This is a genomic window from Pseudomonas fluorescens (assembly GCF_000967965.1).
GTDB classification, from domain to species: domain Bacteria; phylum Pseudomonadota; class Gammaproteobacteria; order Pseudomonadales; family Pseudomonadaceae; genus Aquipseudomonas; species Aquipseudomonas grandcourensis.
In genome coordinates, this window is sequence record NZ_LACC01000012.1 from 268,751 (window position 1) to 325,812 (window position 57,062).

Below are 57,062 nucleotides of genomic sequence, written 5' to 3' on the forward strand. Positions count from 1 at the left end.
GCCTTGTGGAGTACGATCCGAACCATCAGCGGCGAGGGTTTGGCCTTGTGGAGTACGGTCGGTGCCATCAGCGGCGAGGGTTTGGCCTTGTGGAGTACGGTCGGTGCCATCAGCAGCCAGGGTTTGGCCTTGTGGAGTACGATCCGAGCCATCTGCGGCGAGGGTCTGGCCTTGTGGGGTGCGGTCCGAGCCATCCTGAGTGATCAGGCCTTTTTCTTTCAGGCGATCATTACCACCTTCGGCGACGGTCTGGCTGAACACCGAGTGGTTTTGTTTCACTTGTGGAGTGGCCTGGTCAGCCGCTGGCAGGGCAAAAGCAGTGCTGGCCAGCATCGAGAGTGTAAGGCTGAGCAGTAGTTGGCGTTTCATGATTATTTTGCTCCTTGGGGGTGCGAATAAGTGGGTACGAGAGCAATGCTACTCTCGATAAATCGATATGAAAGTTCATAAACGCAATGGTAATAATCAATGGAATTGATTGTTTGCTGCGGAGGCCCTAGGCCGGGCGTTTCCGGAGAATTGTCTTTCGCTTTTATGGGTATTTTCGACCCACCTATGACGTGCAAAAGTGCAGGTCCGGTAACGCAGGCAGACTGGCTGGTCAGTATTGGACTGGATGAATCCGGCGAAATCGGTCTATCGATTAAACCTGCCGGGTTTTTATCAGTCGTAGTTTTCATGGTGGGCCGTTTGCGGCTCACCGTTTCACATGTGCGTCGCAGTCAGGGCGCTCAGTCGTATCAGGAGCCCCGTGCAATGACGCGCACTCAAAAGACGTTGGTCTGGACCCTTTCCACTTTCCTTACCTTATTGATGGTGCTGGTGCTGATCATCGTGTTCTTCGACTGGAATCGGATCAAACCGCCACTCAACGCCAAGGTTTCCGAAGAGCTGCACCGCGCTTTCGCCATCAACGGCAATCTGTCGGTGGTCTGGCAGCCCGAGCCCGATGAAAGCGGCTGGCGCGCCTGGGTGCCGTGGCCTCATGTGGTGGCCGAAGACTTGAGCCTGGGCAATCCCGACTGGTCGAAACAGCCGCAGATGGTCACTCTCAAGCGGGTGGAACTGCGTATTTCACCCCTGGCATTGCTGGCGCAGCGAGTGGAGATCCCACGTATCGATCTCACCGAGCCCAATGCCCAACTGCAACGCCTGGCTGACGGGCGCGCCAACTGGACCTTCAAATTCGACCCAAAGGACCCGAACGCCGAGCCTTCGAGTTGGGTGCTGGATATCGGTGCGATCGGCTTCGACAAGGGCCACGTCACCCTCGACGACCATAGCCTGAAGACACAACTCGACGTGCTGATCGATCCGTTGGGCAAACCGATTCCGTTCAGCGATATCGTTGGCGACAAAGCGGCGAAAGCTGCGCAGGAAAAGGGCTCGTCACCCCAGGATTATGCGTTCGCCCTCAAGGTCAACGGCCAGTACCACGGCCAGAAACTCGTGGGCCAGGGCAAGATTGGCGGGCTGTTGGCGTTGCAGGACGCGGCACGGCCGTTTCCGCTTCAGGCACAGGTGAAGATCGCCGATTCCAGCGTTGAACTGGCCGGCACCCTGACCGATCCGCTGAACCTTGGCGCCCTGGACCTGCGCCTGAAACTGGCCGGCACCAGCCTGGGCAACCTCTACCCGCTGACCGGTGTGATCCTGCCGGACACGCCACCTTATGCCACCGACGGCCATCTGATCGCCAAGTTGCACGAGGTGGGTGGCGCAGTGTTCCGCTATGAGGAATTCAACGGCAAGATCGGCGAAAGCGACATCCATGGCAATCTGACCTACGTGGCCAGCCAGCCACGGCCAAAACTCAGCGGCTCGCTGTTGTCCAATCAATTGCTGTTCGCTGACCTGGCACCGCTGATCGGTGCCGACTCCAACGCCGAACAGAAGGCCCGGGGCGGTGACAGCAAACAACCGGCGGACAAAGTGCTGCCGGTCGAAGAATTCAAGACCGATCGCTGGCGCGATATGGACGCCGATGTCGAGTTCACCGGTAAGCGCATCGTGCACAGCGAAAAACTGCCGTTCAACGACCTCTATACCCATCTGGTGCTCACCGACGGCGTACTCAGCCTCGAACCGCTGCGTTTCGGTGTGGCCGGCGGCAATCTGGATGCGCAGATTCGCCTGAACGGGCACACCGATCCACTGGAAGGCCAGGCCAGACTCACGGCGCGAGGCTTCAAGCTCAAGCAGTTGTTCCCCGGTTTTGAACCGATGAAAACCAGTTTCGGTGAGCTCAATGGCGACGCTGATCTCAGCGGGCGCGGAAATTCGGTGGCCAAACTGCTGGGCAGCGCTAATGGCAATCTGAAAATGCTGATCAACGATGGTGCCATCAGTCGCGAATTGATGGAGCTGGCGGGCCTGAACGTCGGCAACTACGTGGTCGGCAAGATCTTTGGCGACAAGGAAGTGAAGATCAACTGCGCCGCCGCCGACTTCGGCATCCAATCCGGCCTGGCGAGTACCCGCTTGTTTGTGTTCGACACCGAGAACGCCATCATCTACATCGACGGCACGGCGAACATGGCGACTGAACAACTGGACCTGACCATCACCCCGGAATCCAAGGGCTGGCGCCTGATTTCATTGCGCTCGCCGTTGTATGTGCGCGGCAAGTTCATCAAGCCCGATGCCGGGGTCAAGGCCGTACCGTTGATGTTGCGCGGAGCCGGGATGGTGGCGCTGGGCGTGATCGCCGCACCGGCCGCAGGTTTGCTGGCGCTGGTGGCGCCAAGCGGCGGCGAGACGAACCAGTGTGCGCCTTTGCTGGAGCAAATGAAGGCGGGCAAGGCGCCGAAGACCGTCAAAAACTGAATTTGTTGGTGAGCAGAGTTCAAGCGCCCAGACTCCGGGTCGCTTGAACGGCCTGCGAGGCTTGATTTTTCAACTCAATCCGGTGGGTGCATGGATTTGCAATAACTCCGTTTCCATCCTCTTACCCAGTTTCTTCAGGACGTCATCTCTTACGCGATTGTATTGGCGCCCATCCAGCAAGGTACTCATTAGCCAAACATTGGTCTTGTGTTCGTTGGTGGTGTTCAAAACCGGCTGGTCGAGAATATCTATTGCAATCTCTTGGGCTGTTTCGAGCGCCACTTGCAGGGTTACCACGGTTTTATCGTTGCGAATAATCGTCAGCAGAACAGCCGTTGAAACCAATATATCCGTGGTGGTGTTGCTCACAGTAGCGTTTCTTTGAAGTTTCTCGACGATTGTCCTGATCGCTGGCGAATCACTCTGGAGATTGACCAATTGAGCCAAAGCATTAGCGAGCGCTTGCCGTTCATCTTGTGGCAGGGCACTCCCGGCGCTTTGCTCAACAATATTCAAGAGATTACTGTTTTCAAACTCGAGTTGCTGATTCGCCCGGCTATTGACAGTCCAGCCAATTTTTTGAACGGTGTCTGTATAAGTGGGCCAGGAAACTTCACGGTTTTTGCTTTTTTTTTCTGCCACCAACTCGCCTAGCAGACTGGAGGCTAGAATGTCTTTTTTAAAACTGTCGGTGTGCGAACCACAGAAAATTGTTATGTTGCCATTGACCAGCCAGGTATCAATTGTTGTTTCTTTCATATTTTGACCTGCGCGCAGTGGGTGCGAAAAGTTGTTTAAATCGGCGCGCTATGGCCGATTTAAACATGTCAGTGGCTGTTAGAAGTCAGGCAGGTCTTCAATGAATTTCTTACCGCTGTCGCTGAACTTCTTGTACAGGTCGCCACGCAGGCCGGAAAAAGTCTTAGTGTCCAGGTAAGTGCGCACTGCGCCCGTTTTTATCGTGGTTGACTGGCGGGTCGATTTCCAGAACAGAATGCCGCGGGTGCTCTCCCTTGCATCCAGGGCGATGCAGTTGAGGACCATGTTTGGTTGCCCGCCGTTATCAAGCCAGATCGGTGCGATATCGAATTTTGCCTGAGTGCCCAGCTTGGAGTTGCGGTCAAAAATCTGAATGGCACCGGGATTTTTCTGTACTGCCTCAACGGCCTTTTTCGCAACGTCAGCCAGAGTTTTAGCAGCATTGCTGCCGATCAATCCTGCTGTCACTTCCAGGGCCACCTGATCCATCGTCAGGCCAACGCGCTTGATTGTGACTTCCTGGATGTTCCTGTTTTGAGTCACCCAGCCTAGTTTGCTCAGGCCGTCAACATAGTAGCGATACCATTCAAAGAGTTGCGCGTCTCCGGGGAAGAGTTTGGTAGCGGCGTTCTGCATGACCAGTTTGCACAAGTTGACGTCGTCGATGGTGTCTTGCGAAACACCGGGCAGAAACGCATCGATGGTGCCAGGCATTACACTGGCGGTGGGTTTGTTGACGTCATGTTCGGGTTGGTCAGAGAACGTACTAATGACAGGTGTCGAGCGTTGCGTGATGATAGGGAATGTTGGCAGGGAATCAATAAATTCGAGTCGTTGTTCAAGTAGCATGAAAGTAATCCTTTACTTGTTGGTGTGAACAGCCGGCTGGCTGTGGCTGTTAGAATAAGTATGTGGATTTTAAAGTCTAGTTGTGGATTGTAACTTCAGGTTTTAGTTGTGTTTGGTGTTTGGTGTTTGGTGTTGTTTTAATGCATGTGGTGAACTTAAGTTGTTGTTCAACTTGAAAGCACTTGAGCGGTTGTCGAACCTTGATCAGCGCACCGCATGCCCGGACAACAACGCTTCTTCACGCAACCACGCAAAAAAAGCCCGAACCGGTGGATGTCGCTCACGCCCCGGTACGCACAGTGCGCTGTAGCCGGCGCCATCGACCTGGGCTTCCCCCCGATACGGCAACAACAGACCACTGGCCACGCTCTCCGACACCAGAATATTGCTTGCCAATACCAGGCCTTGCCCGGCAATCGCCGCTTGCAGGGCGTAATGCTCTTCGTCGTATTCGCGCACGGCGGGCCGGCCGCTCAACCAGGTTTCGCCGGAGCGAGCGCACCAGGCCTCCCAGCCGTGGGCATAGAGTTTGGAGTTGTGCCAACGCACGCTGATCAGCGTCGGCGCGCGACTGGCGGCCAGGGCCACTTGTTCAGGCGAACCGTAGACGCCGAAGGATTCGTCGAACAGGCACTGGCCGTACAGGTTGGGGTAATCATCGAGGCTGTAGCGCAGCACCAGGTCGACACTGGCGTCCTGATGCAGGTCGATGACTTCGCAGTGGGTATCGAGGCGCACGTTGATGTTCGGGTGACGGGCGTAGAAGCGTCCCAATCGTGGTACCAGCCACAGGGCGGCGAAGGCGGCGGTGGTGGAGACCGTCAGGCTGGCGCTGCTGCGTTGTGGGCGCAGGGTATCGACACTTTGCGCCACTTCCAGAAAAGCCCCGTGCAGGCTCTGAAACAGCCGTTCGCCGCATTCGGTCAGGCGCACCTGGCGTGGCAGGCGCTCGAACAACGGCACGCCGAGCCAGCTCTCCAGGGAGCGGATCTGGTGGGACACCGCCGTCGGGGTGACGGACAGTTCTTCGGCGGCAGCCTTGAAGCTCAACAGGCGTGAGGCGGATTCAAAGGCCCGCAGGGCGGTCAACGGCAACGAGGCAAACATTGAACACTCCATGGATGAAATGGATTCATCCGGACTGATTTCTGCTCATTTGAACGAGGACGCTGGTGAGCTGCAAGCTGCAAGCTGCAAGCTTCAAGTTGCAAGCCACAAGCCGTTTGAGTTTAGCCCTGAGGAGAGACAGATGAGTAGAATTCTTGCTGTTCACGCCAGCCCACGTGGTGACCGTTCGCACTCCCGGCGTTTGGCCGAAGTGTTTCTGTCGGCCTGGCAGGCCCGCCATCCACACTCGCAGTTGACCCGACGCGAAATCGGTCGTGCCCTGATTCCGCCGGTAAACGAGGCATTCGTGGCCGCCGCGTTTTACCCCGAGCCCGACGCCCGGCCACTGTCGATGCAGGCCGACCTGGCACTCAGCGATGAACTGGTTGGCGAGCTGCTTGGCCACGATGTGTTGCTGATATCCACGCCGATGCACAACTTCAGCGTACCGAGCGGCCTCAAGGCCTGGATCGATCAGATCGTGCGGGTGGGGGTGACCTTCGATCACAGCCTGGACAATGGCGTGGCCCAGTACGAGCCGTTGGTACAGGGTAAAAAGGCCCTGATCATCACCAGCCGTGGCGGCTTCGGTTTTGGCCCGGGCGGCGAACTGGAAGCGATGAACCATGCCGACACGCTACTGCGCACGGTGCTCGGATTCATCGGCATCACGGATGTCACCGTGGTGGCTGCCGAGGGCGAAGAGTCCGCCGAGCGCAGCTTTGAGATCTCTGCCGCCGAGGCAGAGCAGCGCTTGTTGGCGCTGGCCGGGGAGTTCTAGATGGCCTGGCTGTTTCTGCTGGTCGCCGCCGGGTTCGAAGTCACCTTCGCCATGGGCATGAAGTACGCCGAGGGCTTCACCCGGCTCTGGCCTTCACTGGTCACCGTGGTGGCCGCTGTGGGCGGGATCTACTTCCTGACCCTGGCCATGCGCGAGTTGCCGGTGAGCATCGCGTACCCGATCTGGACCGCCATCGGTTCGCTGGGCACGGTGTTTCTCGGTTTCGCGCTGCTGGGTGAAAGCCTGACCGTGATCAAGCTGGTCTCGGTCGGGCTGATCGTGGCAGGCGTAGTGGGGTTGAAGTAGGGCGGATGACATAGACTTGTCGCTGAGTTGTCATCTTCGCTGGCGATGCTTGGCGGATGTCTTGCATCCCGCCTTGCGTCACCGTCCGACCACAAGGATGTCCGCCCATGTCGCAAGGTTCTGCCCCGCGCTACCCGCTGGTGCTGGTCCCGGGAATGCTCGGGTTCATCCGGTTGGTGCTTTATCCGTATTGGTACGGGATCGTCGAGGCGTTGCGCCATGGCGGTGCGGTGGTGTTCGCCGTGCAGGTCTCACCGCTCAATTCGAACGAAGTGCGCGGCGAGCAATTGCTGGCGCGCATCGACGAAATCCTGCGGGAAACCGGGGCCGCCAAGGTCAACCTGATCGGCCATAGCCAGGGCTCGCTGACCGCCCGTTATGCAGCGGCCAAGCGTCCTGACCTGATTGCTTCGGTGACCTCGGTGGCGGGGCCGAACCAAGGCTCGGAGCTCGCCGACTACCTGCACGAGCATTACCCCCATGACAGTGTCCGTGGTCGTCTGCTGTGCTTTTTGCTGCGAATGGTCAGCACCCTGATGGGGTGGCTGGACACCGGTTACCGCGGGCCGAAGTTGCCGGTGGATATCCATGCGTCCCATCACTCCCTCACCAGCGCAGGCGTTGCGCTGTTTAACCAGCGTTATCCACAGGGGCTGCCCGAGACCTGGGGTGGTCACGGGCCGGAAGAGGTCAATGGCGTGCGCTATTACTCCTGGTCCGGCACGTTGCAACCGGGCATAACGGATCGGGGGCGCAACCTGCTGGACGGCACCAACCGCAGCTGTCGGTTGTTCGCCAAAACCTTCGTCCGCGAAGTCGGGCATTGCGACGGCATGGTCGGGCGCTACAGCTCGCATCTGGGCACGGTGATTGGCGATGAATATCCGCTGGATCACTTCGATATCGTCAACCAGTCGTTGGGGCTGGTGGGCAAGGGGGGCGACCCGATCCGGTTGTTTGTCGAGCATGCGGCGCGGTTGAGCGCGGCAGGGCTTTAGACCGCCACAAAAAGCTAGGAGCGGCCCAACACCGTCGTCCAGCGCTCGGAAACAATCACTCCACCCAAGGTCAACACCCCGCCCACCAGGTGATACAGCGCCAGCTGTTCATGCAGCACCACCGCCGCAATCAATGCGGTAATCAGCGGCAGCAAATTGAAAAACTGCGTGGTCCGGCTCGGCCCCAGACGCACCACGGCCTGCATCCACGCCAGCGGCGCGACCATCGAAGCCAGCAGGCAGGCGTACAGCACCAGCGGAATGTTTTGCAGGGTCGGGCCGACTTTCGGCGAGGCGATGAACAATGGGAACAGCACCACCACGGCCACCAGCACCTGTAGATACAGGAGCACCAGCGGCGGCAGTTTCAGTTGCCATTTTTTCAACAGGGTGCTGTAGACCGCGTAGGCCAGGGTGGCGATCAGCATCATCGCGTCGCCCAGGTTGACCCCGTGTTCGAGCAATGCGCCAAGGCTGCCGGACGACACCACCACCAGAACGCCGGCGAATGACAGCACCGCACCGGCCAAGGCGCCCATGGTCAGGCGCTGGCCGAGGCTGATGATCGCCATGGCAAGCGACATCAGCGGCATCAGTGACAGGATGATGCCCATGTTGGTAGCCGAGGTCAGGCTCGCAGCGAAGTACGCCAGGCTTTGATAGACCGCCATGCCGAGAACGCCGAGGACAAAGATCTTGCCCAGTTTCGGGCGGATCAGCGGCCAATGGGCGAGCATCGGTTTGAGCATGAAGGGCGTGAACAGCAACCCGGCCAGTAGCCAGCGGTAGAAACCGATCTCGGCGGGGAAGATCGCCCCGGCCGACATTTTGGTGATCACGGTGTTGCCGGCCCAGATAAAAATGGCCAGCAGGGGATAAGCGTATTGCATCGGGAAAAACCAGAACGTTAATGAAGGGCAATTATCCGCTTGTCTGGATGCAAGCCTATACTTCAATCCAGACAACCGGCCCCTGATGACGGACAGCATGAGCAGTAAACACATCGACCTGCTGGATTTCAGCGAACTGCCGTCGGCGGTGTACTTCCGCTACGCCGATTTCGACGCCCACGAATACGCCGCGCCCCATCGACATCCGTGGGGGACGCTGGAATACGCCGCCCATGGCGTGCTGCACATGGACGTCGAGGGCAGCCGTTTCATGTCACCGCCGCAATACGCAGTGTGGGTGCCGCCGCAGATCGAGCACAGTTTCTACAGCCACCAACCGGTCAACTACCGTGCGGTGTGCCTGGCACCCAAAGTCTGCACCGATCTGCCGCCGCGGGCCTGCACCCTGGCCATCAGCGACATCCTCAAGGCGATCCTCAAGGACTTCGCCGCCCGCGACGTGAAAATCCCCGATCAGGCCGCCGACCAGCGTCTGGCCCAGGTATTGGTGGACCAGTTGCAACAGGCTCCGGTGCACGAGTGCTACCTGCCTTATGCCAGCAGCCCAAGGTTGCTCGGGATCCTGGAAGCGTTGCAGGCCGAGCCAGGGGATAACCGGCCGCTGTTGGAATGGGCCGCACGCATCCATGTCAGCGAGCGCACCCTCGCGCGGCAGTTCGTGCGGGAACTGGGCATGAGTTTCGGTGAGTGGCGTCAGCGCCTTCGTTTTCTGGCAGCGATCGAGGCGCTGGATAGTCAGCGCAGCATTCAGGAAATTGCCTTCGACATGGGCTACAGCACCGGCTCGGCGTTTATCGCGATGTTCCAGCGCCAGGCCGGATGTACGCCTGAGCAGTATCGCCGCAGCCATTTGGAGAACAGGAAGGTGTAACAGGGGTTGTCTACACTCCAGTACAAGGCCGCGCCCCTCGGCGTGGCGACCAGGAGAAAACTCCATGAAGATGATGCGTGCCCCTTTGTTGATGATCGGTTTGCTGCTGTGCTCCCAGGGATTTGCCGCCAATACGGCCCAGCAAGAGAAGATGACCACCTGCAATGCCGATGCTACGGCTAAAAGCCTCAAGGGCGACGAGCGCAAAGCCTTCATGAGCACCTGCCTGAAGGCGACTCCGGCGGCAAACGATGCCGGTAAGGCCTTGACCCCACAGCAAGAGAAGATGAAGACCTGCAACGCCGACGCCGCCACCAAAGCCCTCAAGGGTGACGAGCGCAAGGCATTCATGAGTGATTGCCTGAAGAAAAAATAAACCCGGTTCAGGAACTGTGGGGGCTGTGTTGGCCCCATCGCGAGGCACTGCAATCATCCAGAACCCCCACTAAGGTCGCCCCACACAATCCCTAGTGCTCGCACCGGATCGCTGGCAGACTGCCAATCCTTTTTACGCCGTTCGTTTTTGAGGCTGTATGCCAACGTTTTCTCAGCGTCAAGTCTTGCTGGTCATCAGCTGGGTCATCATTTTTGGCGGGCTACTGCTGGTCCTGCCGCTACGGTTGCTGCCCAGCCTGCTCGCCGGGCTGCTGGTGTTCGAACTGGTCAACATGCTCACCCCGCAACTGCAACGGCTGATCGAAGGCCGGCGCGCGCGCTGGCTGGCGGTGGCGTTGCTGGGGACTCTGATTGTCAGCGTGCTGTCGCTGATCTTTGCCGGTGCCTTCAGCTTCCTGCTGCACGAGGCGGAAAACCCCGGCGCGTCCCTCGACAAGTTCATGGGGGTGGTCGACCGCGCACGCGGGCAACTGCCACCGTTCATCGACGCCTACCTGCCGGCCAGTGCCGCGGAGTTCCGCGTGGCGATTGGCGAGTGGGTCAGCAAACACCTCAGTGATTTGCAATTGGTGGGCAAGGACGCGGCGCACATGTTCGTGACCTTGCTGATCGGCATGGTGCTGGGTGCGATCATTGCCTTGCAGCGTGTGCCGGACCTGACCAAGCGCAAACCGCTGGCTGCGGCTCTGTTCGAACGTCTGCACCTGCTGGTCCAGGCGTTTCGCAACATTGTGTTCGCCCAGATCAAGATTTCCTTGCTCAACACCTTCTTCACCGGGATTTTCCTGGCAGTGATCCTGCCGATGTTCGGTATCAAGCTGCCGCTGACCAAAACCCTGATCGTGCTGACGTTCCTGCTCGGCTTGCTGCCGGTGATCGGCAACCTGATGTCGAACACCCTGATTACCATCGTCGGTTTGTCGTTGTCGATCTGGGTCGCTGTGGCGGCGCTGGGTTACCTGATCTTTATCCACAAGCTCGAATACTTCCTCAACGCGCGCATCGTCGGCGGGCAGATCAGTGCCAAGTCGTGGGAGTTGCTGCTGGCGATGCTGGTGTTCGAGGCCGCGTTCGGCCTGCCGGGGGTGGTGGCGGGGCCGATTTACTACGCGTATCTGAAGAGTGAGTTGAAGCAGGTGGGGATGGTTTGATCTGCTTCAGATCTAGCTGTTGATCAAATTGTGGCGAGGGAGCTTGCTCCCGCTGGGGCGCGTAGCGGCCCCAAAAATGGGACTGCTGCGCAGTCCTACGGGAGCAAGCTCCCTCGCCACAGAGATTGTGTTCAGTCCATGGAGCCGTATCGCTTGGCCGCTTCAATCGCCAGACCGCTACCGATACTGCCAAAGATGTTCCCTTCCACATGCCGCGCCTTCGGCAACATCGCCGAAACACTGTTGCGCAGTGCCGGAATCCCGCTCGAACCACCTGTGAAGAACACCGTATCAACCTGATCGACCCGCACATTGGCGTCTGTCAGCAGTTGGGTGACGCTGTTGCGCACCCGCTCCAGCAGGCTGTCGATGGCCGACTCGAACAGTGCACGGCTCAGGTCCACGCTCAGGCCCGCTTCAATGCGGTCCAGTGGCACGTGGCGATTGTCGGCGTGGGTCAGCTGGATCTTGGTTTCTTCCACTTCCATAGCCAGCCAGTGCCCGGCGCGCTGTTCGATCAGCTTGAACAGACGGTCGATACCGCCGGTGTCCTCGATGTCGTAGCGCATGCTGCCCAGGGCCAGTTGCGACTTCTGTGAGTACACCGAGTTGATGGTGTGCCAGGTCGCCAGGTTCATGTGGTGACTGGTCGGCATGTAGGCGCCGCTCTTCATGCGGCTGCCGTAGCCGAACAGCGGCATCAGGCCTTGCAGGCTGAGCTGTTTGTCGAAGTCGGTTCCGCCGATGTGCACGCCGCCGGTGGCGAGGATGTCCTCGTGACGGTTATCCACGCCCCGACGCTCCGGCGACAGGCGCACCAGCGAGAAGTCGGAGGTACCACCGCCGATGTCGACGATCAGTACCAGCTCTTCTTTCTCGATGGTCGACTCGTAGTCGAACGCCGCGGCAATCGGTTCGTACTGGAACGAGACTTCCTTGAAGCCGATCTTGCGTGCCACGTCTACCAGGGTGTCCTCGGCTTCTTTGTCGGCCATCGGGTCATCGTCGACAAAAAACACCGGGCGGCCCAGCACCACTTCTTCGAATTCCCGACCGGCGGCGGCTTCGGCGCGGCTCTTGAGCTGGCCGATGAACAGCCCGAGCAGGTCCTTGAACGGCATTGCCGTGCCGAGGACGCTGGTGTCGTGCTTGATCAGCTTAGAACCCAGCAGGCTCTTGAGCGAGCGCATCAGGCGGCCTTCGTAGCCTTCCAGATACTCGTGCAGCGCCAGCCGGCCGTACACTGGGCGGCGCTCTTCGATATTGAAGAAGACCACCGACGGCAGGGTGATCTTGTCGTCCTCCAGCGCGATCAGCGTTTCCACGCCGGGGCGCAGCCAGCCGACAGTGGAGTTGGACGTGCCAAAGTCGATACCCAAGGCACGGGCTGGAGATGCGTTGTTCATGTCTTTCAGGTTCCGGTTAAAAAACGGCCGCGCAGTGTATGTCAGAGCGCGCCAGATTCGAAGGCCGGTTATCTGCTAATTCTTCGCAGACAATGCCTTGAAAGATGGGTCATCCCCCCCAAACTACCCTGCATCAACCGGACAGCCGCGGGAGTGCTCGCAAGAAGCCCCGCATGCTGCCGATAAACTTCTGCTGCGCCGCCCGGTCACAAACTTGAGATCGGTCAAACCAATGGCTGCAAACAAGCGCATGCTGTGGCCTGTGGCGCGATTCTGATAACGGATGGTGATTCCCTCGATGGACTTCAAAGACTATTACAAGATTCTCGGTGTGGAGCCGACCGCAGACGATAAGGCGATCAAGGCCGCCTATCGCAAGCTGGCGCGCAAATACCACCCCGACGTCAGCAAGGAAAAGGATGCCGAGGCGAAGTTCAAGGACGCTTCGGAAGCCTATGAAGCGCTGAAAAGCGCCGATAAACGCGCCGAATACGATGACTTGCGCCGCTATGGCCAGCACGGCCAGCCGTTCCAGGGACCACCGGGCTGGCAAAGCCGTGGCGGTTTCGGTGGCGGTGGCCAGGACACGGGCGATTTCTCGGACTTCTTCAGTTCGATCTTCGGCAACCGTGGGCCTGGTTTCAGTGGTGGTGGACAGTCGCGTCGCAGTACCGGACGTCGAGGGCAGGACGTGGAAATGGAGCTTGGGGTTTTTCTCGAAGAAACACTGTCGACCGAATCGAAGAAGGTCACCTTCCAGGTACCGCAGTACAACGCGGCCGGCCAGCATGTGAGCAACACCAGCAAGAGCCTGAACGTGAAGATTCCGGCCGGTGTAAGCGACGGCGAGCGTATTCGCCTCAAGGGGCAGGGCGCACCGGGTGCCGGTGGCGGGGCCAATGGCGACCTGTACCTGACGATCCGTTTTGCACCGCACCCGAAATTCGACGTCGAAGGCGAGAACCTGATCATCACCTTGCCACTGGCGCCGTGGGAACTGGCGCTGGGCGCTGAAGTCGCCGTGCCGACCCTGACCGGCAAGATCAACCTCAAGGTCCCGGCCGGCAGCCAGAACGGCCAGCGCATGCGCGCCAAGGGCCATGGCCTGATGAACAAGGCCGGTGAGCGTGGTTACCTGTTCGTGCAACTGAAAGCCGTGATGCCGAAGAAATCCGACGATGACATCAAGGCCCTGTGGCAGGAGCTGGCGAAAAAAGCCGCGTTCGACCCGCGAGAGCATTTCTGATCCCTTAGAACCAAGGAGTCACTGACTATGAGCAGTCCCCTGATCGTTCAACTGGACATGGCAGAATTCTGTGAGGCGGCCGAGCTGTCGGACGTCTACGTGATCGAAATCGTCGAGCACGGCATCCTCGAACCTCAGGGTTCTCAGCCCAAGGACTGGGTTTTCAACGACTACGAGCTGACTCTGGCCAAGCGCGCCGCCAAGCTGCGGCGCGACCTTGACCTGGAATGGGAAGGCGTCGCCCTGGCGCTGGACCTGCTCGAAGAGGTCCAGCAGTTGCGGGCCGAGAACCGGATGTTGAAGCAGCGGTTGGGGCGGTTGGTGGTGGAGTAACTCAAAGAGTGGCACCCAACCTGTGGCGAGGGAGCTTGCTCCCGCTGGGCTGCGCAGCGGCCCCAAACATATCCGGTCAGCGCATTTCAACAGGTTCAGCGCAATTGCAGAGCTTGCGACCGCTTCGCACTCGAGCGGGAGCAAGCGCCCTCGCCACAAAAGCCTCCCCTCGGCAAACGTCTAGACCTTCCTGGTCAACACCACGGTAAACGTCGTGCCATCAATCTCACGGGAACTGACCTCGATCGTCCCCTGATAGTAGTCCCTTTGCCTGAAAAAAAACGACCGCTCATGCCGAGGCACAGGCGGACATGTCGATGGCGGTAGATATATGTTTTTGGCTCCCTGATTTTCGATCACCCGGAGCCTTTTCAGGGGGCTGGCCAAGCAGCTATTTGGACTTTTTTTTCAGATGCGGGTGAATAAGCTGATGGTTCTTTTCTTGTCATCAAGGTGATTCAAAAGTGTCTGATTTGCATGGAAGCAACTCACAGAAAATACCGGATGGAGTGTCCATCGATAGTCACGGGATACATTACCGTCGTGCAAACGACGTGATCCCCGGGGCCATCAAGAATGCGCCGGTGGAGAGGTTGAAGTCCCTGCTGGCGCTCGAGCCGCAAATGCCCGAGTGGTATGGCGGCGCGCGGGAAATCGACCGTCAATACCTCAAGCAGTCGATGGATGAGCGCTGGCGTTTGCAAGACGTGCTGGACCAGACTCAGGGTGACTTGAAGCACGACATCAATGCCTTCGCCGAACCCTTGCTCAAAACGGCTTTGCAGTCGAAATTCAACACGGTCGAGAACTTCAATGAGCTCACCGTACAGCTTGAAGTGCCGAGCACGATCATTTTCGGCATCGATACCGGGGCCAGTCGTGTCCGCCAATCCACGTTGCTGGAAGCAGCGCTGCACAACTTCGAAGAGTCCGAGGCCACCGAAGGTGCGTTCCGAAACAGCTCCGGTATTTACCGCAAGGACACTCGAGGCAGTCTCAGTCTTGAACCGGCCATTACCCTCCCAGCGTTTGCAGCCTTGTGCCGAAGCCTGGACATCGGCGGGCAATACCAACGACACATCAAGTCCGTCCTGTTGCCCGATACCCCACAGGCACAGCGAACCTTGCAACAGGATTCGGTGGCCAGTGAAAAGGCGGCCTTCAATGTGGCCGCACTGATTGCCCGATTGAAGGGTGAAATCAGTGACCATGCCTTCGGAAAACTGGGCCAGGTGCGTGAGGGGCGGACAAACATCTCACTGTACGACCAGCCGTTGCATTGTCATCGGTTGTCGCTGATGGGCTTTCGAATGACTGGCATCGTGCTGTTCAGCGCAGTCACTGAGCCATCGCAAGTAAAGCGCGAAGTTGAAGCCTTGACGCCGGCCCTGTTGAGCTTTTGGATAGACTGGTCGCGCCGCCTTTCGGTACTGCCGGGCCAGGAATATGATCGATTCAAACTGCTGCAAGCCTTCTTTGCCAATGGACCGCAAGGCTTGAGTGATGAGCTGTTGCGTCGCGAAGACATATATCAACAGAGTCGATTGACCGGTCCGTTGATCGCCTATGTCCCGGATGATCCAGAGCATCCCCTCAAGGAATATCCGTCGCTGACCGCGTTCATGAAGGAGCTGCTCGGTCAGTTGAGAAACACGGATTACCAGACCTTTTTCAGCCGCTTTGTGGCGCAGAAGGACAAAGGACAGTTTTTCGCCAGGGTCAACGAACGTCTCACGACTTTCACCTGGCACGAGCGCGAGCCGCTCGACATGGGCCCGTGGTGGCGTGAAACAGCGGTTGAAAACCCCGAAGCAGAGCCCATCACCAACCAGGTGATGGGTGATCTGTGGGTGACGCTGTTTCTGCAGCGCCGGGACAAGGCCATTGCCGATGCCAGGCTCATCGCAGTGCCGACCGACGATGAGGATGCCAACGCACGCTTCAAACGCTTGACCGGTTACCTGTCGATCGGCTGGAACGTCTTCAATTTCGCCGCAATGCTGGTGCCCGGACTGGGCGAAGCCATGCTCGGCATCATGGTCGCGCAGATGCTCGCCGAGGTGGCCGAAGGCGTCGATGACTGGAGCAAGGGTGACAAGGAGCAAGCCTCTGCCTACTTCAACGGGGTCTTGATCAATTTCGCGCAATTGGCACTCATGGGCGTCGGACATGTACTGCCCGGCACCGGTGTCGCGCCGATCAAGGTGTCGCCGTTTGTCGAGGGCCTCAAACCCGTGGAGGTCGGCGGCAAGGAGCGTTTGTGGAACCCTGACCTCGGCCCCTATGAACAACCGGTCGTGTTGCCCGATGGATTGAAGGCCAGTGATACAGGGCTGTACCGTCATCAGGATCAGGACCTGCTGCGGCTCGATGACAAATGCTACGCCGTCAGGCAAGACCCGGACACTGGCCGGCACCGGCTTCAACACCCGACTCGCGCCGATGCATATCAGCCGCTGTTGGAGCACAACGGTGCCGGTAGTTGGAAGACGGAACTCGACCAACCGCTCGAATGGGACAAGGGGCAAATACTCAGGCGTCTGGGCGCTTCGGTGGACGGACTCTCCGATGAAACCCTGGAGCAGGTTCTGACCGCCAGCGGCGTGCACGAAAATGTGCTGCGCCGGCTTCACGTCGAACAGGAGACCCCTCCCTCTCTGTTGGCCGATACCCTCAAGCGCTTCAAGGCCCATGCCGATGCGCAAGCCTGCGCAGAGCTGATTCTGGCCAACCGGATCGGCGAGGAATGGGCCGATTACGCCGTGCGATCCATGACCGAAATGGGCGGCTGGCCTGGCGACAAGGCCATTGAAGTCTTCCAGGGGCCGGGACTGACGGGGGCGGCGATCAAGGACGGCTATGCCCAGGCGACACCGGCCAATACGTTGCAGATGACCTGGACTGACCTGCTGGCGGGGGCGCTGCCCGAGCGGGTGGTGGGGTTCCTTGACGAACAGGCGCTTCGAGAACTGCTCGACCAATGGTTATCCGGTGACGCGCAGATGCGTACCGAAGCATTGCGCGAGCAATGGGCGGCACAGATGGGCCAGCGCAAGCGGCAGTTGTTCGACCTTCTGTACAGTCGTCGGACCCGTTCGGACGATCCTTTGGTGAATTTGCTCAAGGAGGATTTTGCAGAGATCTCGATCAGCCAGGCGCAAGAACTGCTGGGTGAGGCGCACCCCTCGGACGTGCAACACCTGAGCGAAAAAAAACGCGTGCCTTTGCGGCTGGCGGAACACGCCCGCAAGGCCGCCGAACAACTGCGGATGACACGGGCCTATGAAGGCCTTTACCTCGACGCCTTGCACAGCGCTGACAGCGCGCGCCTGGAGTTGCACTCCCTGGCGGCCCTGCCAGGATGGCCGGCGGATTTGCGCCTGGAGGTTCGTGAGTATTCATTCGGGGGAGCGTTGAGCGACAGCCTGGGCCCCGTCGACGCGCCGATCCGCAAAGTGCTGATCCTGGATGAGGATGGCAAATACCAAGCGCGGGACGACAGCGATCAACACCTGCACGGCGCGGACAATGTGTATGCCGCGGTGCTGCATGCGTTGCCGGATTCGCAACGAACAGCCCTGGGCTTCGGTATCAACGAGGCTGCGCGGCTGGAGCAAGCGATAAAGGCACGTCCCCTGGACCGTCAGGTGTTTGAGCCGATTCTGCGGGACAACCCGAATTACAAGCCGAGCTACGATCCGACCAGCATGCGCCTGCGCGGCGGCATGCGTGGCTATGCCCGGCAAGCACCGCATGGCATGGGGCTGCGGCGACGGGCTCAGGCACTGTATCCGGATTTTACCTCGGAGGAGATCGAGACGTTGCTGGTGGAGTTCAGCCAGGGCGAAGGTACGGAGCATGAACGACTGGCCCTGCTCGAGACCGAATTCAACCAGTTGAACCGCACCCTGCAACGCTGGATGAACTTGCCGACGCAGTCCTCTCGTTTTACCCCGGCGGGCGTGGCGGAATGGCATGCGCGGAACAATATCTACAAAGCGCTCAGGCAATGTTGGCAGCGCACCGGGCCGGAGGGTATCGAGGCCTCCAGCGTAGTGCGACCACAGGCGTTGAGACTGGACAACATTCCCAGGCTGAGCCGACTGCTGGAAACCCTGCCGAAGCTGGAGGCGAACTTCGACCACGTCACCGCGTTGAGCCTGCGCAATTGCCGGTTGGGCTCCGAGCATCTGTCACTGCTCGACTCTTTTCATGAGGTGCGCTATCTCAATCTGCAAGACAATCTGCTGACGGCGCTTCCGCAGGCGGTGAAGGACATGCGTCATCTCGTTCACCTGCTTCTTGACGGCAATAATATTGAACTGGATTTAGCGGCGGTCGATCGCCTGAAGAATCTGATGCGCCTGACGTCCCTGCGCTTGCGCGGCAACCCGCTGAAGCTCATTCCGAACATCAGCCGAATGCCGCAATTACAGGTGCTGTTGCTGGGCGAAACGGGACTGGACAGCTGGCCTGTCGGGCTGTTTTCGCAATCGCGTCCGCGCAGTATCTATCTTGATCTGAGCGATAACCCGATCAGCCGGATACCCGAGGTCGCGCCCGGTTCATTTCGCGCAGAGATATTGGCGCGCACCGTGATCAGTCGGTCCCCGCGCTGGATCTCGCCGGAGAATCTCGAGATCCTCAAGTCTTACATCGAGTCGGTCGGCATGGACCCGGAGCGTCCTTATCCACCCCGTGGCGTAATCGATAGCGCGGAATGGGGGACGGGTATGTCCGAGCAAGAATGGCAGAAAAAGCAGGAAATCTGGGACGCGGTCGAGGATGAGTTCAATTCAATGCCGTTTTTCAATGAACTCGACAAACTCACAAATTCCGCTGACTTCAAGGCCGGTGGGACCTATCAGACAGAACTGACGACCAAGGTCTGGCGCATGCTCGAAGCCATGGCCCGTGACAGTGAACTGCGCATCAAGTTGTTCAACGAAGCCGCAACACCCACCGAATGCGTGGATGGCGTTACGCAACTGTTCAATGCCATGGGCGTGCAGGTGTTGGTCCACGAAGCTTACGCCCTGGAGCGTGCGGACCTGATCGAAACACAGTTGCTGGAACTGGCCCTGGGCAAGTCCCGGCTCGATGAACTCGCTGCCATTGCCCGTCGCCGGGTGTCAGAGCGGTTGGCGACGGGAGAGCGGTTTCGCCGTTACGACGCCGATGGCGAAGTGACCGGCACCATCGATGAAGTGGAAGTGCACCTGGCCTACATGACCGATCTGGCGGAGCGCCTGGATTTGCCGTGGCAGGCGCGGGGCATGCAGTTTCGCAGCATCGCCGAGGTCAGCAAAGAGATGATCGAGGCAGCGTTCCAGCGGATCAAGGCGCTGGAGGAAGGGGATCTGCTGATCGACCGGATCTTCGAGCAACGGCTCTGGAAAACCTGGCTGGAATCGACTTGCCGCGAGGAATTGAACGGCTTGAAACGCCGGATCGACGCCACCATCGATTTGCAGGATGCGTTGCAGCGCAGGGCCGAGGGTACGCGGCTCACCACTGAGGAAAAGGCTGCGGTGGAGGCTGAAATCAAGGGGCTGTGCAGTGAATTGGATAAAAGTGAAACTGACTTTGCCGATGGCAGGCTGATGACTGACGAGGAATATGTGCAAGCCTTGGATGACATCGATCTGCAGATTACGCAGTTGCTGAAAAAACTGACACAGGAAGCGATGACTCGGGCCAGGCTGGATCGGCTGCGGATTGAATCCACTCAATAGCAACGGAAAAAACAAAGGCCTCTACACGCTGCGTGTGAGGCCTTTGTCTGTCATGCGGTAACCGGTTCAGAACAGGAAGTAACGCTGGGCCATCGGCAAGGTTTGCGCCGGCTCACACCACAGCAACACACCGTCAGCCTTGACCTGATAGGTCTGCGGATCAACGTCGATGTCCGGCAGGTAATCGTTGTGAATCAGGTCGGTTTTCTGCACGTCACGGCAGCCTTTGACCACGGCGATTTTCTTCTTCAAACCCAGGGCTTCGGGCAAGCCTGCATCCTGTGCGGCCTGGCTGATGAAGGTCATGCTGGTGGCGTGCAGCGAGCCGCCGAAGCTGGCGAACATCGGGCGGTAGTGCACCGGTTGTGGCGTCGGGATCGAGGCATTGGCGTCACCCATCAGGCTGGCCGCAATGGCACCGCCCTTGAGAATCAGCGTCGGCTTCACGCCAAAAAACGCCGGGCGCCAGAGCACCAGGTCCGCCCATTTTCCCACTTCGACCGAACCCACTTCATGGCTGATGCCGTGGGTGATCGCCGGGTTGATGGTGTACTTGGCGATGTAGCGTTTGGCGCGGAAGTTGTCGTTGTCTTGACCATCGCCGGGCAGCGGCCCGCGTTGTTTTTTCATCTTGTCGGCGGTCTGCCAGGTGCGGGTGATGACCTCGCCGACACGCCCCATGGCCTGACTGTCGGAGCTGATCATCGAGAACGCACCGAGGTCGTGGAGGATGTCTTCGGCGGCAATCGTCTCGCGGCGAATGCGGCTTTCGGCGAAGGCCACATCCTCGGCAATGCTCGGGTCGAGGTGATGGCAGACCATCAGCATGTCGAGGTGTTCATCAATGGTGTTGCGGGTGAACGGCCGGGTCGGGTTGGTGGAACTGGGCAGCACGTTGGTAAAACCGCAGGCCTTGATGATGTCCGGCGCATGACCGCCACCGGCACCTTCGGTGTGATAGGTGTGAATGGTGCGGCCCTTGAAGGCGGCGAGGGTGGTTTCGACAAAACCGGATTCGTTGAGGGTGTCGGTGTGGATCGCCACCTGCACGTCGAACCGGTCGGCCACGTTCAGGCAGTTGTCGATACTCGCAGGTGTCGTGCCCCAGTCCTCATGCAACTTGAGGCCGATGGCCCCGGCCTTGACCTGTTCGATCAATGGTTCCGGCAGGCTGGCGTTACCCTTGCCGGTCAGGCCGATGTTCATCGGGAACGCGTCGGCGGCCTGGAGCATGCGCGCAAGGTGCCACGGCCCGGAGGTGCATGTGGTCGCATTGGTGCCGGTGGCCGGTCCGGTGCCGCCACCGATCATGGTGGTGACGCCGCTCATCAATGCCTCTTCGATCTGCTGCGGGCAGATGAAGTGGATGTGGGTGTCGATGCCGCCGGCGGTGAGGATCATGCCCTCACCGGCGATGACTTCGGTGCTGGCGCCAATGGCGATGTTGACGTTGGGCTGGATGTCCGGGTTGCCGGCCTTGCCGATCGCCGCGATGCGCCCGTCCTTGAGACCGACGTCGGCCTTGACGATGCCCCAATGGTCGATGATCAGCGCGTTGGTGATCAGCGTGTCGACCACCTCGGCGGCCAGCAACTGGCTCTGGCCCTGGCCGTCACGGATGACTTTACCGCCACCGAATTTCACTTCTTCACCGTAGGTGGTGAAGTCCTGTTCCACTTCGATCCACAACTCGGTGTCGGCCAGGCGCACCTTGTCACCGACAGTGGGACCGAACATGTCGGCGTAGGCTTGACGGCTGATTTTCATTTCCTCGTTCCTCGGAACTGAGCTGCAAGCTTCAAGCTGCAAGCCTCAAGTAAAAGCAAAATTGTGAGTGCCGCAAAACTGCTTTTTTCTTGCAGCTTGTGGCTTGCAGCTTGTGGCTGCTCCTCAGAGATCACCCATGACCCGACCGGCAAACCCGAACACCCGACGATGCCCCGCCAAATCCACCAACTCCACCTCGCGGCTCTGCCCCGGTTCGAAGCGCACCGCGGTACCGGCAGGAATATTCAAGCGCATGCCACGACTGGCGGCACGGTCGAAAGTCAGGGCGTCGTTGGTTTCGAAAAAGTGGTAGTGCGAGCCGACCTGGATCGGCCGATCACCACTGTTGGCCACTTTCAGGCTGATCGTGCGCCGGCCGACGTTGAGCTCGATCTCGCCAGGCTGGATCTGATATTCACCGGGAATCATCAATGGGCTCCTTGGAGAATCTTGTAGTACAGGGCCGTCGGCTTGTAGCGACCGTTTGGATCGCAGGCGTAGTCGGGGATTTCACCGGCGCGGGTATAGCCCAGTGATTGGTAGAAGTCTTCGGCGGGCGAGCCGGCCTCGGTGTCGAGGTAAAGCATGCCGCGCTTGTGCTGCAGGGCGGCTGTCTCCAGGGCACTCATCAGTTGCTGGCCCAGACCGCGACGTCGCGCATGTTCGCGCACCAGCAGCTTCTGCACTTCGGCGCGGTTCAGGCCGTTGGCTTTCTGGCACAGATTCAGCTGTACGCTGGCCTGCACCTGCTCGTCCTTGACCACCACCCACAGCAACACATTGCCCTTGTTCAGGTTGTCCTGGACCTCATCGAAATAGGCGTGGGCCTGGGTCGCATCGAGGTCAGCCATGAAGCCGACACTGGCGCCATAACCGACGGCATCGAGCAGCAGATCGATCAGGCCCTGACGATAATGCGCAAAGCTTTCGACATTGACGCGTCGCAATTGGGCGGGGTTCATGGGCGATCACTCCTTGTTGGCGGCGGGTGGTTGCGCGCCAGGATTGAGGTTCAGTTGCATGAAGGTCAGGTCCAGCCAGCGGCCGAACTTGGTACCGACCTGAGGCATTTGCCCGGTGGTGATAAAGCCGATGCGCTCATGCAAGCGAATGGAGGCGGCGTTACCGCTTTCGATGGCGGCGACCATCACGTGCTTGCCGCAGCCTTTGGCGCGTTCAATCAGCGATTCCATCAGTTGCGGACCGAGGCCGTTGCCGCGCTGGTCGCTGCGCACATAGACCGAGTGCTCGACGGTGTGGCGGAAACCGTCGAAGGGTCGCCAGTCGCCGAACGAGGCGTACCCGAGCACCGTGTTGTCGGCATCGACAATCACCAGAATCGGGTACGCCTGGGATTGCCGGGCGTTGAACCAGGCCTGGCGGTTACCGAGGTCGACCGCCTGCTCGTTCCAGATCGCTGTGGTGTTGAGTACCGCGTCGTTGTAGATGTCGCGGATGGCTGGCAAGTCGGCATGCACGGCATCGCGGATGTGGTAAGTCATGGCGCGGCCTCAGGCGATGGGTTGGTGGACGGTGACCAGTTTGGTGCCATCGGGAAAGGTGGCTTCGACCTGGATTTCCGGGATCATTTCCGGGATGCCTTCCATCACTTGTTCGCGGGTTAGCAGGGTGGTACCGAAGTGCATCAGGTCGGCCACTGTCTGGCCGTCGCGGGCGCCTTCAAGCAGCGCGGCGGAAATGTAGGCCATGGCCTCCGGGTAATTGAGTTTCACGCCACGAGCCAAACGCCGCTCGGCCACCAGGCCGGCGGTGAAGATCAGCAGCTTGTCTTTTTCGCGTGGGGTCAGGTCCATTGTTGCAATCCGTATTCGGCAGTTAAAAGGTCATTCAATCTGAGAGCACAATCCCTGTGGGAGCGCATTTCAAGTGTTCCAAATTCGTGGTGGCATGGCTTCGCGCCCCAGTAGTGTCGGACGCAACAAACGCCACAAGTCAATCAACCATCCTCGCGCCAACAACGCTTCACTGGCCAGACACCGTGCAACCAGCAACCCCGGCAATTGGGTCAGATCCCCGCGCACGTCGTTGGGCAATGAACGGCAGGTTTCCAGCAAGTCGCAATCGATTTCCCCTGTCACCAACAACGTCGCAAACACCGGTTGCCCATCGAGCCCGATGGGCGAATCCAGCAAGCCGTCCGCCCCGACAATGCGCTGGCGTTCATGCCAGAGCAACTGGCCGTCGCGACGGATATCCAGTTGCGCCTGGAAGTGCCCGAGATCGAAGCGTTCGCCGCTGGCCGGACGGCCCAGGGCCACGACGTCCCAGTAGAACAGTCGCGCATCGCCTTCAAGGTCGATGCAAGTGCTGAGTTCAGCCTGGGCAGCGCTGAAAATGATCGTCTCCTGGGGCAGCCATTCCAGTGTCGCACCGGCCGCCACCTTCAACTTCAGCTGCTGATAGGCGGGGCCGGCGGCGCGATACCACTTGGCCGCACCGGGGCTGGTGATTTGTGCCCAGGCATCGCGCTCGACGCTGGCCGAGATGTCCAGCCGATCGCCACCGGCAATACCGCCGGGCGGGTGGACGATGATGTGCTGGCAGACTTCTGGCCCTTCGGCATACAGGTGTTTTTGCACGCGCAAAGGGCCTTTGTGTCGACGCTGGACCGGGCGAGTGGTGTTGTCGAATCGGGCGTAGCCCAGCTCCAGTTCGGCGTGCCAACTGGGGGTAAACAAGGCGCCAGATGCGGGAAGAGTCATAGTCAGTGCTTATCGTGAGGTCGTCACGATGTTTGCAAAGGCTGTGCCGTAAGGTATCGCAGGCAGGAGGCGGCTATTGCCTGGTTTTACGCACCAACAGGGGGCGCCCCATGAAATATGGCGCAACAAATTGGTGCTTTACCCGTCTTTTAGACATACATATGTACCGCCATCTCTACTCCCGAAGAACTCAGTATCCAGGTGTACGCTCCCTCCTGTTGCGGGGCGACTGAATATTCTGGAGCTTCTTGATGACTAGCCATACAGATCGTGAAAATGCACGCAAACTGCTTGAGCTGCTTGCAAAACTACCATCTGAGCAACCCTCTTCGGCCGCACCCGTGTTGCCACCCTTGAGCCAACCCTTCAATTTTGCGGACGAAGCCGCGTTATGGCTGCACCATCATAAACGCGAGGGCGATAGAGAATATGGTGCGCTCGTCTTGCAGCGCCCTGATGGCAAGTATGTCGCCACAATGCCTATCGAAGGTGAGGCAACTTCATTTGATTTAGAACGTTTGCTGGCATACGACCGTGAGACCCGGACAATCAGTCATCCGGCGGGATATCTTTGCGTAGGCCGTTATCACAGCCATCCGGAATATGCAGAACAGACTGCCCGGTCTCACCCCCACTACAGCGCAGACCAGATCAAGTTGCATCAGGCGCTGCCTTCGACAGTCGATCTCGCTACAACTTTCAGGCATGTCGATGTCTTCAAAAACAATTACATTTCAAGTCACGATGGTTCTCTGGTGGCCTACTCCATCAATCCACAAAACGCATCCGGCAATCCTGGATTCGGACTGGGTTCCACGCCCGAAAGTCGAATCAAGAGGATCGTGACCATTGGCCAGTTGCGTGTCCTTGATCCAGGCACGGTCTGGAGTGGATTTCGCGGCCAGATCACGTCTGATTGGGTTCCTCACCGGGCTGGCGGACAGTGATCGACTCAGATCGTGACGAGCCCACGCACACCTTCGGCCTCCATGTTTTCACCGCGCCCCTGCTGCACGATTTCGCCCCGGGACATCACCAGGTACTGGTCGGCCAGTTCGGCGGCGAAGTCGTAGAACTGCTCCACCAGTAGAATGGCCATGTCGCCCCGGGCCGCGAGTTTTTTGATCACGGCACCGATCTCCTTGATCACCGACGGCTGGATGCCTTCGGTGGGTTCGTCGAGGATCAGCAGGCGAGGGCGGCTGGCCAGCGCACGACCGATGGCCAGTTGTTGTTGCTGGCCGCCGGAAAGATCACCCCCCCGGCGTTGCTTCATTTGCAGCAGCACCGGGAACAGCTCGTAGATGAACGCCGGCACTTCCTTCGCTTCGCTGCCGGGAAAGCGCGACAGGCCCATCAGCAGGTTTTCCTCGACGGTCAGGCGGCCGAAGATCTCCCGGCCCTGCGGCACGTAGGCGATTCCGGCATGCACACGCTGGTGCGGCTTGAATGTGGTGATCGGCTTGCCTTCCCAGTTCACGGCGCCTTCCTTCGCTGGCAGCAGGCCCATCAGGCATTTGAGCAGGGTGGTCTTGCCCACGCCGTTACGCCCGAGCAGGCAGGTAACTTCGCCGACCTTCACGTCAAACGTCAGGCCGCGCAGGATGTGGCTTCCGCCGTAGTACTGGTGCAGTTTTTCGACTTGAAGCATAGGCCCTCCGGGCAGTTGTAAGCAGCAAGCTTCAAGCTGCAAGAAAAAGCCGGATATGACCCAGCTTTAACTTGCCGCTTGTAGCTAAAAGCTTGTAGCTGTCGCGTCAGCGACCGAGATACACCTCGATCACCCGCTCGTTGTCCTGTACCTGCTCCAGCGACCCTTCGGCCAGCACGCTGCCCTGATGCAACACCGTGACGTGGTCGGCAATCGAACCGACGAAGCCCATGTCGTGCTCCACCACCATCAGCGAGTGCTTGCCGGCCAGGCTCTTGAACAGCTCGGCGGTGAATTCGGTTTCGGCGTCGGTCATGCCCGCCACCGGCTCATCGAGCAGTAGCAATTGCGGGTCCTGCATCAGCAACATGCCGATCTCCAGGAACTGCTTCTGACCGTGGGACAGCAAACCGGCGGGGCGATTGACTGAGGAGGTCAGGCGAATGGTCTCCAGCACTTGGGCGATGCGGTCTTTCTGTTCGCCGTTCAGGCGAGCCCGCAGGCTGGCCCACACTGACTTGTCGGTTTTCTGCGCCAGTTCCAGGTTCTCGAACACGCTCAAGGCTTCGAACACCGTGGGTTTCTGGAACTTGCGACCGATGCCGGCCTGGGCGATCTGCACTTCGCTCATTTGCGTCAGGTCCAGGGTTTCGCCGAACCAGGCCTTGCCGTGGCTGGGGCGGGTCTTGCCGGTGATCACGTCCATCAGCGTGGTCTTGCCTGCGCCGTTGGGGCCGATGATGCAACGCAACTCACCGACGCCGATGTACAGGTTCAGATTGTTCAGGGCGCGGAAGCCGTCGAAGCTGACACTGATATCTTCCAGGGTCAGGATGGTGCCGTGGCGGGTGTTCAGGCCTGGACCGACGCGTTGGCCAAGGCCGATGGCATCGCGGCTGCTGCCGGCGTCCTTGTTGGGCTCCACAGGAAAAAAAGCTGGTTCGAGCATGAATTCAGCCGTCGCAGTGACTCTCATAGTTCACCTCTTTTCTTCAGTAGGCCGATCACGCCTTTGGGCAGGTACAGGGTCACGACGATGAATAGCGCGCCGAGGAAGAACAGCCAGTACTCGGGAAACGCCACGGTGAACCAGCTCTTCATGCCGTTGACCACGCCGGCGCCGAGCAACGGACCGATCAAGGTGCCACGCCCACCCAGTGCCACCCAGACTGCCGCTTCGATGGAGTTGGTCGGCGACATTTCACTCGGGTTGATGATCCCCACTTGCGGCACGTACAACGCACCGGCCAAGCCGCACAACACCGCACTCAATACCCACACGAACAACTTGAAACCACGCGGATCGTAGCCGCAGAACATCAGGCGGTTTTCCGCATCGCGCAGGGCAGTCAGCACCCGTCCGAACTTGCTTTGCGCCAGGCGCCAGCCGATGTACAGGCTCGCCACCAGCAACAGCACCGTGGCGAAAAACAGCACGGCGCGGGTGCCGGGTTCAGTGATGCCAAAGCCAAGAATGGTGCGGAAGTTGGTGAAGCCGTTGTTGCCGCCGAAGCCGGTTTCGTTGCGGAAAAACAGCAGCATCCCGGCGAAGGTCAGGGCCTGGGTCATGATCGAGAAGTACACGCCCTTGATCCGCGAACGGAAGGCGAAGAAACCGAACACCAAGGCCAGCAACCCCGGCGCCAAAACCACCAGGCACAGGGTCCAGAGGAAGCTGCTGGTGCCGGTCCAGAACCACGGCATTTCGGTCCACGACAGGAAGGTCATGAACGCCGGCAAGCCATCGCCCGAGGCCTGGCGCATCAGGTACATGCCCATGGCATAGCCGCCGAGGGCGAAGAATAGGCCGTGCCCCAAGGACAGCAGCCCGGCGTAACCCCAGACCAGATCCAGTGCCAGGGCGACGATGGCGTAGCAAAGAATCTTGCCCACCAGCGTCAACGTATAGGCTGAAATATGCAGCGTGCTGTCCACCGGTAACAATGACAGCAGCGGTAGCGCCAACAGCAGAACGAGGATCATTGCACCGACAGCAATCGAGACTTTAGGGCCGGCTTTTTGGGTCGCGGTAACGAGCAGGGGCTGGTTCATCAGTCGATCACCCGTCCTTTGAGTGCGAAGAGACCTTGCGGACGTTTCTGGATGAACAGAATGATCAGCGCGAGGATGAGGATCTTGCCGAGCACGGCACCGATCTGCGGTTCGAGAATCTTGTTGGCGATCCCCAGGCCGAACGCTGCCAGCACGCTACCGGCCAACTGACCGACACCGCCGAGCACCACCACCAGGAACGAGTCGATGATGTAGCTTTGGCCGAGGTCCGGGCCGACGTTGCCGATCTGGCTCAGGGCCACGCCACCGAGGCCGGCGATGCCCGAGCCGAGGCCGAAGGCGAGCATGTCCACGCGCCCGGTGGGTACGCCGCAGCAGGCGGCCATGTTGCGGTTCTGGGTGACGGCACGAACGTTCAGGCCGAGGCGAGTCTTGTTCAGCAGCAGCCAGGTCAGCACCACCACAAACAGCGCAAAGGCAATGATGACGATGCGGTTGTACGGCAGCACCAGGTTCGGCAGCACTTGAATGCCGCCCGACAGCCACGCCGGGTTGGCCACTTCGACGTTCTGCGCGCCGAACACCAGGCGAACCAGTTGAATCAGCATCAGGCTGATGCCCCAGGTGGCGAGCAGGGTTTCCAGCGGACGGCCGTAGAGGTGGCGAATCACCGTGCGCTCCAGCGCCATGCCGATGGCTGCTGTGACGAAAAACGCCACCGGCAGCGCGATCAGCGGATAGAACTCGATGGCCTGCGGTGCGAAGCGCTGGAACATCAGTTGCACCACATAGGTCGAGTAGGCGCCGAGCATCAGCATCTCGCCGTGGGCCATGTTGATCACGCCGAGCAGGCCGAAGGTGATCGCAAGACCCAGGGCGGCGAGCAGCAGTATCGAGCCCAGCGACATACCGCTGAATGCCTGGCCGAGCATCTCGCCAACCAGCAGTTTGCGTTTGACTTGAGCGAGGCTGGTTTCGGCCGCCGTGCGCACATTGGCATCGGCCTCAACGCTAGGTTCGAGCAAGCCTTCGAGGCGTGTGCGGGCTAGCGGATCACCGGTTTCGCCGAGCAAGCGCACAGCGGCCAGCCGTACAGCCGGGTCGGCATCCACCAATTGCAGGTTGGCCAGGGCGAGGCTCAGTGCGGCATGAACGCTCTCGTCCTTCTCGCCCGCCAGTTGTTGGTCGAGGAATTTCAACTGCGCCGGCTTGGCGCTTTTCTGTAGTTGCTGCGCGGCGGTCAGACGGAGTTTGGCATCGGTGGCGAGCAACTGGTGACTGGCCATGGCCGTGTCGATCAGACCCCGCAGGCGGTTGTTCAGACGCAAGGATTTCGGCTGGCCGTCGACGCTCAACTCGCCTTGTTGCAGGGCGTTGATCAGTTCGATACGGGCCGGATCGGGTTGCGCGGCCCAAGCTTCCAACAGCCTGGCTTGCTGCACGGGATTGGCGGCGACGAAGTCTTCGGCGTCACCGGCGTGAGTGGCCATCGGCAGTAAAAATGCGATGGCCAAGATGAGACGATAAAGGGCGGTGGGCATAGATAGTCGCCTTGAAGCGGACATTGTAGGAGCGAGCCTGCTCGCGATAGCGGTTGTTCAGTCACAGAAGTGTTGAACGTGCCGCCGTCATCGCGAGCAGGCTCGCTCCTACAGGGATTTGTGTCGGGCCCGAATGCTTGGGCCCGACATCCAATGGCTCAGTTGCTCTTCACCGCATACTCCGGTTTCTTGTCGTTGCCCGGGATGAACGGGCTCCACGGCTGGGCGCGGATCGGCCCTTCGGTCTGCCACACCACGTTGAACTGACCGTCGGCCTGGATCTCGCCGATCATCACCGGCTTGTGCAGGTGGTGATTGGTCTTGTCCATGGTCAGGATGTAGCCGGACGGCGCGGCAAAGGTCTGGCCGGCCAGGGCTTCGCGGACTTTGTCGACGTCGGTGGATTTGGCTTTTTCTGCCGCTTGCGCCCACATGTGGATACCGACGTAAGTGGCTTCCATCGGATCGTTGGTCACCGCTTTGTCGGCGCCCGGCAGGTTGTGTTTCTTGGCGTAGGCTTTCCAGTCATCGACGAACTTCTTGTTCACCGGATTCTCGACCGACTCGAAGTAGTTCCACGCCGCCAGGTTGCCCACCAGTGGCTTGGTGTCGATGCCGCGCAGTTCTTCTTCGCCGACCGAGAACGCCACGACCGGAACGTCGGTGGCTTTCAGGCCCTGGTTGGCCAGTTCTTTATAGAACGGCACGTTGGAGTCGCCGTTGACGGTGGAGATAACCGCCGTCTTGCCACCGGCCGAGAACTTCTTGATGTTGGCGACGATGGTCTGGTAGTCGCTGTGGCCGAACGGGGCGTAGACCTCTTCGATGTCCTTGTCGGCCACGCCTTTGGAGTGCAGGAACGAACGCAGGATCTTGTTGGTGGTGCGTGGGTAGACGTAGTCGGTGCCGAGCAGGAAGTAGCGCTTGGCGCTGCCGCCTTCTTCGCTCATCAGGTATTCAACGGCAGGGATCGCCTGCTGGTTCGGCGCTGCGCCGGTGTAGAAGACGTTTGGCGACATCTCTTCGCCTTCGTATTGCACCGGGTAGAACAGCAGGCCGTTGAGTTCTTCGAACACCGGCAGTACCGATTTGCGCGACACGGAAGTCCAGCAACCGAACACCACGGCGACCTTGTCCTGGGTCAGCAATTGACGGCCCTTCTCGGCGAACAGCGGCCAGTTCGATGCAGGGTCGACCACCACTGGCTCCAGCATCTTGCCGTTCACGCCACCCTTGGCGTTGATCTCATCGATGGTCATCAGCGCCATGTCTTTGAGCGACGTCTCGGAGATCGCCATGGTTCCGGACAACGAATGCAGAATACCGACCTTGATGGTCTCGGCGGCCTGGACAGTCCAGGTCATGCCCATCGCGGCAATGGATGCCGAGAGTGTGAAAGCCTTGATCAAACTGCGACGCTTCATTGTGCGATCTCCATGAACTTATGAGTTTTCTTGGTTGGCAGATGCGGACTACTGAAGGTGTGTTTTGCAAGGGCTGTGCCCGGTCGGCAAAAGGCAGGGAAATGTCGTTTTAGAGCGGTTGAACGGTTTGATGGCGCACCATGAAGGATCGCGTCTGGCGCGTTGGTGCGAAGAGTTGCGCCAGATTGGGGCGGGTAGCATCGATCAATTGTGGGAGCGAGCCTGCTCTCGATAGCGCTGGGTCAGTCAACATTGGCATTACCTGAAATACCGCAATCGCGAGCAGGCTCGCTGCCACAGGATTCAACAATGGGTATCAGTTTTGTAAGCGACGAATGTCAGCTTTTAATGCAGGTTTCAAAACCATGTCCGCCACCTTCGTACTCCGGGCCGTAGTAGTACTTGGTAAATGAAGTCTTTCCGTCAGGGGTTGAAGCAATTTTCGCAATCCCGACGCCGTAATCCTTGAGCGACGGATCCGTATGGGCAAAGTAAATCGCCAGGGAACTCAAGTTGGCGGCAGCAAACCCGTCATACCGGGAGTTGTCGAGCAACGTCAGCGTAAAGCCGTAGGCACCGTGTTCGCCGGTACTCTGTTCGGCATTGAGCTTCATTTCGACAACACCTTCAAAAGGACCGATATGGCTGTCCATTCCGGTGCATTGATACCGGCCGCTGTAGTCGACGCCAGTAAAGGGTGGCTGCACTGCCCATGCGGGCGCTGAAACAAGTGCAATGGATGCGATGAACTTCTTGAACATGTTTACCTCTTCCGCTCTTGTAGGAGTTGTGGCGATTAGGTTGTAGGAATAATCGTCATTGAAGTGCGCGAGCGTTTTATAGTTGAACTCGCGAGTGCGGAGTATGAACATGATAGTGAACTTGTTAAGCGTTAACTCAATACGAGGTTTTTCCAGGCGTAAATGCAGCTTTGAAACTTTTTAATTAAATACGGCGTTAACGACGTCGCATCAAGCCGATGAAGAACACCCCACCAATTGCTGCAGTGGCAACACCGATGGGCAAGTCTTCGGGGGCGATCAGTGTCCGGGCGGCGACATCGACCCAGACGAGAAACACGCTGCCGAGCAACACGCACACCGGCAGTAATCTTCGGTGTTCAGCCCCGACCAGGCGCCGCGCAATGTGCGGCACCATCAGCCCGACAAAACCGATCGAGCCGCTGATCGACACCAGAACCCCGGTCATCAATGACGCAATCAGAAACACCCGCAGGCGCACGGTGCGTGCATTCAGGCCCAGGGTCACCGCAGTCTGTTCGCCGGCCATCAGCGCATTCAGCGGACGCGCCATGCCCAACAGCAACATCAGCCCGAGCAACACACTGGCTGTCGGCACCGCCAGCAGCTCCCAGCGTGCCAACCCGAGCCCGCCGAGCATCCAGAACATCACCGCTGAACTGGCCCGATGGTCGCCCATGAACAGCAGCAAATTGGCAATCGCCATCATCACGAACGACACCGCCACGCCGCACAGCAGCAAGCGGTCACTGTCGAGGCGACCATGACGACTGGCGATCATCAGCACCACCAGCATGCTCAGCAATGCCCCGATGAATGCGGCGATCGGCAAGGTCAGCAGGCCAACGATTTCACCGACATGCAGCACCACGATCACTGCGCCAAGTGTGGCACCGGAAGTCACGCCGAGCAGGTGCGGGTCAGCCAACGGGTTGCGCGTGACCGCTTGCAGCACCGCGCCGATCAGCGCCAGGCCGGCGCCCACCAGCGCGCCGAGTAGCATGCGCGGGACGCGGATCAGCCAGACGATATGTTCCTGTCCGGGGGGCCAGTCCGACACACCGAAACCGAACAGCTTGTGCAACAGGATGCGCCACACAACATCCAGCGGCACCCGCGCCGGGCCGAAACCCAAGGACACCACGCACGACACCAGCAACAGGGCACCGAGGGCGATCAGCAACAGGGCGTAGCGACGGTTGATCATTCGCCGTGGAAACCCTTGGCCAGGGTGGCGACTGCCAGCACGTTATCGATCCCCGGCGTAGCCTGCACGTAAGGGATGACGATGAAGCGCCGGTGCTTGATCGCATCCACCGATTGCAGGGCCTTGTTGCTCAGCAGGAATTGAATCTTCTGATCGGCAGTGATTTCGCTGTAATCGACGATCACGATCACCTGCGGGTTGCGCTCAACCACGGTTTCCCAATTGACCCGGGTCCAGCTCGCGTCGACATCCTCCAGGACATTGCGCCCGCCAGCGGCGTCGATCAGCGCTTGCGGCATGCCCAGGCGGCCCGAAGTCATGGCGCGGTCTTCGCCGCTGTCGTACAGGAAGACCCGCGGTTTTTCCGCAGGCAGGTCTTTGCGAATATTCGCGACTTGCGCCTGCATGTCGGCAATCAGGGCATTGGCGCGGTCCTGCACGTCAAAGATTCTGCCGAGGTTGCGCAGGTCGTTGTAGGTGTCTTCGAGACTGGCTGGTGGGCGTTTCATCACGAAGGCGCAGGATTCGCTCAGCTCATACACATTGATGCCCAGTGGTTGCAGGGTTTGTGGCGTGAGGTCGCCGCCGATACGCATGCCGTAGTCCCAGCCGGCGAAGAAGAAATCGACGTTGGCATTGAGCAGGGTTTCCACCGACGGGTACTTGGCCGCCAGTTCCGGCAAGCCTTCGAGAATGCTCTGCATCTCGGGCGTCACGGCCTTCCAGCCACTGATGCCGCTGTAACCGGCCATCTGCGGCTTGAGGCCGAGGGCGAGCATCATCTGAGTCATGTTGATGTCGTGGCTGAGGGCGTGTTTTGGTGCCTGCTTGAAGGTTACCTCGCGGTTGCAGCTTTTGATTGTCAGCGGGTAGCGGGTGGCTTCGGCCAATGCCTGGGCGCTGCCCAGCAGCATCGCGAGACAGAGACAGGAGCGCAGCAGGGAACGCAAAGTCATGGTTGGGTTATCCAGGTGATTCGTGGGTAGCTGTGCAGCGGATGTTTATCGATCAGCGCTTCGACGCCGAACACACTGCGCAGCAGCGCAGCCGTCAGGACTTCTTTCGGTGTGCCGCTGGCGACGATACGACCATGGTTGATCACGTACAGCCGATCACAGAAAGCCGCCGCCAGATTGAGATCATGGATGCTCGCCAGGGTGCCGATGTTCAAGCGCTTGACCAACTGCAAAAGCTCAAGCTGATAGCGCGGGTCGAGGTGGTTGGTCGGCTCGTCGAGGATCAGTAACTGTGGTTGCTGGGCCAGGGCGCGGGCGAGGATGACTCGCTGTTTTTCACCACCGGAGAGGGTGGCGAACCCGTGGTCTTCGAAGCCCTTGAGGCCGACGGATTCCAGGGCCTGATTGATCAGGTCGCGGTCTTCAAGGGTGTCGCCATCGAACAGGCCTTTGTGCGGCGTGCGGCCCATGGCGACCACCTCGAAGACGGTCAGGCCGAAGGCATCAGGGAATTCCTGCAACACCACGGCGATGCGTTGTGCGCACCAACGTGAGGATTGTTTCCAGACGTTCTGGTGATCGAGCCTGACCTCGCCGCTTTCCGGTTTATTGAAGCGCCAGGCACAGCGCAACAGGCTGGTCTTGCCGCTGCCGTTGGGGCCGATCAGCCCGACGAACTCACCGGCGGCAACGTGCAGCGAGGCATCACGCAGCTGGAATTGGTGATGGCAATGGCCGTGACCCAGTGGGGACCAGGTGAGGTTTGTGAGGTTCAGCGAGGTCATGCAGTGGCTCTTGAGGTGATGCCAAGGGCCCCATCGCGAGCAAGCTCGCTCCCACAGGTCTTACGCAATCCCTGTGGGAGCGAGCTTGCTCGCGATGGGGCTGAGTTGATGCGCGGGGAGTTTACAGTGCCTTTCGCCCCGCGCATCTCGCCTGTTTCAAGATGAAGATGAGGCCGATTCAGTTTGCCGGGTGAAGCGCGAAAGCAGCACACGATCCAGCACCCACACCACCACCAGCGAAGCGCCCACCAACGGGAAGGCCACCGCCAGCGCGAACATGATCACCATCGCGGTTTTCCATTTCGGCAGGTCGTGGCGCAGCGGCGGCACACCGAGTTTTCCCTGCGGGCGGCGCTTCCACCAGATCACCACGCCGCTGACCGCGCTGAGCAAAATCATCAGGCATATCAGCAACACCACGATCTGATTGAACACGCCGAACATCTTACCTTCGTGCAGCATCACACCGATTTCCGTGGCTCGGGCGACGGTGCCGTACTGCTCGAAACGTACATCGGCCAGGACCTTGCCGGTGTACTGATCGATGTGCAGCGTGGCGTCATTGCGCGGGTCATCGGCGAACACGGCGATGGTGAACACGCCGGTTGCAGTGGTCGGCAGGGTGATGCTGTAACCCGGTTCGACCTTGCGTTCGCTGGCGATGTTTTGTACGTCTTGCAGGCGGATGGTCGGCGAGGCCGGACCGGCCGCTGCGGCGTCGTGGGCCATGTGCTCGGCATGGTCGCCGGACATCGGCATCGGCGTGTTTTCCATGGCCCACGGCACGGTCTGGCGGGTGGCGGTGTTGAGGCTGCGCGCCTCGACGTCGGACTTCGGCACGTCATCCCACATGGCAGCCGGGAACACGTTCCACACTTCGGCGTACTGTTTGCCCCAGAAGCCGGTCCAGGTCATGCCGCTGAGCAGCATCACCAGCAGCAGGGACGCGCCCCAAAAGCCGGTGACCGCGTGCAGGTCGCGCCACAATACGCGACCCCGACTGTTCAAACGTGGCCATAAAATGCCGGCGGCCTGCCCGCGCGGCCACCACAGGAAAATGCCCGACACCACCAGCACCACGCCCCAACCGGCGGCCAGTTCGATCAGTCGATCACCAACGGTGCCGATCATCAGCTCGCCGTGAATCGACCGGGCAATGGCTTGCAGGTTCTTCTTGGCGTCTTGCTCACCGAGGATGTCGCCGTGGTACGGATCGACGAAAACGTTCAGCTCCTTGCCGCCATTGAGCACGACAAACTGCGCGCTGCGTTCGGCGTTGACCGGTGGCAGGTACTGCTTGATCGTGGCTTGTGGGTACGCGTCTTTCACGCGCTTGAGCAGGTCGTCGGCCGGGACCGTGTGATGACCGGCCGGGACGTTGAGCAGGCTGCTGTACATCAGCGAGTCAAGTTGCGGTTTGAACAGATAGATGGTGCCGGTCAGGGCCAGCATCACCATGAATGGCGCAACGAATAATCCTGCATAGAAATGCCAGCGCCAGGCCAGGTTGTAGAAATTCACTTTGGGCTGTTTCATCACGTGTGCTCCGCTAGGCTGGATCTTTTAGTTGTTTGTTTTGCGGTTGCTGCGCAACCGATCGCGGGCAGGCTCGCTCCCCTGTAGGAGCGAGCTTGCTCGCGAAGCTTTTAGAAACTCATGTCCACCTTGGTCCAGAGCGTTCGCCCCGGTTCCTTGATGGCTTGCGGGTCATTGGCCGGGTAGCCGAAACCGGCGTTGCCGGCCAGGTTCAAGTGCTCGGCGTAAGCCTTGCCGAACAGGTTGTCGACGCCGCTGCTGACCTTCCAGTTGCTGTTGATCCGATAGGCACCATTGAGGGAGAACACGCCGAAGCCCGGCGTCTTGCCGAAATCCTTGCCGACCACGTTGCCCTTGTTCTGGTCGATGCGGTTTTGCGCGGCGACCACTCTCCACAGTGCGCCGGCGCTCCAGTTATCTTCGCTGTAGGTCAGACCGAAACGGGCATCCAGCGGCGGCATTTGCGGCAATGCACTGCCATCGCTGCTGTTCTTGCCCCAGGCGTAGGCCAGGGTCGCGTCGGCTTTCCAGTTGTCAGTGAGGTTGTAGGCGGCGCCCAGTTCGCCGCCCATGATTCGCGCGTCGATGTTTTCGGCTTGCGAGGTCGTACCCATCATCGTCGGGGTGTAGTTGAACAGGATGTAATCGCGCACCTGCCCGACGTAAGCCGAGGCCCAGGCTTCGAGGTCTTCGGTCTTGTATTGCAGGCCGAAATCGAGCTGGGTGGTTTTTTCCGGCTTGATCGAATCGAAGGCATTCACCGAACCGGCGGGGCCGGACTTGGGTGAAAACAGCTCCCAGTAATCCGGGAATCGCTGGGTGTGACCGAGGCCGGCATACAAGGTGGTCGGGCTGTCGGCCAGGTCATGCTCGTAGCGGATGAAACCGCTCGGCAGGGTATCGGCGCGGGTGTCGTCGGCGGTCGGATTCGGGCGGGTCATCATGCCCGAGCCGATGGTCTGCCGATAATCCTTGGCCGAGGCGCGGTCCAGGCGTGCGCCACTGATCAGGCGGTCACGGTCGGCGGCGTACCAGGTCAGTTCGCCGAACACACCGTAGTTATGGAAGTCGGCATCCTTGGTGTACGGCAGGTCCTTGTAAGTGTCGACACCCATGGCGCCGCGCTGGCGATGCTCGTTGGTCTGCGCATCGATGCCGCTGATCAGCTGCACATCAGCCCAGCGCCAGGTGGCCTTGACCCGGGCGCCGAGGGTGCGGCGGTCGACGTTGGAGGCCATGGGACCGGCCATCATCCCGGTGCCGGATGGCGTGCGCAGGGTGTAGTTGTCCATCACGTGGTCGGCGTAGTTGTAGTAGACCTGCGCCTCGACCTTATCCAGCACCTCGCCGATGTTGGACTGTTCGAAGCGCAGGCCGAGGCTTTCGCGCAGGAACTGCGAACCGTCCATGCCGCGCCCGGCGTAGCGGGCTTCACCATCGCCACGGCCGGCGGTCAGTTCCAGCAAGGTGTCGGTATTCGGCGTCCAGCCGACGGCCACGTCACCGTTCCATTTGTCATAGCGCGACGCCACGGTGTCGTTGTTGCCGTCCTGGTAGTCGTCGGAGTGCGCGGTGTTGCCGATGACCCGCACATAACCCGATTGTCCACCGGCTGCGGCATCCACCAGTTTGTCGAAGCGACCGTAGGAACCAGCCAGCACGCTGGCGTTGACCCGTGTGCCGAGTTCACCGAAGTGCTCCGGCTCACGGTCGAACAGAATGGTCCCGGCCGAAGAACCCGGTCCCCACAGCACGGTTTGCGGGCCTTTGATCACGGTGAGCTTGTCGTAGGTTTCCGGCGAGATGTAGGAGGTCGGTGCATCCATCCGGCCCGGGCAAGCGCCGAGCATCATGCTGCCGTTGGTGAGGATGTTCAGGCGCGAACCGAACATGCCGCGCAGCACCGGATCGCCATTGGTGCCGCCATTGCGCACCATGGCGAAGCCCGGAATGGTCTTCAGGTAATCGGCACCGTCACTGGCCGGCACGGGTTGGCGCGGGTCCTTGGGGTTTGTGACGATGGTCAAGGGCGAACTGGGTGCAACGGCGGTAATCACCGTCGGGCTCAGTTCTTCAGTGTGACCGGCATGGTCATCGGCCAGTGCAGAAGGCGCCAGCAAAGCACCGCACAGGATCGCGGTGGCGTACCTGAAACGAATGCCGGATTCGTTCAGGGCAATAGAGGCTTGGGCAGGGCTCAAGCACGGGACAGCGGAAAACCTGGACATGACAATTTCCATCGAACAGTCGTAAACGACACGGCCGGCAGCCAGCGCAATCCCTGTGGAATTGAGCGTTGGTTGTCTTGCGGACCGTGTGAAATCAGAAGTAAGTGTTTACGCGACGACGGGCGGGGCGCGGGTGCGGGCGCCGGGGAAGAAGGTTTGCCGGGCATGGCCCAGGCGTGGGGAGGGGGTGGTGAAGGTGTTGACGGACGGGATGACGAAGTTGGCGAAAGACACGCCACCGGTCAGCGCCGGGCAATTGAACAGCAGGCTGCAATAGCCGCACTTTTCCCACAGCACATGGTGCCCCGGGGCTGGCGGGCAATGCTCTGCGGTGGCTTGCGTGGAATGGTCGGCATGCTCCATCGCCGACATGTCCATCGGCATGTCCATGCTCATACCGGCAGGCATGCTCATCGACATGGCGCGCGAATCCATCGGCATCGACTGAGAAATCAGCGGACCGATAAAGATCATCAGCATGGCGAACAGGCTGACCCAGCTGCCGCGTGTCAGGCTCAATGCCTGATTGCGTGACCTGGATGACCTGGCGCTAAGCGGGCGCATGGGCGTTTTCAGTTCAGGCGATTACGGCTTGTGCACGTGCGCTTGCATGGCGTCCTGCGCCTGCTTCTGCACCGCGACTTCGACCGTCACGTCACCAGACTTCTCGAAGTGCAGCGTCATGGGGAAGCGCTTGCCATCAACTAGCAGGCTGCGGTCCTTGAGGCCCAGCAACATCACGTGATAGGCCATGGGGGCGAAAGTAACCTCGCCACCGGCGGGCACTTCCACGCTCGGTACGTGCTGCATTTTCATCATGTCGCCTTGCATCACGTGCTCATGCAATTGCGCTTCGCCCGCAATGGGGGTGTCGACGCTGAGCAGGCGGTCGGCGGTCTTGCCTTGATTGTTGATCACGAAATACGCCGCAACGGTGGGTGCATTGGGCGGCAACTCCTGGGACCACGGATGAGCGATTTCCAGTGTGCCGACCTTGTATTCGTGGGCATTGGCAAAGCACGCAGGCAGCAGCAACGCAGCCAGAACGATGAGTTTGTTCAACATGGCAGTTCTCCGGAACGATTTAAAAACGCAGTCAATTGCGAGAAAAAATCACACCAGAGGGGACGCGCGGGGGTTGAGACTCGGCCATTGCTGGCGCGGTGAGGGGCTTTCGAGCGAGGTGGCGGGCAGGCTTCGGTTGGATTCGAAGTGCGCGAAATACAGCTGTGGCGAATGTCCCGGCAACGCCACCAATGGCGCAGAACCCGAGCAGCACCAGCAATGCTGCATGTTGGAATGATCGTCGTTTTGCGGGGCTTTCTGTTCAAGGTCCCCGATGGAAATCGCCACCATACGGGTGCCGCTGGAACTGCAGAAACTGCCCCACAACAACTGTTCGGCTGGTGACTTCGCCGTTTGCGCCATCGCTCCGGACATCGGCATGGCGAGCATGTTGAACAGCACTGCGAAGCAGGCTATCCAGGCAATTGCGAGCCGTTGTCGGGACATGGGACAAAATCCGTTTGGGTGGGCGATCAGGCGCGGGCTATTTAGCCTGATCAGGGCCGATAAGTAAAAAGACGGCGTGCGGTTTGGTGTCGCAGCACAAAGACGTCAGCTCAGTGCGCACGTACCGCATGTACTTGTATTTCTACTCCAAGCGTAGCGCGAATTACGGCGAATATTGCAGCCAGGTTGTCCATGCTTGGGTTGCCTTTGGCGGACAACATTCGATGGAGGCTTTTGCTGGGCTTTGCCGTTTCCTTTGCCAGTTCTTCAAAACCAACGGTGGCGTTGATGAGGTCGCGAAGGATGATCCGCGCCATTTCGGGTTCGCCGTTAAGAAACAGAGTAGCAGCCTCATCCAACAGTGCCTGGGCGAACTCGGGATCACGTTGGGCGCGCTCGGCAATGGTGTGTTTGTAGCTTCTGGTGAGCGCCATGACGTTATCTCCGGTGTCGTTCAGTCTTTTTTCGGGATCGAAACTCGGCTATCAGTACTTTCGCCTGCTTGATGTCAGTTTTTTGTGTGGACTTGTCACCGCCACCAAAAAGGATGATCAGGTGCTTCCCTTCTTGAACGAGATAGATTCTATAGCCCGGCCCCCAATTTATCCGGTACTCGCCGAGCCCGTCGAACCACTTGATGTTTGATGTGTTTCCTAACTCGAGGCGCAGCAACGCGGTGGATACCTTAAGCGCTGCTTGCGCATCCAAGCTGGAAAACCAGCGACCAAAGGGGCTGGTTTCGTTGTCCTGTACGTATTCTTCGAGTGTGATCACAGGCAGCCCTGACGGTAACAAATAGGTTACTTATCATGCAAGCCAATGATCCTGACCTAATGAGCGAAGACCGACAACGCGCCAAGTGTTTCCTCAGGCGTCAGGAACTCCCGATCAACCCCCGGCAACACCGGCCGCTTCAAAACAATTACCGGTACCCCACGCTCACGTGCCACTTCCAGCTTCGGCTCGGTCGCCGTGCTGCCGCTGTTTTTGCTGATCAGCACGTCGATGTTTCGCCGTTCGAACAACTCACGTTCATCGTCGATCAGGAAGGGCCCACGTGCGCCGATCACTTCGCAGCGCTCGTTGCCCGGATACACATCCAGTGCGCGCAGGGTCCAGAATTGCTCCGCGGGAATTTCGTCCAGGTGTTGCAGGGGCTCGCGGCCGAGGGTGAACAGCGGTCGACGGAAGGGCTTCAGGGCGTCGATCAGTTCGGCCCAATCGCGGACTTCCCGCCAGTCATCACCCGCCTGGGCTTGCCAGGCCGGACGGCGCAGCGCCCAGCAGGGGATGCCGCTCAAGCGCGCGGCAGTCGCGGCGTTCTGGCTGATGCGGGCGGCGTAGGGGTGAGTAGCGTCGAGCAGCAGATCGATGCCTTCATCGTCAATGAATTGCGCCAGGCCTTCGGCACCGCCGTAGCCGCCGACGCGCACCTGGCATTGCAGATCGGTCGGCACCCGACCGATACCGGCCAGGCTGTAGATATGCTGCGGTCCCAGCGTGCGGGCAATGGCCATGGCCTCGGTCACGCCGCCGAGCAGCAGGATGCGCTTCATTGAAATACTCCCGCATGGCCAACGATCCCGCCCTGGCGATCGATGGCAAAGACTTCCACCTGAACCTGTGCCGGCACCACGCTACGGGCAAAATCCAGAGCGTGCTGACAGACTGCATCACCCAGGGCGACCCCGGCCGCGGCGGCCATGGCCAGTGCCTGCTGGCTGGTGTTGGCCTCGCGGATATTCTGCTGCAACGCCGCATCGGCGCCGACCTGCGCCGCCCATAGCGCCAGTTGCGGCAGGTCGATACTCGAATGACGACTGTGCAAATCCATGTGCCCGGCCGCCAGTTTGCTGATCTTGCCGAAACCGCCGCACAGGCTGAGTTTATCCACCGGTACTTTGCGCAGGTGCTTGAGCACGGCACCAACGAAGTCTCCCATTTCGATCAGGGCGATTTCCGGCAGGTTGTAGACCCGGCGCATGGTGTCTTCGCTGGCGTTGCCGGTGCAGGCGGCGATGTGCAGGTAACCGTTGGTTTTCGCCACGTCGATACCCTGGTGGATCGAGGCGATGTAGGCCGCACAGGAAAACGGCCGGACGATGCCACTGGTGCCGAGGATCGACAGGCCGCCAAGAATGCCCAGGCGCGGGTTCATGGTCTTCAGTGCCAGTGCCTCGCCGTTCTCGACATTGACCGTGACCTCGAAACCACCGCTGTAGCCGAGTTCGTCGGCCAGTCGGGCCAGGTGTTCGCTGATCATTTTGCGCGGCACCGGGTTGATTGCGGGCTCGCCGACACCCAGCACCAGCCCGGGCCGGGTCACGGTACCGACGCCGCAACCGGCCTTGAAGCGCGTCCCCGGTTCGGCGCTCAGGCGCACCTGGGAGTAGAGCAGGGCTCCGTGGGTCACGTCCGGATCGTCACCGGCGTCCTTGAGGGTTCCCGCTTCGGCGCCGTCCTCTGTGAGGCGGCAAAACTCCAGACGCATCTGTACCTGTTTGCCCTTGGGCAACACGATTTCCACCGCATCGGTCGATGTTCCATCCAGCAGCAGACGCGCGGCGGCGAGGCTGGTGGCCGTGGCGCAACTGCCGGTGGTCAGGCCACTGCGCAGGGGGGCAGGTTGTTCGGCGGTTTCGTCACGCATCGAAGGGTTTCGTCACTTCCAGCAAGGTAATCGGCAAGGCCTGGCGCCAGGTGTCGAAGTCGCCCAGCGGTTGTGCTTGCGCGATATGAATTCGCGTCAGCTCCCCACCGTGTTGCTCGCGCCAGGCCATCAGGGTCATTTCACTTTGCAGGGTGACTGCGTTGGCGATCAGCCGGCCACCGGGTTTGAGTTCGGCCCAGCAGGTATCGAGCACGCCCTCGCGGGTGACACCGCCGCCGATGAAAATCGCATCCGGCCGCTCGAGTCCCGCCAATGCCTGCGGCGCGCTGCCGCGAACCAGCTGCAGGCCGGGTACGCCAAGGGCATCGCTGTTGTGTTCGATCAACGCTTGCCGGCCCGCATCTGCCTCGATGGCCAGTGCGCGGCAAGCGGGGTGGGCGCGCATCCATTCGATGCCGATCGAGCCGCTGCCGGCACCGACGTCCCACAACAGTTCGCCGGGGATCGGGGCCAGGCGCGCGAGGGTGATGGCGCGCACATCGCGTTTGGTCAGTTGGCCGTCGTGCTTGAAGGCGGAGTCCGGCAGGCCGGCCAGTCGCGACAGACGCAGCGTGTTTGGCTCGGCGATGCACTCGATGGCGACCAGGTTCAGGTCGGCGATCACAGGATCGCTCCAGTCATTGGCGATGCCGTCGATACGCCGCTCTGCTTCACCGCCCAAATGTTCGAGCACAGTCATCCGGCTCGGACCGAAACCACGTTCACGCAGCAGTGCGGCGATGGCGGCGGGGCTGCTGCCGTCGTTACTCAACACCAGCAAGCGCACGCCACTGGACCATTGCGCATTGAGTGCGACGACGGGGCGGGCAACCACCGACAACGTGACCACTTCCTGCAACGGCCAACCCATACGCGCTGCGGCGAGCGAGCAGGAAGAGGGAGCGGGCAGAATAAGCATTTCATCGCTGGATAAATGTCGGGAGAGACTGGCACCCACCCCGAAAAACATCGGATCACCGCTGGCCAGGACGCAAACGGGTTCTCCCTGTTTCGTCAAAACCGGTTCAAGGGCAAAAGGACTGGGCCACAATTGCCGTACACCGCGGATGCAGGCTGGCAACAAGTCCAGCTGCCGTTGACCGCCAATGATCCGGGTAGCGTTCAGCAGAGCGTGTCGGGCATTTTTGCCAAGCCCCTTGAAGCCTTCTTCTCCAATGCCTACCACTGTCAGCCAGGGGGTCATGCCGTTCCTCTTCTATCAATCGAAGCCAAATCATCACGCTGCCGGTCTGTGTCGACCTGGCGGTTGTGCATCATAGCGCGGTGTGGATTGAATTCGCCTGTCGCCAGTGTCTGTAAAGGTGGTCGGGGCTTATCCCGTTAATGGTTCTTTTTCAGGTCGAATCTCTTCATTATGATTTCGAGCCGCTTGCGTTCCATGAGCGGCCTTTTGCTTTCGAGTATGTTTTTGTCCAGTTTAAGATAAGCGCGTTGCTGGATGATTTTTGCAGCGTGGTCTTCCATGTTAAAAAATAGAAAGCCACTTTTTTTGATCGTGGTAACTAATTCAAGATTAAAGACTGCGATTTCAAGAAACCCCTTTGAATCGTAGCGTGTGGGTATTACTTGAAAGCGCTCTCCCAGGGAACTTTGTTGGTCCAGTGAATAAAGCGCCGGCTGGTTGGGTTTCAGTGCGTCGAGCGTGTCAATCATGGCGTTCCCTTGCCGGCGATCCGGCATGGTTTGAGCGCTTTGCACCAGAAACTCGGCAATGCTTTTCGAAACAGAGTGTTGAGTGCGGGTGAAGATGGCATCCTGATAGACAGACCAGCCGAAGAAATTCAACGTCGTAACGTATTCATTCAGCCACGTTGTCGAGTCGGCGAAGCGACTGCCGACCATGTCAGCGGACTGGGTGGCTATCTGTGTGCAATGGGTGAAGTCGTCGTAATCTTGCAGCGAAAGTTCTTCGGTGCACGAAATAAGATTGTGGGCAGTCAGTATTCCATTCGGTTTTTCAATGTTCATTTTTTTCCTTTGATATAGATGATTTTTTGCTGTTGTTTTTCTTCGGGTCGCGGTGAAAAGTACAAGAGTTGGTGTGTGGTTTAAATAAGTCTGGTTGGTTGAATTGATTCTTGCTGTTAGCGTTTTCGCTGAGTGTTCAATTAGAACTTGCGATGGCGGTCCACGCTTGAAGCGAAAAGCCTGGGCCCGGGATCACGCGCTTTTCGTCGTCAACCTGCCAGGGTTTTTCATCCGGCCGGACAAAGCAGGCATAATGCTGTCCTTCGTCTTGTGCCGGTCGTCCTGTGAAGTCACGTCAGATACCCAACCGCTTGCGCCCTTCCGCCTGTCCCGGGTTGTTGCGTGTCGTCCAGGCATTGGATGGTGGTATTTGCCGGATCAAACTCGACGGTGGTGCCATCGGTGCGCACCAGGCAATCGCTGTGGCCGATGCCGCCGAGCGATATGCCAGCGGAGCGATCGAGGCGACCAACCGGGCCAACCTGCAGATCCGCGGCATTGGCAACGAGCAAGCGGCGTTGATCGACAGCCTGCTGGCTGCCGATCTGGGGCCGCGCACGGCGGCTGGCGACGATGTGCGCAACCTGATGCTCAGCCCCGGCGCCGGGATCGATCGGCGCATGCTGTTCGACACTCGCCCGCTGGCCGGGCAGATCCTCGCCACACTGCAAAGCCACGAAGCCTTCTACGACCTCAGTGCCAAGTTCGCTGTGCAACTTGATGGCGGCGAAGACCTGGCGATGCTCGAACATCCCCATGACCTGTGGCTCTCGGCGTTTGAGCAAGACGGCGAACAACGGCTGGCGTTCGGTCTGGCGGGATGCCCGACGGACAGCCCCGCCGGTTCGGTTGCGCTGGCTGACGGGCACACACTGGTGGTCGCGGTTCTTGAGTTGTTCCTTGAACTGGCGCGCCCCGAGCAGGCGCGAATGCGCCATTTGCTGGACGAGTACCCGATAGAGGACGTTCTGCTTCGGCTGGCCGAGCGAGTGCCGCTGCAAGCCGTTGTCGGTTGGCAGCGGGTTTCGGGCTTCAGTGATTTGCACCTGGGTGCCCATCCCCAGGCCGAGTCCGGTGTTATCTATGTGGGGGCCGTCCCGCCGCTGGGGCGGCTTGATCCGGCGATGCTGCGGGGGGTGGCATACCTGGCACGCGAGTTTGGTGATTCCAGCCTGCGCTTCACACCCTGGCAAAGCTTGCTGCTGCCCAATGTCCGCATGGACAATGCCGCCGAAGTCATGGGGCGTTTGCAACGCTTGGGCTTGTCCTGTGAAGCCGGTCAGCCATTGTCCAGGTTGATCGCCTGCACCGGTTCCAGCGGTTGCGCCAAGGGGTTGGCCGAGACCAAGGGCGATGCCCTGCAACTGGCCGCGCTGCTGCACAGCCATGGACCGGCACTGAACATGCACCTGAGCGGTTGCCCGCGCTCCTGCGCCGCCGCGCATACGGCGCCCGTCACATTACTGGCCGTCGCCCACGGTCACTACGATCTCTATTTTCGCGATGCAGCGCAGCCGGGTTTCGGCGCGCTGCACGCACGCAACCTTACTATTGAAGCGGTCGCGGCCCTGCTCGACGCCCGCTCACGGAGCCCCCTTGATGCTTGATTACATCCGCGATGGTCAGGAGATCTATCGCAACTCCTTCGCGATCATTCGCGCCGAGGCCAACCTCGAGCGAATCCCGGCCGATCTGGAGAAACTCGCGGTCCGTGTCATTCACGCCTGCGGTATGGTCGAGGCCATCGACGGCCTGCAGTTTTCCGCAGGGGCGGGCAAGGCCGGGCGTGATGCGCTGGCGGCCGGCGCGCCGATTTTGTGCGATGCGCGGATGGTCTCAGAAGGCGTGACCCGCGCGCGGTTGCCGGCGAACAATCCGGTGATCTGTACCCTGCGCGACGAGAGTGTTCCGGAACTGGCCCGTGAATTGGGTAACACCCGCTCAGCCGCTGCGCTGGAACTGTGGCGTCCGCACCTGGAAGGCAGCGTGGTAGTCATCGGCAACGCCCCGACGGCACTGTTTTACTTGCTGGAAATGCTCGACGCCGGTGCGCCGAAACCGGCGCTGATCCTCGGTTTTCCAGTGGGCTTCGTCGGTGCCGCCGAATCCAAGGCCGCGCTGGCAGCCGACAGTCGTGGCGTGCCTTTTGTCATCATGCAGGGTCGCCTGGGCGGTAGCGCCATGGCCGCCGCCGCCGTCAATGCCCTCGCCACGGAGATCGAATGATGCAGCAACCTGGACGTTTGATCGGCCTCGGCGTCGGCCCTGGTGATCCGGAACTGATTACCGTCAAGGCCCTGCGCTTGCTGCGCGAATCGCCGGTAGTGGCGTACTTCGTGGCCAAGGGCAAGAAAGGCAACGCCTTCGGCATCATCGAGGCGCATCTGCAGGATGCACAGAATCTGTTGCCGCTGGTGTACCCGGTGACCACCGAAGCGTTGCCGGCACCGTTGTCCTACGAACAAGTGATCAGCGACTTCTACGATGACGCCGCCGACGAACTGGCGACGCATCTCGATGCCGGTCGCGACGTGGCGGTGATCTGCGAAGGCGATCCGTTCTTCTACGGCTCCTACATGTACTTGCACGACCGGCTCGCCGAACGTTATCAGGCTGAAGTCGTGCCCGGTGTGTGCTCGATGCTCGGCGGGGCCTCGGTGCTCGGTGCGCCGCTGGTGTATCGCAATCAGAGTCTGTCGGTGTTGTCCGGTGTGCTGCCGCACGACGAACTCAAGCGTCGCCTGGCCGATGCCGATGCGGCGGTGATCATGAAACTGGGGCGCAACTTTCCCAAGGTTCGCCAGGTACTGGAAGAACTCGGCCTGGCCGAGCGCGCTTTGTACGTCGAGCGCGCGACCATGGCCAATCAGAAGATCGTGCCGCTGGACCAGGTCGAGCCGATGTCCTCGCCGTATTTCTCGCTGATCATCGTTCCCGGCGAAAGGTGGCAAGGCTGATGACCCGTCCAGTTCCGGCGATTGTCATTCTTGGCAATGGCAGCCTCGCTACCGCACGCAGCATTCAGCAGCTGTATCCCGACGCCCTGATCCACGGCCTGGCCGAACGGGTCGAAGGCGCGGATCGGGTCTATCACGAATTCGGTGCGACCCTGCGCGAGCTCTATCAACAGGGTGCACCGATCATTGCCCTGTGCGCGGCCGGGATCGTGATCCGCACGCTGGCGCCCTTGCTGCTGGAAAAAGGCGCCGAACCACCGGTATTGGCAGTGGCCGAAGACGGCAGCGCCGTGGTTCCACTGTTGGGTGGTCTTGGCGGAGTAAACGTGATGGCGCGGGAGATTGCCGCCACGCTGGAAGTCGCGGCGGCGATCACCACCAGCGGCGAGTTGCGTTTCGGCACGTGCCTGCTCAACCCGCCTAGTGGTTATGCCCTTGGCGACCTGGAACTGGGCAAGCGTTTCGTTTCCGATCTGCTCGCCGGCGAAACGGTGCGTATTGAGGGTGAGGCCCCGTGGTTGGCGCAGGCGCAATTGCCCGAAGACGCGCTGGCCCGACTGGCGGTTCATGTCGGTCATGCCGAACGGGCACCTGCGGCCAACGAATTGTTGATCTACCCGCGCAATGTGGTGGTCGCCGTGGACGCTGGCCTGGTGAGCGTCGCAGAGGCGGTGCGCGAGGCGTTGCATCAGGTAAGAATTGCCGTGCAGTCGCTGGCCTGCCTGTTGGCCGCCGATACCGAAATGGCCAATCCGGCGTTGCGTGAGGCAGCACTTGAACTGGGCGTGCCGTTGCGCTTTGCCCACGCAGGGCAGGTACTTGGCGAACGTCTGCGTACTGCCATGGGTCGGCCCGTTTCCATGCTTGGTAACGACACTGTTGCCATTGCAGTCGCAGACCAGCCGCTGGACCCGTTGCAGATCGGCCGCCCGCGTGGACGGCTGGCGGTGATCGGCCTCGGGCCGGGGGCCGCCGAACTGATGGTGCCGGCCGTGAAGGCTGAACTGGCCCGCGCCAACGATGTATTGGGCTACGAAACCTACGTGCGCATGGCCGGGCCGTTTCGCGACGATCAGGTGCTGCATTGCACCGACAACCGCGAAGAGATGCAGCGCGCCCGTCACGCTTTCGAGTTGGCGGCCCAAGGGCGTTCGGTGGTGGTGGTTTCTTCAGGTGATCCGGGTGTTTTCGCCATGGCCGCGGCGGTGCTTGAGGCGCTGCACGAGTCCACCGACGTCCATTGGCACAACGTCGATCTCGAGATTTTGCCGGGGGTTTCCGCCTCGCTGGCGACGGCCGCCCAGGCTGGTGCGCCGCTGGGTCATGACTTCTGTGTGCTGTCGCTGTCGGATAACCTCAAGCCCTGGTCGATCATTGAAAAACGTCTGGATCTGGCAGCGCAAGCTGATCTGGCAATGGCGTTCTACAATCCGATCTCGCGTTCCCGACCTTGGCAATTGGGGCGTGCGCTGGAGATCGTCGCTCAGCATCGCGCACCTGAAACGCCAGTTGTGCTAGGGCGTGATGTCGGACGCCCGGGGCAGACACTACGCGTGACGACGCTTTCTCAATTGACTCCAGACCAGGTCGACATGCGGACCATGGTGTTGATTGGTTCATCCACGACTCGCGTGTTTCATCGCTCCCAAGGAATGCCGTGGGTTTATACGCCGCGTAGTTATGGTGATAAATTAAGCGATATTAACTAATTTAATATCACTGTTTGGTGCAGTGTTGTTCGGGCTGAGCGGCTCGACAACTGCTGCATGGTTGATGGGTGCTTACATATGTCGACATTCAATCGGGTTTGATAGCAGAGTTGGGGTGATTTAGATTCGTTTTGTCTCTGCAGGAGACTTAAACGAATTTAAAAGGAGTAGTTCGATATGGAAATCGTGGAAGGTTTTGTCACTCATAAACAATGCACCGATATTGGGAAGGCGCGTCTTGCCAGGTCAAAGGCGTTGTTGAGCAGTGCTCCTCGTGCAAAAGCGTTAATGTCGACCACTGCGTCGAGTTCACCCAAGGCATTGAACGATTCGAGTCCTACCAAGGAATTGGATGCTTTGGTTTTGGGCAATACGCTCATTGGTTATGGCGATAATATTTCGCTTGAAAATATGACGATTATCGAAAACCTCATAAAGTTTTCGAAGTTGGAGGCCGATCGCGAGACTAAAGACAGTCATAGCCCCGCCGCCTGGCACCGAGCCTTTCTCCAGTGCATGGAGGATATGGGGTGTTCTGTTCCCATCAACGCGAGTATCGAATACAAAAAAAGGTCTGGTAGCGGGACAATGAAAAATGTTGTCACCTCTATTATCCAGGCGGGCGTTGAAGCGGCAAAAGCTGCCATTCCCGGTGCGACCGTGCTAAGTGCCGTCGCCGACAGCACATTGTCAGCATTGGAAAAAGAGCCTGAAACAATCAAGGTTTTCAACTATGAAGTTACCAAGGCCAAGGGTATAAAGCTGGCCTTGCTGCCTTGCGAGCAAACGAAAAACGGATTGGTTATGGTTTCGTTTTCATCCGTTAATCATGTCGGAGATCAAGTGGGTGGCGGGGTTTTGTTTTTGGATTTGAAAATTGCAAGTCTCGATATTTACCAGGGCTCCAACTTTCTCGCCTTTAATCCTGCTGCTTACGCCGAAGTAAAAGATGATGTCGAATTTATCCTGGCGCAGAATCGGAAAGAAGTGTTGGCTAAAAGATTTGTGCGTCGCAGGCAGTGAACTCAATCAAGCCGGTTCAGAGGCTGATAGTCTTTGGTCTGTTTGAAATCTGTAGGGGTGTAGAAGGGGAAGGGTTAACCGGTTTGAATCAATGGTTGCGAGGAGTACGAAGCAGGCGCCGTGCAGCGATGAGGCACACGGCGACATCCTGGATGCTTGGAGTCCGCTAGCCCCACGATTTGCCAGAACCGGAGTGCTTTATGTTCAAGGCACCAGATAACCCTTCACGCCGGTGAAGATGATCTGCGCCGCCAGTGCGCACACGAACAACCCCATCAATCGGCTGACGATCTGTAGCCCCTGGTCGCCGAGAATGCGCTCGATGCGGCCGGACAAAAACAGCACCACGCCCACGGTAAAACTGGCCAGGGCAATGCTGACAATGGCCGTGAGCTTGTCGTCCCAGTGCGGCTGGCTCACGCCCATCACTAGCAAGGCGCCGATCGTACCGGGACCGACTGTCAGCGGGATGGTCAGCGGAACGATGGTGACATCCTGCTGCACGTTGTCGGTCTGTACCGCCGATTTGCCTTGTGCCATGCCCAGCGCCGAGATGAACAGCACACTGCCGGCGCCAATGCGGAATGCGTCCACGGTAATGCCGAACACGCTGAAAATCACCCGTCCGAACAAGTACAGCAGAACGCTGGAGACCAGGGTGGCGACCGCTACTTTCCAGGCCAGTCGACGCTGTTCCTTGCGCGAATAACCACGGGTCAGGCTGATGAAACAGGACAACACGAAGAATGGGCTATAGAGCACCAGCATCTTCAGATAAACGCTGAACAACACATGGAGCATGGTGCCGGGCTCACTGGCGAGGGAAGTCGAGGGGGGAGTCTATCAGGGGTTGCGAAGTCTGTCGGCTCAGGACGTTTGGGTTGTCGTGCGATTCTGCTGGTCACGCTGGGCAACCCAGTGCTCGATCAGTTCGCGCAACTGCGACAGTTCCACCGGCTTGGCCATGTGTCCGTCCATGCCAGCCTGGCGCGCACGCTCTTTGTGTTCGGCAAGGATATGGGCGGTCAACGCCACCACAGGGGTGCGAACCCGCTGGTTGCCGACTTCCCAGGCGCGCAATTGCTGGGTGGCCGAGAAGCCGTCGAGGATCGGCATTTCGCAGTCCATCAGCACCAGGTCGTAACGCTGGGCTTTCATCGCCTGCAGGGCTTCTTCGCCGTTGCAGGCGGTATCCGGTTGCAGATTGAGCTTGCTCAGCATGCCGCGGATCACCTTGGTCGAGATGCTGTTGTCTTCAGCCACCAGAATGCGGAAGTCGCAGGGGACCTTGATCGGCAAAGCCGGGCCGCTTGGTACGGGCTGGGTCGCGACGAGCCCTTTGTTGCGCTGGGTCAGTTCGTCGGCCAGGGTAGTCTTGAGGGTGTAGCCGGCCACCGGCTTGGCGAGGATGCGCTTGATCCCGGAGTTGCGCGCGATGATCTTGCTCGGTGCGTTGCTGATGCCGGTGAGCATGATCAGCAGGATGTCATGGTTCAGGCTCGGGTCTTCCTTGATCTTGGCCGCCAGTTGCATGCCGGTCATGCCTGGCATGTTCTGGTCCAGCAGGACCACATCGAAGTAATCGCGCAAATGAGCCTTGGTGCGCAGCAGGGCCAGCGCTTCCTTGCCGGAAGACGCGGCGCTGACGTTCAGGCCCCAGGCGCTGCATTGCTGCACCAGCACCTTGCGACAGGTGTCATTGTCGTCCACCACCAATACCCGCGCACCCTGCAGTGGGCCGTCGAGGTCGGAGGTCGGGTGTTCGAGGCGATCCGGGTCCAGCGGCAGGGTCAGCCACAGGGTGCTGCCCTGGTTGTTGCCGCTCTTGATTCCGAATTCACCCTGCATCAAGCGGATCAGCTGGCGGGCAATCACCAGCCCCAGGTTGCCGCCCAACTGGGTGGCCGAAAGAAAATGCCGGCTGTGCAGTTCGGTGTGCATCAGGGCGTCGCGTTCTTCGGCGTCCATGGGCTCGCCGCTGTCCTGCACGGCGATGCGCAGGCGTGGTTTGGTGTTGCGCTCGTCGAGCGCCACGACGATCAGGATTTCACCTTCATCGGTTTTTTTCAGGGCGTTTTCAAGCAGGCTCAACAGCGTCTGGCGCAAGCGTGTAGGGTCACCGCTGATCACCCGCGGCACTTGCGGCTGGATGAAGCTGATCAACTCGACGTTTTGCTGCTCGGCCTTGGCGCGGAAGATGCTCAGGCAGTCTTCGATCAGCGCGTTGAGGTCGAACTGCACATCGTCCAGCTCGATCTGTCCGGACTCGAGTTTGGAAATGTCGAGAATTTCGTTGATCAGTGTCAGCAGTTCGTTGCCGGCGCTGTGGATCGTCTGCACATAGTCGCGTTGCTTGACCGATAGCGGCGTGCCCAGCAGCAGCTCGGTCATGCCGAGGACGCCGTTCATCGGGGTGCGGATCTCATGGCTGATCTTCGCCAGGAACTCGGCCTTGGCGTTGATCTCGGCGTTGCTGGCCGCCAGGTCACGGCTGATGCTGAAGCGGTCTTCGGTGATGCGGCGCTGGCGCTCGCTCAACGCAATGCTCATCAACAGGCCGCTGATGCAGATGAACGCCAGCAATGTGGTGATCAGGCCATGGGGTTCGATCAGGGTCAGCCCCAACAGCGCGGGCAGGATGACCAGTGTCCCAAGATTGAACACCACCATGGCCGCCACGAAGAAGCGAGCCGGGCGATAACCTTTTTGCCAGTGATAGGCGCTGATGAACAGCATGGTCAGGCCAGCCAGGGCTACCAGGCCGTAGGTAATGAAGTTCAGCGGCAAGGTATTGACGAACAGCAGCATCAGCCCGCAGGCGGTGATGAGCAGGACCTCGCCAAGCAGCAACCGGTTCAGCGGATGCGGCCCGAGCGGGGCGAAGAAGCGATAGGCAAGCATCAGGCCGCAGGGCGCAGTCATTATCAATGCCAGGTAAGCCCCCGGCGTTTGCAGTGCATGCCAGTCCGGAAGCCAGGGGCCGGCGAGGTTCAGCAACAACAGCAGGCTGAGCATCAACAACCCTTCGCACGTCGCTAACCAGAGGGCGCTGCGCGAGCGGGTGTAGGTGTAGCGGATGAGGTTGTGCAGGATCAGCATGGCGATGCAACCGAACAACAGGCCATAGACCAGCGTCTGGTTCTGGTTGGCGGCCGAGATGATCGCCGATTGCAGGGTGATATAGGGCCGTAACTGGTGGTCGGAGGCCAGTCGCAGGTATACGTCGAGAGGGTTGTCGCTTTGCGGCAGGGCCAGCATGAAGTCGCTACTGGGCAATGGTCGCTCGGATTGGGGGCGTTCGTTGCCCGTGCTGGATTGATCGATCAGCGTGTCGCCGTCCAGTACGTACATGTTGAACTGACGCAGGTCAGGCGCGAACACCCGCAGCAATTGTTCGTGTTTGCCCGGTGCAAGCCTGAATCGCAACCATAGCGCGCCATCGGGTTCGGCTGCGGTAATGCGGTCGAGTTCTATGGGGCTGAATTGATTGGTGTAGCGTGCGGAGCGGATGTCGCTCAGTTGCAGATCGCCCTGTTCGTCGAGCAATACCGCCCAGCCACTGCCTTGCGCGGCCTGGGCCGGTAGCATGCAGAGCAAGGTCAGCAACGTGACGGTCAAGCTTATGGCAATCCTGAGCCAGCGCACGGCGAAATCCCTTCGTTAGGTTGATGCCAGAATATAACGATGCGCGGCGCCGGAATAGCCAGGCAATAAACGGTGTTCATTGCCTGGCGCGGTGTTTACCTTATTCCTGGTTTTCGCCACGCTCGCGGGCAATGGCGCGGTAGCCAATGTCCTTGCGATAGAAACAGCCTTCCCAATCAATCGAAGCCGCCAGCTTGTAGGCTTGTTGTTGTGCAGCGTCGACGCTGGCACCCATGGCCGTGGCGCAAAGCACCCGACCACCGGCCGTTACGACTTGACCGTCATTGAGCGCAGTACCGGCGTGGAAGACTTTGCCTTCCAGTGCGGCGGCTGCATCCAGCCCCTTGATGGCCACGCCTTTGGCGTAGTCACCAGGATAGCCGCCAGCGGCCAGGACGATGCCGACGCTCGGGCGTGGATCCCATTGTGCTTCTACTTTGTCCAGCGCCTGGGCCAGGGCGGCCTCGACCAGCAGCACCAGGCTCGACTGCAGGCGCAGCATCACCGGTTGGGTCTCAGGGTCGCCGAAGCGGCAGTTGAATTCGATGACTTTTGGGTTACCAGCCTTGTCGATCATCAGACCGGCGTACAGGAAACCAGTGTAGACGTTGCCTTCCTCGGCCATGCCGCGCACGGTCGGCCAGATCACCAGGTCCATGACGCGCTTGTGCACTTCGGCGGTGACCACTGGCGCCGGGGAGTAAGCACCCATGCCACCGGTGTTTGGACCGGTATCGCCGTCACCGACGCGTTTGTGATCCTGGCTGGTGGCCATCGGCAGTACGTTCTTGCCGTCGACCATGACAATGAAACTGGCTTCTTCGCCGTCCAGGAACTCTTCGATGACCACGCGCGAACCCGCATCGCCAAAGGCATTGCCCGCCAGCATGTCACGCACGGCGTCTTCGGCTTCGGCCAGGGTCATGGCGACGATCACGCCTTTACCGGCGGCCAGGCCATCGGCCTTGATCACGATCGGAGCGCCTTTTTCACGCAGATAAGCCAGGGCCGGCTCGATCTCGGTGAAGTTCTGGTAGTCGGCAGTCGGGATCTTGTGGCGAGCCAGGAAGTCCTTGGTGAAGGCTTTGGAACCTTCCAGCTGCGCAGCGCCAGCGGTCGGACCGAAGCAATCCAGGCCGCGGCTGCGGAACAGGTCCACAACACCGGCAACCAGTGGCACTTCAGGGCCAACGATGGTCAGGGAAACGTTTTTCTCGGCAAAGTCTGCCAGTTGCTCAAGCGCCAGTACGTCGATGGCGACGTTCTCGCACTTGGCTTCGATGGCGGTACCGGCGTTGCCCGGAGCTACGAAAACCTTCTGCACGCGCGGATCCTGAGCCACTTTCCAGGCCAGTGCGTGTTCACGGCCACCGCTGCCAATGATCAAAACATTCATTTCAAAAACCTCGGATGACGCTAATTCTGTTTAGGACCCAAAGCGCTTCACGCCCTGGGAGGTTGCAATGACGCCGGTAGATGCAAAGCGGAGCCCACCTCGATGAGCGGAGTTGCCTTCTGGCAATGAGCATCATCGAGGTGGGCTCCAACGCAGCAGATGCCGGCGTCAGTGCGACCGTTGCCGTATTAGTGACGGAAGTGGCGCATGCCGGTGAATACCATCGCGATGCCGGCTTCGTCGGCAGCAGCAATCACTTCGGCATCACGCATCGAGCCGCCTGGTTGGATCACGGCAGTCACGCCCGCCTTGGCCGCATTGTCCAGACCGTCGCGGAACGGGAAGAAAGCGTCGGAAGCCATCACCGAACCGGCTACCTGCAGGCCAGCGTGCTCAGCCTTGATGGCCGCAATACGTGCCGAGTTCACGCGGCTCATCTGGCCGGCGCCGACACCGATGGTCTGGCGATTCTTGGCGTAGACGATGGCGTTGGACTTGACGTACTTGGCAACTTTCCAGGCAAAGATCAGGTCGTGGATTTCTTGCTCGCTCGGTGCGCGCTTGGTCACTACTTTCAGGTCGTCGGCGCCGATCATGCCGATGTCGCGGCTCTGTACCAGCAGGCCACCGTTAACGCGCTTGTAGTCCCAGGCAGCAGCGCGGTCAGCCGACCACTCGCCGCAGGCCAGCAGGCGTACGTTGGCTTTGGCAGCGACGATGGCGCGGGCCTCTTCGCTGACCGACGGAGCGATGATCACTTCGACGAACTGACGCTCGACGATGGCCTTGGCGGTCTCAGCGTCCAGTTCGCGGTTGAAGGCGATGATGCCGCCGAATGCCGATTCGGTGTCGGTGGCGTAGGCCAGGTCGTAGGCCTTGCGGATGCCGCCTTCGGCATCAGGGCTGACAGCCACGCCGCACGGGTTGGCGTGCTTGACGATTACGCAAGCCGGCTTGACGAAGCTCTTCACGCATTCCAGCGCGGCGTCGGTGTCGGCCACGTTGTTGTACGACAGTTCCTTGCCTTGCAGCTGGGTCGCGGTGGCGATGCCGACTTCGGCAGGCTTGGCTTCAACATAGAACGCCGCGCTCTGGTGCGGGTTCTCGCCGTAGCGCATTTCCTGGGCCTTGATGAACTGGCTGTTGAAGGTGCGCGGGAACTCGCTGCGGCCTTCGGTGCTCAGGGTTTCAGCCGTCTGGTTCACGGTGCCCATGTAGTTGGCGATCATGCCGTCGTAGGCGGCAGTGTGTTCGAAGGCCTTGAGCATCAGGTCGAAACGCTGGGCGTAGGTCAGGCCGCCGGCTTTCAGGTTTTCCAGTACGTTGGCGTAATCGCCGGCGTTCACCACGATCGCTACGTCTTTATGGTTTTTCGCTGCCGAACGAACCATGGTCGGGCCACCGATGTCGATGTTCTCGATGGCGGTCGGCAGGTCGCAGCCTGGCTTGTTGATGGTGGCTTCGAACGGGTACAGGTTGACCGCTACCAGGTCGATCGGCTTGATGCCGTGCTCGTTCATGATGGCGTCGTCGATACCGCGACGACCGAGGATCCCACCGTGGATTTTCGGGTGCAGGGTCTTCACCCGGCCGTCCATCATTTCGGCAAAGCCTGTGTAATCCGCGACTTCCACTGCGGCAACGCCGTTGTCCTGCAGCAGCTTGAACGTCCCACCGGTGGAGAGGATCTCGACGCCCAGGGCTTCAAGCTCCTTGGCGAATTCGAGGATCCCGGTCTTGTCGGAAACGCTGATCAAGGCGCGGCGGATCGGCAGGCGGGTAGTCTGGTCGGTCATCTCAATTTCCATCAAAAGCAAAGGAAGTCAGCAAAAAAGGCGACCGGTTTTACGCGGGCGCCTTTCTGGTTTGATTGAATGCTTACAGCAAATCGTACTGCTTGAGTTTCTTGCGCAG

Annotated in this window: 53 protein-coding genes (1 of these 53 cut by a window edge); 16 read left to right on the forward strand and 37 right to left on the reverse strand. The window is 59.8% G+C overall.

Annotated features, from left to right (window positions below):
- Positions 1–369 (reverse strand): hypothetical protein (locus VC35_RS10850; protein WP_046039882.1); only part of this gene is annotated, 369 nt, incomplete at its 3' end.
- 387 nt (positions 370–756) lie between these two features.
- On the opposite strand from VC35_RS10850, the gene VC35_RS10855 reads away from it, so the two are divergent.
- On the forward strand, positions 757–2,826 hold the full coding sequence (locus tag VC35_RS10855; protein WP_046039884.1) for an AsmA family protein: 2,070 nt from the start codon (positions 757–759) through the stop codon (positions 2,824–2,826).
- A gap of 69 nt (positions 2,827–2,895) precedes the next feature.
- Here VC35_RS10855 and VC35_RS10860 read toward each other — a convergent pair whose 3' ends face one another.
- The 3 genes from VC35_RS10860 to VC35_RS10870 form a co-directional block, all read right to left on the reverse strand.
- Positions 2,896–3,585: a hypothetical protein gene (locus tag VC35_RS10860; protein WP_046039886.1), complete on the reverse strand. Its 690-nt coding sequence runs from the start codon at positions 3,583–3,585 to the stop codon at positions 2,896–2,898.
- Between the two features lie 78 nt (positions 3,586–3,663).
- Complete coding sequence (locus VC35_RS10865; protein WP_046039887.1) at positions 3,664–4,434, reverse strand: hypothetical protein; 771 nt, start codon at positions 4,432–4,434, stop codon at positions 3,664–3,666.
- 204 nt (positions 4,435–4,638) lie between these two features.
- Positions 4,639–5,553, reverse strand: a complete 915-nt coding sequence (locus VC35_RS10870) for a LysR substrate-binding domain-containing protein (RefSeq protein ID WP_185754765.1) — start codon at positions 5,551–5,553, stop codon at positions 4,639–4,641.
- A gap of 130 nt (positions 5,554–5,683) precedes the next feature.
- On the opposite strand from VC35_RS10870, the gene VC35_RS10875 reads away from it, so the two are divergent.
- The 3 genes from VC35_RS10875 to VC35_RS10885 all read left to right on the forward strand — a co-directional run bounded on the left by VC35_RS10875 (position 5,684) and on the right by VC35_RS10885 (position 7,626).
- Positions 5,684–6,322 carry an FMN-dependent NADH-azoreductase gene (locus VC35_RS10875; protein ID WP_046039890.1) on the forward strand — a complete coding sequence of 213 codons (639 nt, stop codon included), beginning with the start codon at positions 5,684–5,686 and terminating at the stop codon, positions 6,320–6,322.
- Positions 6,323–6,628, forward strand: a complete 306-nt coding sequence (locus VC35_RS10880; protein WP_046039891.1) for a DMT family transporter — start codon at positions 6,323–6,325, stop codon at positions 6,626–6,628. It begins immediately after the preceding gene.
- A gap of 107 nt (positions 6,629–6,735) precedes the next feature.
- Complete coding sequence (locus VC35_RS10885; RefSeq protein WP_046039892.1) at positions 6,736–7,626, forward strand: esterase/lipase family protein; 891 nt, start codon at positions 6,736–6,738, stop codon at positions 7,624–7,626.
- Positions 7,627–7,640: 14 nt separating this feature from the next.
- Here VC35_RS10885 and VC35_RS10890 read toward each other — a convergent pair whose 3' ends face one another.
- A complete protein-coding gene (locus VC35_RS10890; protein ID WP_046039893.1) occupies positions 7,641–8,516 on the reverse strand; it encodes a DMT family transporter in 876 nt (291 codons plus the stop codon).
- Positions 8,517–8,613: 97 nt separating this feature from the next.
- Here VC35_RS10890 and VC35_RS10895 point away from each other — a divergent pair, with 97 nt between their 5' ends.
- The 3 genes from VC35_RS10895 (at position 8,614) to VC35_RS10905 (ending at position 10,955) form a co-directional block, all read left to right on the forward strand.
- On the forward strand, positions 8,614–9,408 hold the full coding sequence (locus VC35_RS10895; RefSeq protein ID WP_046039894.1) for an AraC family transcriptional regulator: 795 nt from the start codon (positions 8,614–8,616) through the stop codon (positions 9,406–9,408).
- A gap of 64 nt (positions 9,409–9,472) precedes the next feature.
- Positions 9,473–9,784, forward strand: a complete 312-nt coding sequence (locus VC35_RS10900; RefSeq protein ID WP_046039895.1) for a PsiF family protein — start codon at positions 9,473–9,475, stop codon at positions 9,782–9,784.
- Between the two features lie 157 nt (positions 9,785–9,941).
- Positions 9,942–10,955, forward strand: a complete 1,014-nt coding sequence (locus VC35_RS10905) for an AI-2E family transporter (RefSeq protein ID WP_046039896.1) — start codon at positions 9,942–9,944, stop codon at positions 10,953–10,955.
- A gap of 131 nt (positions 10,956–11,086) precedes the next feature.
- Here VC35_RS10905 and VC35_RS10910 read toward each other — a convergent pair whose 3' ends face one another.
- Positions 11,087–12,361 carry an Hsp70 family protein gene (locus VC35_RS10910; protein WP_046039898.1) on the reverse strand — a complete coding sequence of 425 codons (1,275 nt, stop codon included), beginning with the start codon at positions 12,359–12,361 and terminating at the stop codon, positions 11,087–11,089.
- A 298-nt stretch (positions 12,362–12,659) separates the two neighbouring features.
- On the opposite strand from VC35_RS10910, the gene VC35_RS10915 reads away from it, so the two are divergent.
- The 3 genes from VC35_RS10915 (at position 12,660) to VC35_RS10925 (ending at position 19,675) form a co-directional block, all read left to right on the forward strand.
- Positions 12,660–13,607 carry a DnaJ C-terminal domain-containing protein gene (locus tag VC35_RS10915; protein ID WP_046039900.1) on the forward strand — a complete coding sequence of 316 codons (948 nt, stop codon included), beginning with the start codon at positions 12,660–12,662 and terminating at the stop codon, positions 13,605–13,607.
- Positions 13,608–13,634: 27 nt separating this feature from the next.
- Complete coding sequence (locus VC35_RS10920; RefSeq protein ID WP_046039901.1) at positions 13,635–13,940, forward strand: chaperone modulator CbpM; 306 nt, start codon at positions 13,635–13,637, stop codon at positions 13,938–13,940.
- A gap of 464 nt (positions 13,941–14,404) precedes the next feature.
- On the forward strand, positions 14,405–19,675 hold the full coding sequence (locus VC35_RS10925) for a dermonecrotic toxin domain-containing protein (RefSeq protein ID WP_046039903.1): 5,271 nt from the start codon (positions 14,405–14,407) through the stop codon (positions 19,673–19,675).
- Between the two features lie 66 nt (positions 19,676–19,741).
- Here VC35_RS10925 and ureC read toward each other — a convergent pair whose 3' ends face one another.
- The 6 genes from ureC to VC35_RS10955 form a co-directional block, all read right to left on the reverse strand.
- Complete coding sequence (gene ureC, locus VC35_RS10930; RefSeq protein WP_046039904.1) at positions 19,742–21,442, reverse strand: urease subunit alpha; 1,701 nt, start codon at positions 21,440–21,442, stop codon at positions 19,742–19,744.
- 123 nt (positions 21,443–21,565) lie between these two features.
- Positions 21,566–21,871, reverse strand: coding sequence for an urease subunit beta (locus VC35_RS10935; RefSeq protein WP_046039905.1), 306 nt, complete (start codon positions 21,869–21,871; stop codon positions 21,566–21,568).
- Positions 21,871–22,404, reverse strand: coding sequence for a GNAT family N-acetyltransferase (locus tag VC35_RS10940; RefSeq protein WP_046039907.1), 534 nt, complete (start codon positions 22,402–22,404; stop codon positions 21,871–21,873). The genes VC35_RS10935 and VC35_RS10940 overlap by 1 nt, the downstream gene beginning before the upstream one ends.
- Before the next feature lie 6 nt (positions 22,405–22,410).
- Complete coding sequence (locus VC35_RS10945; protein ID WP_046039908.1) at positions 22,411–22,944, reverse strand: GNAT family N-acetyltransferase; 534 nt, start codon at positions 22,942–22,944, stop codon at positions 22,411–22,413.
- Between the two features lie 9 nt (positions 22,945–22,953).
- The gene (locus VC35_RS10950; protein WP_007945249.1) at positions 22,954–23,256 is read right to left on the reverse strand and encodes an urease subunit gamma; all 303 of its coding nucleotides are present in this window, start codon (positions 23,254–23,256) and stop codon (positions 22,954–22,956) included.
- Positions 23,257–23,325: 69 nt separating this feature from the next.
- Complete coding sequence (locus VC35_RS10955; RefSeq protein ID WP_046039910.1) at positions 23,326–24,165, reverse strand: urease accessory protein UreD; 840 nt, start codon at positions 24,163–24,165, stop codon at positions 23,326–23,328.
- Between the two features lie 251 nt (positions 24,166–24,416).
- Here VC35_RS10955 and VC35_RS28840 point away from each other — a divergent pair, with 251 nt between their 5' ends.
- Complete coding sequence (locus tag VC35_RS28840) at positions 24,417–25,112, forward strand: DUF4329 domain-containing protein (RefSeq protein WP_080925295.1); 696 nt, start codon at positions 24,417–24,419, stop codon at positions 25,110–25,112.
- A 5-nt stretch (positions 25,113–25,117) separates the two neighbouring features.
- On the opposite strand, the gene urtE is transcribed toward VC35_RS28840, so the two are convergent.
- The 20 genes from urtE to VC35_RS11055 all read right to left on the reverse strand — a co-directional run bounded on the left by urtE (position 25,118) and on the right by VC35_RS11055 (position 44,418).
- A complete protein-coding gene (urtE, locus tag VC35_RS10960) occupies positions 25,118–25,816 on the reverse strand; it encodes an urea ABC transporter ATP-binding subunit UrtE (RefSeq protein ID WP_007979642.1) in 699 nt (232 codons plus the stop codon).
- A gap of 106 nt (positions 25,817–25,922) precedes the next feature.
- Positions 25,923–26,792, reverse strand: coding sequence for an urea ABC transporter ATP-binding protein UrtD (gene urtD / locus VC35_RS10965; protein WP_046039912.1), 870 nt, complete (start codon positions 26,790–26,792; stop codon positions 25,923–25,925).
- On the reverse strand, positions 26,789–27,868 hold the full coding sequence (urtC, locus tag VC35_RS10970; RefSeq protein ID WP_046039913.1) for an urea ABC transporter permease subunit UrtC: 1,080 nt from the start codon (positions 27,866–27,868) through the stop codon (positions 26,789–26,791). The genes urtD and urtC overlap by 4 nt, the downstream gene beginning before the upstream one ends.
- A complete protein-coding gene (gene urtB, locus VC35_RS10975) occupies positions 27,868–29,370 on the reverse strand; it encodes an urea ABC transporter permease subunit UrtB (RefSeq protein WP_046039915.1) in 1,503 nt (500 codons plus the stop codon). Before urtB ends, urtC begins: the two co-directional genes overlap by 1 nt.
- Positions 29,371–29,528: 158 nt before the next feature.
- Positions 29,529–30,794 carry an urea ABC transporter substrate-binding protein gene (gene urtA / locus VC35_RS10980; protein ID WP_046039916.1) on the reverse strand — a complete coding sequence of 422 codons (1,266 nt, stop codon included), beginning with the start codon at positions 30,792–30,794 and terminating at the stop codon, positions 29,529–29,531.
- Between the two features lie 338 nt (positions 30,795–31,132).
- Positions 31,133–31,555, reverse strand: coding sequence for a hypothetical protein (locus VC35_RS10985; protein WP_046039989.1), 423 nt, complete (start codon positions 31,553–31,555; stop codon positions 31,133–31,135).
- A gap of 196 nt (positions 31,556–31,751) precedes the next feature.
- Entirely contained in the window at positions 31,752–32,762 is a 1,011-nt protein-coding gene (locus VC35_RS10990) for a FecCD family ABC transporter permease (RefSeq protein ID WP_046039918.1), read from the reverse strand.
- Positions 32,759–33,718, reverse strand: coding sequence for an ABC transporter substrate-binding protein (locus VC35_RS10995; protein WP_046039920.1), 960 nt, complete (start codon positions 33,716–33,718; stop codon positions 32,759–32,761). The genes VC35_RS10990 and VC35_RS10995 overlap by 4 nt, the downstream gene beginning before the upstream one ends.
- On the reverse strand, positions 33,715–34,503 hold the full coding sequence (locus VC35_RS11000) for an ABC transporter ATP-binding protein (RefSeq protein WP_046039923.1): 789 nt from the start codon (positions 34,501–34,503) through the stop codon (positions 33,715–33,717). The genes VC35_RS10995 and VC35_RS11000 overlap by 4 nt, the downstream gene beginning before the upstream one ends.
- A gap of 156 nt (positions 34,504–34,659) precedes the next feature.
- Positions 34,660–36,039 carry a PepSY-associated TM helix domain-containing protein gene (locus VC35_RS11005; protein ID WP_046039925.1) on the reverse strand — a complete coding sequence of 460 codons (1,380 nt, stop codon included), beginning with the start codon at positions 36,037–36,039 and terminating at the stop codon, positions 34,660–34,662.
- 110 nt (positions 36,040–36,149) lie between these two features.
- On the reverse strand, positions 36,150–38,267 hold the full coding sequence (locus VC35_RS11010; protein ID WP_046039927.1) for a TonB-dependent copper receptor: 2,118 nt from the start codon (positions 38,265–38,267) through the stop codon (positions 36,150–36,152).
- A gap of 108 nt (positions 38,268–38,375) precedes the next feature.
- Entirely contained in the window at positions 38,376–38,831 is a 456-nt protein-coding gene (locus tag VC35_RS11015) for a DUF2946 domain-containing protein (RefSeq protein ID WP_046039928.1), read from the reverse strand.
- Positions 38,832–38,852: 21 nt separating this feature from the next.
- Positions 38,853–39,332, reverse strand: a complete 480-nt coding sequence (locus VC35_RS11020; protein WP_046039930.1) for a copper chaperone PCu(A)C — start codon at positions 39,330–39,332, stop codon at positions 38,853–38,855.
- Positions 39,333–39,380: 48 nt separating this feature from the next.
- On the reverse strand, positions 39,381–39,779 hold the full coding sequence (locus VC35_RS11025; RefSeq protein ID WP_046039932.1) for a DUF2946 domain-containing protein: 399 nt from the start codon (positions 39,777–39,779) through the stop codon (positions 39,381–39,383).
- A gap of 110 nt (positions 39,780–39,889) precedes the next feature.
- Positions 39,890–40,213 carry a helix-turn-helix domain-containing transcriptional regulator gene (locus tag VC35_RS11030; RefSeq protein WP_008016808.1) on the reverse strand — a complete coding sequence of 108 codons (324 nt, stop codon included), beginning with the start codon at positions 40,211–40,213 and terminating at the stop codon, positions 39,890–39,892.
- Between the two features lie 4 nt (positions 40,214–40,217).
- Positions 40,218–40,553: a type II toxin-antitoxin system RelE/ParE family toxin gene (locus VC35_RS11035; protein WP_046039935.1), complete on the reverse strand. Its 336-nt coding sequence runs from the start codon at positions 40,551–40,553 to the stop codon at positions 40,218–40,220.
- 56 nt (positions 40,554–40,609) lie between these two features.
- A complete protein-coding gene (locus VC35_RS11040; protein ID WP_046039937.1) occupies positions 40,610–41,335 on the reverse strand; it encodes a cobalt-precorrin-6A reductase in 726 nt (241 codons plus the stop codon).
- Complete coding sequence (locus tag VC35_RS11045) at positions 41,332–42,429, reverse strand: cobalt-precorrin-5B (C(1))-methyltransferase (RefSeq protein ID WP_046039939.1); 1,098 nt, start codon at positions 42,427–42,429, stop codon at positions 41,332–41,334. The genes VC35_RS11040 and VC35_RS11045 overlap by 4 nt, the downstream gene beginning before the upstream one ends.
- Positions 42,422–43,633 carry a bifunctional cobalt-precorrin-7 (C(5))-methyltransferase/cobalt-precorrin-6B (C(15))-methyltransferase gene (locus VC35_RS11050; protein ID WP_046039941.1) on the reverse strand — a complete coding sequence of 404 codons (1,212 nt, stop codon included), beginning with the start codon at positions 43,631–43,633 and terminating at the stop codon, positions 42,422–42,424. Before VC35_RS11050 ends, VC35_RS11045 begins: the two co-directional genes overlap by 8 nt.
- A 137-nt stretch (positions 43,634–43,770) precedes the next feature.
- A complete protein-coding gene (locus tag VC35_RS11055) occupies positions 43,771–44,418 on the reverse strand; it encodes a hypothetical protein (protein ID WP_046039943.1) in 648 nt (215 codons plus the stop codon).
- A 299-nt stretch (positions 44,419–44,717) separates the two neighbouring features.
- Here VC35_RS11055 and cobG point away from each other — a divergent pair, with 299 nt between their 5' ends.
- The 5 genes from cobG (at position 44,718) to VC35_RS11080 (ending at position 50,107) form a co-directional block, all read left to right on the forward strand.
- A complete protein-coding gene (gene cobG, locus VC35_RS11060; RefSeq protein ID WP_185754767.1) occupies positions 44,718–46,025 on the forward strand; it encodes a precorrin-3B synthase in 1,308 nt (435 codons plus the stop codon).
- Entirely contained in the window at positions 46,018–46,644 is a 627-nt protein-coding gene (locus VC35_RS11065; protein ID WP_046039946.1) for a precorrin-8X methylmutase, read from the forward strand. Before cobG ends, VC35_RS11065 begins: the two co-directional genes overlap by 8 nt.
- Positions 46,644–47,375, forward strand: a complete 732-nt coding sequence (locus VC35_RS11070) for a precorrin-2 C(20)-methyltransferase (protein ID WP_046039991.1) — start codon at positions 46,644–46,646, stop codon at positions 47,373–47,375. The genes VC35_RS11065 and VC35_RS11070 overlap by 1 nt, the downstream gene beginning before the upstream one ends.
- Complete coding sequence (cobJ, locus tag VC35_RS11075; protein WP_046039948.1) at positions 47,375–49,084, forward strand: precorrin-3B C(17)-methyltransferase; 1,710 nt, start codon at positions 47,375–47,377, stop codon at positions 49,082–49,084. The genes VC35_RS11070 and cobJ overlap by 1 nt, the downstream gene beginning before the upstream one ends.
- A 177-nt stretch (positions 49,085–49,261) precedes the next feature.
- Positions 49,262–50,107, forward strand: coding sequence for a hypothetical protein (locus tag VC35_RS11080; protein WP_046039950.1), 846 nt, complete (start codon positions 49,262–49,264; stop codon positions 50,105–50,107).
- 204 nt (positions 50,108–50,311) lie between these two features.
- On the opposite strand, the gene VC35_RS11085 is transcribed toward VC35_RS11080, so the two are convergent.
- The 5 genes from VC35_RS11085 to fis all read right to left on the reverse strand — a co-directional run.
- A complete protein-coding gene (locus VC35_RS11085; protein WP_008053960.1) occupies positions 50,312–50,908 on the reverse strand; it encodes a MarC family protein in 597 nt (198 codons plus the stop codon).
- Positions 50,909–50,974: 66 nt separating this feature from the next.
- Positions 50,975–53,752, reverse strand: coding sequence for a hybrid sensor histidine kinase/response regulator (locus tag VC35_RS11090; RefSeq protein ID WP_046039952.1), 2,778 nt, complete (start codon positions 53,750–53,752; stop codon positions 50,975–50,977).
- Positions 53,753–53,852: 100 nt separating this feature from the next.
- A complete protein-coding gene (purD, locus tag VC35_RS11095) occupies positions 53,853–55,148 on the reverse strand; it encodes a phosphoribosylamine--glycine ligase (protein WP_046039954.1) in 1,296 nt (431 codons plus the stop codon).
- Positions 55,149–55,336: 188 nt separating this feature from the next.
- A complete protein-coding gene (gene purH / locus VC35_RS11100) occupies positions 55,337–56,944 on the reverse strand; it encodes a bifunctional phosphoribosylaminoimidazolecarboxamide formyltransferase/IMP cyclohydrolase (RefSeq protein WP_046039956.1) in 1,608 nt (535 codons plus the stop codon).
- A gap of 82 nt (positions 56,945–57,026) precedes the next feature.
- Positions 57,027–57,062: the final stretch of a DNA-binding transcriptional regulator Fis gene (gene fis / locus VC35_RS11105; protein WP_015093301.1), read on the reverse strand. 285 nt of this gene lie beyond the right edge of the window; the window shows 36 of its 321 coding nt (coding positions 286–321); the start codon falls outside the window, past its right edge; its stop codon occupies positions 57,027–57,029.

Bases quoted from the DNA above. Each gene is read 5' to 3' on its own strand.
- urtA (WP_046039916.1), bottom strand. From the start codon at position 30,794: ATGAAGCGTCGCAGTTTGATCAAGGCTTTCACACTCTCGGCATCCATT.
- VC35_RS10865 (WP_046039887.1), bottom strand. From the start codon at position 4,434: ATGCTACTTGAACAACGACTCGAATTTATTGATTCCCTGCCAACATTC.
- VC35_RS10920 (WP_046039901.1), top strand. From the start codon at position 13,635: ATGAGCAGTCCCCTGATCGTTCAACTGGACATGGCAGAATTCTGTGAG.
- VC35_RS11015 (WP_046039928.1), bottom strand. From the start codon at position 38,831: ATGCGCCCGCTTAGCGCCAGGTCATCCAGGTCACGCAATCAGGCATTG.
- VC35_RS11085 (WP_008053960.1), bottom strand. From the start codon at position 50,908: ATGCTCCATGTGTTGTTCAGCGTTTATCTGAAGATGCTGGTGCTCTAT.
- urtE (WP_007979642.1), bottom strand. From the start codon at position 25,816: ATGCTTCAAGTCGAAAAACTGCACCAGTACTACGGCGGAAGCCACATC.
- VC35_RS11050 (WP_046039941.1), bottom strand. From the start codon at position 43,633: ATGACCCCCTGGCTGACAGTGGTAGGCATTGGAGAAGAAGGCTTCAAG.
- VC35_RS11055 (WP_046039943.1), bottom strand. From the start codon at position 44,418: ATGAACATTGAAAAACCGAATGGAATACTGACTGCCCACAATCTTATT.
- ureC (WP_046039904.1), bottom strand. From the start codon at position 21,442: ATGAAAATCAGCCGTCAAGCCTACGCCGACATGTTCGGTCCCACTGTC.
- VC35_RS11065 (WP_046039946.1), top strand. From the start codon at position 46,018: ATGCTTGATTACATCCGCGATGGTCAGGAGATCTATCGCAACTCCTTC.
- purD (WP_046039954.1), bottom strand. From the start codon at position 55,148: ATGAATGTTTTGATCATTGGCAGCGGTGGCCGTGAACACGCACTGGCC.
- VC35_RS10915 (WP_046039900.1), top strand. From the start codon at position 12,660: ATGGACTTCAAAGACTATTACAAGATTCTCGGTGTGGAGCCGACCGCA.
- VC35_RS11030 (WP_008016808.1), bottom strand. From the start codon at position 40,213: ATGGCGCTCACCAGAAGCTACAAACACACCATTGCCGAGCGCGCCCAA.
- VC35_RS11020 (WP_046039930.1), bottom strand. From the start codon at position 39,332: ATGTTGAACAAACTCATCGTTCTGGCTGCGTTGCTGCTGCCTGCGTGC.
- VC35_RS10950 (WP_007945249.1), bottom strand. From the start codon at position 23,256: ATGGACCTGACCCCACGCGAAAAAGACAAGCTGCTGATCTTCACCGCC.
- urtC (WP_046039913.1), bottom strand. From the start codon at position 27,868: ATGAACCAGCCCCTGCTCGTTACCGCGACCCAAAAAGCCGGCCCTAAA.
- urtB (WP_046039915.1), bottom strand. From the start codon at position 29,370: ATGCCCACCGCCCTTTATCGTCTCATCTTGGCCATCGCATTTTTACTG.
- VC35_RS11010 (WP_046039927.1), bottom strand. From the start codon at position 38,267: ATGTCCAGGTTTTCCGCTGTCCCGTGCTTGAGCCCTGCCCAAGCCTCT.
- cobJ (WP_046039948.1), top strand. From the start codon at position 47,375: ATGACCCGTCCAGTTCCGGCGATTGTCATTCTTGGCAATGGCAGCCTC.
- VC35_RS11045 (WP_046039939.1), bottom strand. From the start codon at position 42,429: ATGCGTGACGAAACCGCCGAACAACCTGCCCCCCTGCGCAGTGGCCTG.
- VC35_RS10870 (WP_185754765.1), bottom strand. From the start codon at position 5,553: ATGGAGTGTTCAATGTTTGCCTCGTTGCCGTTGACCGCCCTGCGGGCC.
- VC35_RS10935 (WP_046039905.1), bottom strand. From the start codon at position 21,871: ATGATTCCCGGTGAATATCAGATCCAGCCTGGCGAGATCGAGCTCAAC.
- VC35_RS10890 (WP_046039893.1), bottom strand. From the start codon at position 8,516: ATGCAATACGCTTATCCCCTGCTGGCCATTTTTATCTGGGCCGGCAAC.
- VC35_RS10910 (WP_046039898.1), bottom strand. From the start codon at position 12,361: ATGAACAACGCATCTCCAGCCCGTGCCTTGGGTATCGACTTTGGCACG.
- VC35_RS10905 (WP_046039896.1), top strand. From the start codon at position 9,942: ATGCCAACGTTTTCTCAGCGTCAAGTCTTGCTGGTCATCAGCTGGGTC.
- VC35_RS10940 (WP_046039907.1), bottom strand. From the start codon at position 22,404: ATGAACCCCGCCCAATTGCGACGCGTCAATGTCGAAAGCTTTGCGCAT.
- VC35_RS10945 (WP_046039908.1), bottom strand. From the start codon at position 22,944: ATGACTTACCACATCCGCGATGCCGTGCATGCCGACTTGCCAGCCATC.
- VC35_RS10880 (WP_046039891.1), top strand. From the start codon at position 6,323: ATGGCCTGGCTGTTTCTGCTGGTCGCCGCCGGGTTCGAAGTCACCTTC.
- purH (WP_046039956.1), bottom strand. From the start codon at position 56,944: ATGACCGACCAGACTACCCGCCTGCCGATCCGCCGCGCCTTGATCAGC.
- VC35_RS10895 (WP_046039894.1), top strand. From the start codon at position 8,614: ATGAGCAGTAAACACATCGACCTGCTGGATTTCAGCGAACTGCCGTCG.
- VC35_RS11040 (WP_046039937.1), bottom strand. From the start codon at position 41,335: ATGAAGCGCATCCTGCTGCTCGGCGGCGTGACCGAGGCCATGGCCATT.
- VC35_RS10985 (WP_046039989.1), bottom strand. From the start codon at position 31,555: ATGTTCAAGAAGTTCATCGCATCCATTGCACTTGTTTCAGCGCCCGCA.
- VC35_RS10990 (WP_046039918.1), bottom strand. From the start codon at position 32,762: ATGATCAACCGTCGCTACGCCCTGTTGCTGATCGCCCTCGGTGCCCTG.
- VC35_RS10900 (WP_046039895.1), top strand. From the start codon at position 9,473: ATGAAGATGATGCGTGCCCCTTTGTTGATGATCGGTTTGCTGCTGTGC.
- VC35_RS10955 (WP_046039910.1), bottom strand. From the start codon at position 24,165: ATGACTCTTCCCGCATCTGGCGCCTTGTTTACCCCCAGTTGGCACGCC.
- VC35_RS10860 (WP_046039886.1), bottom strand. From the start codon at position 3,585: ATGAAAGAAACAACAATTGATACCTGGCTGGTCAATGGCAACATAACA.
- urtD (WP_046039912.1), bottom strand. From the start codon at position 26,792: ATGAGAGTCACTGCGACGGCTGAATTCATGCTCGAACCAGCTTTTTTT.
- VC35_RS10875 (WP_046039890.1), top strand. From the start codon at position 5,684: ATGAGTAGAATTCTTGCTGTTCACGCCAGCCCACGTGGTGACCGTTCG.
- VC35_RS11005 (WP_046039925.1), bottom strand. From the start codon at position 36,039: ATGAAACAGCCCAAAGTGAATTTCTACAACCTGGCCTGGCGCTGGCAT.
- VC35_RS11080 (WP_046039950.1), top strand. From the start codon at position 49,262: ATGGAAATCGTGGAAGGTTTTGTCACTCATAAACAATGCACCGATATT.
- VC35_RS10995 (WP_046039920.1), bottom strand. From the start codon at position 33,718: ATGACTTTGCGTTCCCTGCTGCGCTCCTGTCTCTGTCTCGCGATGCTG.
- VC35_RS28840 (WP_080925295.1), top strand. From the start codon at position 24,417: ATGACTAGCCATACAGATCGTGAAAATGCACGCAAACTGCTTGAGCTG.
- VC35_RS11070 (WP_046039991.1), top strand. From the start codon at position 46,644: ATGCAGCAACCTGGACGTTTGATCGGCCTCGGCGTCGGCCCTGGTGAT.
- VC35_RS11025 (WP_046039932.1), bottom strand. From the start codon at position 39,779: ATGTCCCGACAACGGCTCGCAATTGCCTGGATAGCCTGCTTCGCAGTG.
- VC35_RS11000 (WP_046039923.1), bottom strand. From the start codon at position 34,503: ATGACCTCGCTGAACCTCACAAACCTCACCTGGTCCCCACTGGGTCAC.
- VC35_RS10885 (WP_046039892.1), top strand. From the start codon at position 6,736: ATGTCGCAAGGTTCTGCCCCGCGCTACCCGCTGGTGCTGGTCCCGGGA.
- VC35_RS10855 (WP_046039884.1), top strand. From the start codon at position 757: ATGACGCGCACTCAAAAGACGTTGGTCTGGACCCTTTCCACTTTCCTT.